The organism is Rhizobium oryzihabitans (assembly GCF_010669145.1).
GTDB classification, from domain to species: domain Bacteria; phylum Pseudomonadota; class Alphaproteobacteria; order Rhizobiales; family Rhizobiaceae; genus Agrobacterium; species Agrobacterium oryzihabitans.
In genome coordinates this window covers 1,718,329-1,775,289 of record NZ_CP048635.1, presented here as the reverse complement: position 1 = coordinate 1,775,289, position 56,961 = coordinate 1,718,329, and the positions used below count along the sequence as shown (strand labels likewise).

General features: G+C 60.0%; 52 protein-coding genes and 4 pseudogenes (2 of these 56 cut by a window edge). 28 read left to right on the top strand and 28 right to left on the bottom strand.

The window, feature by feature from the left end:
- A protein-coding gene (locus tag G3A56_RS24765) for a hypothetical protein (protein WP_082184812.1) crosses the window boundary here: on the bottom strand, positions 1-228 show its start. Its footprint begins 576 nt before the window's first position; only the first 228 of its 804 coding nucleotides appear in the window; its start codon is at positions 226-228; the stop codon falls past the left edge of the window.
- Between the two features lie 139 nt (positions 229-367).
- Between G3A56_RS24765 and G3A56_RS24760 the strand changes: the two genes are divergently transcribed.
- Positions 368-1,435: a linear amide C-N hydrolase gene (locus tag G3A56_RS24760; protein WP_082184813.1), complete on the top strand. Its 1,068-nt coding sequence runs from the start codon at positions 368-370 to the stop codon at positions 1,433-1,435.
- Between the two features lie 88 nt (positions 1,436-1,523).
- Here the strand turns inward: G3A56_RS24760 and G3A56_RS24755 are convergent, their stop codons facing one another.
- Complete coding sequence (locus tag G3A56_RS24755) at positions 1,524-2,051, bottom strand: dihydrofolate reductase family protein (RefSeq protein ID WP_082184814.1); 528 nt, start codon at positions 2,049-2,051, stop codon at positions 1,524-1,526.
- Between the two features lie 46 nt (positions 2,052-2,097).
- Here G3A56_RS24755 and G3A56_RS24750 point away from each other — a divergent pair, with 46 nt between their 5' ends.
- The 4 genes from G3A56_RS24750 (at position 2,098) to G3A56_RS24735 (ending at position 4,444) form a co-directional block, all read left to right on the top strand.
- Positions 2,098-2,667 carry a TetR/AcrR family transcriptional regulator gene (locus G3A56_RS24750; RefSeq protein ID WP_082184815.1) on the top strand — a complete coding sequence of 190 codons (570 nt, stop codon included), beginning with the start codon at positions 2,098-2,100 and terminating at the stop codon, positions 2,665-2,667.
- Positions 2,668-2,829: 162 nt separating this feature from the next.
- Positions 2,830-3,429, top strand: coding sequence for a superoxide dismutase (locus G3A56_RS24745; RefSeq protein ID WP_082184816.1), 600 nt, complete (start codon positions 2,830-2,832; stop codon positions 3,427-3,429).
- A gap of 104 nt (positions 3,430-3,533) precedes the next feature.
- Positions 3,534-3,869 carry a ferredoxin FdxA gene (fdxA, locus tag G3A56_RS24740; protein WP_035226259.1) on the top strand — a complete coding sequence of 112 codons (336 nt, stop codon included), beginning with the start codon at positions 3,534-3,536 and terminating at the stop codon, positions 3,867-3,869.
- A gap of 11 nt (positions 3,870-3,880) precedes the next feature.
- Positions 3,881-4,444: a flavin reductase family protein gene (locus G3A56_RS24735; RefSeq protein WP_164056860.1), complete on the top strand. Its 564-nt coding sequence runs from the start codon at positions 3,881-3,883 to the stop codon at positions 4,442-4,444.
- 19 nt (positions 4,445-4,463) lie between these two features.
- Here the strand turns inward: G3A56_RS24735 and G3A56_RS24730 are convergent.
- The 4 genes and pseudogenes from G3A56_RS24730 to G3A56_RS24715 form a co-directional block, all read right to left on the bottom strand.
- Positions 4,464-5,419: pseudogene (locus G3A56_RS24730) on the bottom strand (hypothetical protein).
- An 81-nt stretch (positions 5,420-5,500) separates the two neighbouring features.
- Positions 5,501-7,186, bottom strand: a complete 1,686-nt coding sequence (locus G3A56_RS24725; protein ID WP_082184818.1) for an ABC transporter permease — start codon at positions 7,184-7,186, stop codon at positions 5,501-5,503.
- Entirely contained in the window at positions 7,183-8,268 is a 1,086-nt protein-coding gene (locus G3A56_RS24720; RefSeq protein ID WP_082185969.1) for an ABC transporter ATP-binding protein, read from the bottom strand. Before G3A56_RS24720 ends, G3A56_RS24725 begins: the two co-directional genes overlap by 4 nt.
- A 112-nt stretch (positions 8,269-8,380) precedes the next feature.
- Positions 8,381-9,373: an ABC transporter substrate-binding protein gene (locus G3A56_RS24715; protein ID WP_082184819.1), complete on the bottom strand. Its 993-nt coding sequence runs from the start codon at positions 9,371-9,373 to the stop codon at positions 8,381-8,383.
- Between the two features lie 282 nt (positions 9,374-9,655).
- On the opposite strand from G3A56_RS24715, the gene G3A56_RS24710 reads away from it, so the two are divergent.
- The gene (locus G3A56_RS24710) at positions 9,656-10,789 is read left to right on the top strand and encodes an ROK family transcriptional regulator (RefSeq protein ID WP_082184820.1); all 1,134 of its coding nucleotides are present in this window, start codon (positions 9,656-9,658) and stop codon (positions 10,787-10,789) included.
- Positions 10,790-10,922: 133 nt separating this feature from the next.
- On the opposite strand, the gene G3A56_RS24705 is transcribed toward G3A56_RS24710, so the two are convergent.
- Positions 10,923-11,852, bottom strand: a complete 930-nt coding sequence (locus G3A56_RS24705; RefSeq protein WP_164056859.1) for an AraC family transcriptional regulator — start codon at positions 11,850-11,852, stop codon at positions 10,923-10,925.
- Positions 11,853-11,948: 96 nt separating this feature from the next.
- Between G3A56_RS24705 and G3A56_RS24700 the strand changes: the two genes are divergently transcribed.
- The gene (locus G3A56_RS24700; RefSeq protein WP_082185971.1) at positions 11,949-12,698 is read left to right on the top strand and encodes an SDR family oxidoreductase; all 750 of its coding nucleotides are present in this window, start codon (positions 11,949-11,951) and stop codon (positions 12,696-12,698) included.
- Between the two features lie 66 nt (positions 12,699-12,764).
- On the opposite strand, the gene G3A56_RS24695 is transcribed toward G3A56_RS24700, so the two are convergent.
- From G3A56_RS24695 to G3A56_RS24670, 6 genes are all read right to left on the bottom strand, one after another.
- Positions 12,765-13,550: an inositol monophosphatase family protein gene (locus tag G3A56_RS24695; protein WP_082184821.1), complete on the bottom strand. Its 786-nt coding sequence runs from the start codon at positions 13,548-13,550 to the stop codon at positions 12,765-12,767.
- Positions 13,547-14,443: a glycerophosphodiester phosphodiesterase family protein gene (locus G3A56_RS24690; RefSeq protein ID WP_082184822.1), complete on the bottom strand. Its 897-nt coding sequence runs from the start codon at positions 14,441-14,443 to the stop codon at positions 13,547-13,549. The genes G3A56_RS24695 and G3A56_RS24690 overlap by 4 nt, the downstream gene beginning before the upstream one ends.
- A 46-nt stretch (positions 14,444-14,489) precedes the next feature.
- On the bottom strand, positions 14,490-15,353 hold the full coding sequence (locus tag G3A56_RS24685; protein WP_080600427.1) for an ABC transporter permease: 864 nt from the start codon (positions 15,351-15,353) through the stop codon (positions 14,490-14,492).
- On the bottom strand, positions 15,353-16,207 hold the full coding sequence (locus G3A56_RS24680) for an ABC transporter permease (RefSeq protein WP_082184823.1): 855 nt from the start codon (positions 16,205-16,207) through the stop codon (positions 15,353-15,355). The genes G3A56_RS24685 and G3A56_RS24680 overlap by 1 nt, the downstream gene beginning before the upstream one ends.
- Positions 16,207-17,247: an ABC transporter ATP-binding protein gene (locus tag G3A56_RS24675; RefSeq protein WP_082184824.1), complete on the bottom strand. Its 1,041-nt coding sequence runs from the start codon at positions 17,245-17,247 to the stop codon at positions 16,207-16,209. The genes G3A56_RS24680 and G3A56_RS24675 overlap by 1 nt, the downstream gene beginning before the upstream one ends.
- 84 nt (positions 17,248-17,331) lie before the next feature.
- Entirely contained in the window at positions 17,332-18,561 is a 1,230-nt protein-coding gene (locus G3A56_RS24670) for an ABC transporter substrate-binding protein (protein ID WP_082184825.1), read from the bottom strand.
- Positions 18,562-18,706: 145 nt separating this feature from the next.
- Between G3A56_RS24670 and G3A56_RS24665 the strand changes: the two genes are divergently transcribed.
- Positions 18,707-19,855, top strand: a complete 1,149-nt coding sequence (locus tag G3A56_RS24665) for an ROK family transcriptional regulator (protein ID WP_082185972.1) — start codon at positions 18,707-18,709, stop codon at positions 19,853-19,855.
- Between the two features lie 84 nt (positions 19,856-19,939).
- Here G3A56_RS24665 and G3A56_RS29500 read toward each other — a convergent pair.
- Positions 19,940-21,920, bottom strand: a pseudogene (locus tag G3A56_RS29500) (phosphatase PAP2 family protein).
- Between the two features lie 255 nt (positions 21,921-22,175).
- A complete protein-coding gene (locus G3A56_RS24655) occupies positions 22,176-23,456 on the bottom strand; it encodes an ABC transporter substrate-binding protein (RefSeq protein ID WP_082184827.1) in 1,281 nt (426 codons plus the stop codon).
- A 196-nt stretch (positions 23,457-23,652) separates the two neighbouring features.
- Between G3A56_RS24655 and G3A56_RS24650 the strand changes: the two genes are divergently transcribed.
- From G3A56_RS24650 to G3A56_RS24625, 6 genes and pseudogenes are all read left to right on the top strand, one after another.
- Positions 23,653-26,175 (top strand): hypothetical protein, encoded by a 2,523-nt coding sequence (locus G3A56_RS24650; RefSeq protein WP_082185973.1) that lies wholly within the window; start codon positions 23,653-23,655, stop codon positions 26,173-26,175.
- Positions 26,176-26,188: 13 nt separating this feature from the next.
- Positions 26,189-27,283 (top strand): beta-galactosidase BglB, encoded by a 1,095-nt coding sequence (bglB, locus tag G3A56_RS24645; RefSeq protein ID WP_082184828.1) that lies wholly within the window; start codon positions 26,189-26,191, stop codon positions 27,281-27,283.
- Positions 27,280-28,632 carry a polygalacturonase PglB gene (pglB, locus tag G3A56_RS24640; RefSeq protein WP_082184829.1) on the top strand — a complete coding sequence of 451 codons (1,353 nt, stop codon included), beginning with the start codon at positions 27,280-27,282 and terminating at the stop codon, positions 28,630-28,632. Before bglB ends, pglB begins: the two co-directional genes overlap by 4 nt.
- The gene (locus G3A56_RS24635) at positions 28,632-29,738 is read left to right on the top strand and encodes an ABC transporter ATP-binding protein (protein ID WP_082184830.1); all 1,107 of its coding nucleotides are present in this window, start codon (positions 28,632-28,634) and stop codon (positions 29,736-29,738) included. The genes pglB and G3A56_RS24635 overlap by 1 nt, the downstream gene beginning before the upstream one ends.
- A gap of 1 nt (position 29,739) precedes the next feature.
- Complete coding sequence (locus G3A56_RS24630) at positions 29,740-30,735, top strand: carbohydrate ABC transporter permease (protein WP_003499272.1); 996 nt, start codon at positions 29,740-29,742, stop codon at positions 30,733-30,735.
- Positions 30,736-30,737: 2 nt separating this feature from the next.
- Positions 30,738-31,795: pseudogene (locus tag G3A56_RS24625) on the top strand (carbohydrate ABC transporter permease).
- Between the two features lie 251 nt (positions 31,796-32,046).
- On the opposite strand, the gene G3A56_RS24620 reads toward G3A56_RS24625, so the two are convergent.
- The 9 genes from G3A56_RS24620 to G3A56_RS24580 all read right to left on the bottom strand — a co-directional run bounded on the left by G3A56_RS24620 (position 32,047) and on the right by G3A56_RS24580 (position 41,460).
- Positions 32,047-33,093, bottom strand: a complete 1,047-nt coding sequence (locus tag G3A56_RS24620; protein WP_175414399.1) for a LacI family DNA-binding transcriptional regulator — start codon at positions 33,091-33,093, stop codon at positions 32,047-32,049.
- A 219-nt stretch (positions 33,094-33,312) separates the two neighbouring features.
- Positions 33,313-34,098: a TIM barrel protein gene (locus G3A56_RS24615; protein ID WP_082184832.1), complete on the bottom strand. Its 786-nt coding sequence runs from the start codon at positions 34,096-34,098 to the stop codon at positions 33,313-33,315.
- A gap of 8 nt (positions 34,099-34,106) precedes the next feature.
- Entirely contained in the window at positions 34,107-35,117 is a 1,011-nt protein-coding gene (locus G3A56_RS24610) for a Gfo/Idh/MocA family protein (RefSeq protein ID WP_082184833.1), read from the bottom strand.
- A 10-nt stretch (positions 35,118-35,127) separates the two neighbouring features.
- The gene (locus tag G3A56_RS24605) at positions 35,128-36,027 is read right to left on the bottom strand and encodes a sugar phosphate isomerase/epimerase family protein (protein WP_082184834.1); all 900 of its coding nucleotides are present in this window, start codon (positions 36,025-36,027) and stop codon (positions 35,128-35,130) included.
- Between the two features lie 158 nt (positions 36,028-36,185).
- Positions 36,186-37,127, bottom strand: coding sequence for a sugar ABC transporter substrate-binding protein (locus G3A56_RS24600; RefSeq protein WP_035226187.1), 942 nt, complete (start codon positions 37,125-37,127; stop codon positions 36,186-36,188).
- Between the two features lie 279 nt (positions 37,128-37,406).
- Positions 37,407-38,435, bottom strand: coding sequence for a LacI family DNA-binding transcriptional regulator (locus G3A56_RS24595; RefSeq protein WP_082184836.1), 1,029 nt, complete (start codon positions 38,433-38,435; stop codon positions 37,407-37,409).
- Positions 38,436-38,844: 409 nt separating this feature from the next.
- The gene (gene pcaF / locus G3A56_RS24590; RefSeq protein ID WP_082184837.1) at positions 38,845-40,050 is read right to left on the bottom strand and encodes a 3-oxoadipyl-CoA thiolase; all 1,206 of its coding nucleotides are present in this window, start codon (positions 40,048-40,050) and stop codon (positions 38,845-38,847) included.
- Positions 40,051-40,060: 10 nt separating this feature from the next.
- On the bottom strand, positions 40,061-40,756 hold the full coding sequence (locus G3A56_RS24585; protein WP_082184838.1) for a CoA transferase subunit B: 696 nt from the start codon (positions 40,754-40,756) through the stop codon (positions 40,061-40,063).
- Positions 40,753-41,460 carry a 3-oxoacid CoA-transferase subunit A gene (locus tag G3A56_RS24580; RefSeq protein WP_003499252.1) on the bottom strand — a complete coding sequence of 236 codons (708 nt, stop codon included), beginning with the start codon at positions 41,458-41,460 and terminating at the stop codon, positions 40,753-40,755. The genes G3A56_RS24585 and G3A56_RS24580 overlap by 4 nt, the downstream gene beginning before the upstream one ends.
- Before the next feature lie 138 nt (positions 41,461-41,598).
- On the opposite strand from G3A56_RS24580, the gene G3A56_RS24575 reads away from it, so the two are divergent.
- Positions 41,599-42,360: an IclR family transcriptional regulator gene (locus G3A56_RS24575; RefSeq protein WP_003499242.1), complete on the top strand. Its 762-nt coding sequence runs from the start codon at positions 41,599-41,601 to the stop codon at positions 42,358-42,360.
- Here G3A56_RS24575 and G3A56_RS24570 read toward each other — a convergent pair.
- Complete coding sequence (locus tag G3A56_RS24570) at positions 42,330-43,253, bottom strand: helix-turn-helix domain-containing protein (protein WP_082184839.1); 924 nt, start codon at positions 43,251-43,253, stop codon at positions 42,330-42,332. The two genes, G3A56_RS24575 and G3A56_RS24570, sit on opposite strands and share 31 nt — an antisense overlap.
- A 117-nt stretch (positions 43,254-43,370) precedes the next feature.
- Between G3A56_RS24570 and pobA the strand changes: the two genes are divergently transcribed.
- Positions 43,371-44,543 carry a 4-hydroxybenzoate 3-monooxygenase gene (gene pobA, locus G3A56_RS24565; RefSeq protein ID WP_082184840.1) on the top strand — a complete coding sequence of 391 codons (1,173 nt, stop codon included), beginning with the start codon at positions 43,371-43,373 and terminating at the stop codon, positions 44,541-44,543.
- 120 nt (positions 44,544-44,663) lie between these two features.
- Here the strand turns inward: pobA and pcaQ are convergent, their stop codons facing one another.
- Complete coding sequence (gene pcaQ / locus G3A56_RS24560; RefSeq protein WP_082184841.1) at positions 44,664-45,599, bottom strand: pca operon transcription factor PcaQ; 936 nt, start codon at positions 45,597-45,599, stop codon at positions 44,664-44,666.
- 94 nt (positions 45,600-45,693) lie between these two features.
- On the opposite strand from pcaQ, the gene pcaD reads away from it, so the two are divergent.
- From pcaD to aroQ, 11 genes and pseudogenes are all read left to right on the top strand, one after another.
- Positions 45,694-46,491, top strand: a complete 798-nt coding sequence (pcaD, locus tag G3A56_RS24555; protein ID WP_082184842.1) for a 3-oxoadipate enol-lactonase — start codon at positions 45,694-45,696, stop codon at positions 46,489-46,491.
- Between the two features lie 3 nt (positions 46,492-46,494).
- On the top strand, positions 46,495-46,929 hold the full coding sequence (gene pcaC, locus G3A56_RS24550) for a 4-carboxymuconolactone decarboxylase (RefSeq protein WP_082184843.1): 435 nt from the start codon (positions 46,495-46,497) through the stop codon (positions 46,927-46,929).
- Complete coding sequence (pcaH, locus tag G3A56_RS24545) at positions 46,926-47,666, top strand: protocatechuate 3,4-dioxygenase subunit beta (protein ID WP_082184844.1); 741 nt, start codon at positions 46,926-46,928, stop codon at positions 47,664-47,666. The genes pcaC and pcaH overlap by 4 nt, the downstream gene beginning before the upstream one ends.
- A gap of 2 nt (positions 47,667-47,668) precedes the next feature.
- Complete coding sequence (gene pcaG / locus G3A56_RS24540; RefSeq protein WP_082184845.1) at positions 47,669-48,289, top strand: protocatechuate 3,4-dioxygenase subunit alpha; 621 nt, start codon at positions 47,669-47,671, stop codon at positions 48,287-48,289.
- A gap of 18 nt (positions 48,290-48,307) precedes the next feature.
- Positions 48,308-49,368, top strand: a pseudogene (locus G3A56_RS24535) (3-carboxy-cis,cis-muconate cycloisomerase).
- Between the two features lie 366 nt (positions 49,369-49,734).
- The gene (locus G3A56_RS24530) at positions 49,735-50,403 is read left to right on the top strand and encodes an amino acid ABC transporter permease (RefSeq protein ID WP_082184847.1); all 669 of its coding nucleotides are present in this window, start codon (positions 49,735-49,737) and stop codon (positions 50,401-50,403) included.
- Positions 50,404-50,413: 10 nt separating this feature from the next.
- Entirely contained in the window at positions 50,414-51,064 is a 651-nt protein-coding gene (locus tag G3A56_RS24525; RefSeq protein WP_082184848.1) for an amino acid ABC transporter permease, read from the top strand.
- A gap of 42 nt (positions 51,065-51,106) precedes the next feature.
- Positions 51,107-51,946 (top strand): transporter substrate-binding domain-containing protein, encoded by an 840-nt coding sequence (locus G3A56_RS24520; protein ID WP_082184849.1) that lies wholly within the window; start codon positions 51,107-51,109, stop codon positions 51,944-51,946.
- Positions 51,947-51,959: 13 nt separating this feature from the next.
- The gene (locus G3A56_RS24515) at positions 51,960-52,721 is read left to right on the top strand and encodes an amino acid ABC transporter ATP-binding protein (RefSeq protein ID WP_082184850.1); all 762 of its coding nucleotides are present in this window, start codon (positions 51,960-51,962) and stop codon (positions 52,719-52,721) included.
- A gap of 160 nt (positions 52,722-52,881) precedes the next feature.
- The gene (locus G3A56_RS24510; RefSeq protein ID WP_082184851.1) at positions 52,882-53,751 is read left to right on the top strand and encodes a shikimate dehydrogenase; all 870 of its coding nucleotides are present in this window, start codon (positions 52,882-52,884) and stop codon (positions 53,749-53,751) included.
- Positions 53,748-54,191, top strand: coding sequence for a type II 3-dehydroquinate dehydratase (gene aroQ, locus G3A56_RS24505; protein WP_003499212.1), 444 nt, complete (start codon positions 53,748-53,750; stop codon positions 54,189-54,191). The genes G3A56_RS24510 and aroQ overlap by 4 nt, the downstream gene beginning before the upstream one ends.
- On the opposite strand, the gene G3A56_RS24500 is transcribed toward aroQ, so the two are convergent.
- Positions 54,166-54,858: a TetR/AcrR family transcriptional regulator gene (locus G3A56_RS24500; RefSeq protein WP_003499210.1), complete on the bottom strand. Its 693-nt coding sequence runs from the start codon at positions 54,856-54,858 to the stop codon at positions 54,166-54,168. The two genes, aroQ and G3A56_RS24500, sit on opposite strands and share 26 nt — an antisense overlap.
- A 121-nt stretch (positions 54,859-54,979) precedes the next feature.
- Here G3A56_RS24500 and G3A56_RS24495 point away from each other — a divergent pair, with 121 nt between their 5' ends.
- Positions 54,980-56,881: a bifunctional sugar phosphate isomerase/epimerase/4-hydroxyphenylpyruvate dioxygenase family protein gene (locus tag G3A56_RS24495; RefSeq protein ID WP_082185974.1), complete on the top strand. Its 1,902-nt coding sequence runs from the start codon at positions 54,980-54,982 to the stop codon at positions 56,879-56,881.
- A gap of 2 nt (positions 56,882-56,883) precedes the next feature.
- Here the strand turns inward: G3A56_RS24495 and G3A56_RS24490 are convergent, their stop codons facing one another.
- Positions 56,884-56,961 carry the final stretch of a putative quinol monooxygenase gene (locus tag G3A56_RS24490; RefSeq protein WP_082184852.1) on the bottom strand. 216 nt of this gene lie beyond the right edge of the window, so 78 of the gene's 294 nt are visible here — the last part of the coding sequence; the start codon falls outside the window, past its right edge — the gene reads right to left on this strand; its stop codon occupies positions 56,884-56,886.

Sequence of the window (56,961 nt, the reverse complement as noted above, 5' to 3'; positions counted from 1 at the left end):
CCCCCAGATGTTGAGAAACCCACCGAAATTGAGATCATCCATGACATCTGAAAAGGATTTCTCCACATGCAGGGTCGGTGCCCGTCGGAACGGCGATATGTTGCCATTCAACCCAGTCGCCCAGAGATAGCCCGTAGCCTGAAACGCCCAGTCGGTCCCGTTATCAACCTTCACGGGTGCGGCAACAACGTCGTCCGCACCTGCGGCCGCGGTTGCGGAAAAAGCCATAACGGCTGCAAAAACTGATAATTTTAGCAATGCCTTCTCCCCAACTAATCGCCCGTAGCTAAACCTATTTGACTCCCGCCAACAAGTCCGATTTTCTATCATACGCTGTATTGGCACCGTGAGCACCGGAGACATTCCCATGCGCCCCAAGACCCTTCCGTTTTTTTCCGCCTGCACTGCCGCGATATTGTCTCTCACCACGCTTGCCACATCGGTTGCCGAAGCCTGCACGCGCTTCGTTTATCTGGGCGAAAATGATCAGGTGATGACGGCCCGGTCGATGGACTGGAAAACGGATGTGGGAACCAATATCTGGGTCTTCGCCCGCGGCATGGAGCGCTCCGGCGAGGCAGGTCCGAATTCGATCAAATGGACCTCGAAATACGGCAGCGTCATTGCGTCGGGTTATGATATTTCGACGACCGACGGCATGAATGAGGCAGGCCTTGCTGCAAACGTTCTCTGGCTGGTGGAGTCGAGCTATCCCGCTTATGACGGAAAATCACCGGGCCTGTCCATCGCCGCCTGGGCGCAATATGCGCTCGACAATTTCGCAACGGTGGACGAGGCCGTCAGCGCACTCGAGAAAAACCCCTTCACCATCGTCACCGACAATGTCCCCGGTGAAGAACGTCTGGCGACCTTACACCTCTCCCTTTCGGATGCGACGGGTGACAGCGCGATCATCGAATATATCGACGGCAAACAGGTTATCCATCACGGCCGTCAATATCAGGTCATGACCAATTCGCCGACCTTCGATCACCAGCTGGCGCTCAACGAATATTGGAAGCAGATTGGTGGTACCGTCATGTTGCCGGGCACCAACCGCGCATCGGACAGGTTTGCCCGGGCCTCATTCTATGCCAATGCCATTCCCAAGAGCGAAAATCCGGTCGAGGCCATAGCCAGCGTCTTCAGCGTCATCCGCAATGTCTCAGTTCCCTATGGTATCACCACGCCGGACCAGCCGAATATTTCCTCTACCCGCTGGCGCACGGTGATAGACCACAAGCGCAAGCTCTATTTCTTCGAGTCCGCGCTCACGCCGAATATCTTCTGGATCGACATGACGAAACTCGATCTTTCGAAAGAGACCGGTGCCGTCAAGAAACTCGACCTCGGCCCCAATCAGATCCACATCTATTCAGGCATGGCGAACGAAAGCTTGAAGGACACCAAGCCTTTCAAGTTTCTCGGGCTTTAGGTCTCAAATCGCGTAACAGGGCGGTGAGTAACAAGCGGGCCGTTTCCGTCGTTCCTTGCCGCCCATCGTGTAAGTGAACCTAAGAGCATCACGAGAAGCGATAGTGCAATCGAACGCAGCCCTTTTCGATTTCCTTTGCGCTGCCAAGAGTGGGGCTTGCGCGGTGACCTGTAAGCGGGAAAAGAGGTTCGCCTGAGCCGAGGATTTCCGGAATTAGGTAAATCTCGATTTCATCCAGTGCGCCGCGCTCCAAAAAGGCCATCTGCAGCTTTCCGCCGCCCAGGATCCAGACATCGCCATCATCGAGAGCGCGCAGTTCCTCCATCAAAGAGCCCACATCGCTGCGCACCTCCAGAGGTCCCTTGGGCTCCTCGATCGGCCTCGAGGTGACGACGATGACGCGTTGATCTCCATAAGCCCAGGGTGACTGTTCGCTGGCAATGAAATCATAGGTCGCACGCCCCATGACAACGGTTCGAATTCCCTTGATAAAACGTCTGTAATCGTGTTCGCCAAGGTCCATATCATCATATTTGTAGAGCCAGTCGAGCGAGCCGTCTCCAGAAACGATCCGCCCGTCCAGGCTCGCCGCGATATACCCGCGAATGACTGCCATATTATCCTCCTTGATTTATAAATGAATATACGTTTATATATAAGCCATGCCAAGACACAAGTCTATTTCAGATGATCAGGTGCTGGACGCACTACTGCCCCTCATGTTGCAGATAGGCCCTGACGGGCTGACTTTTGCCGCATCCGCAAAGGCCTGCGGCCTATCTGCGGCCACCCTGGTACAGCGTTACGGCAAGCGCGAAGATCTTGTCGAAACCGTGCTTCTGCGCGCCTGGGACAAGCTGCAGGCGGAAACGGAAACGGCCGATGAGCAGGAAGCCTTGACGCCGCAGGGCGCCATAGCCCTTCTCATGCGCCTAATGACCTCTGAAGCCGCAGAACAAAACGCCAGTGACGGACTGCTGCTGCTCAGAGAAGACATTCGCAATCCGAAGCTGCGGGCGAGAGGTGCCCTCTGGGGACACACCCTCGCCCACGCGCTTGGCCGCCGCCTTGCCCGCGACGAGGAAAGAGCATTGCGGCTGGGGTGGCAGATGGCCGCCGTTTGGCAAGGCGCACATACATGGTGGGCATTTGTCCGCGGGGAAGATGCGGGCAAGGCAATCCGCAGGGCGCTCGAAGAATGGGTCGCCACCGTCAACGCGGGCAAGCGGTAACCCGCGCCATCGGACGCATATTTTATAAGCCGCAGTCGGGTGAATTTATCCTCGAAGAACCACTTGACCTCAACCGTGATTGAGGTCCTAGAACTATTGTCACCTTGTTTTTGCAAGGCTCTTTCCATGCTCTTGAGCGAACAGTTGACAAAGGAATACCCAATGGCTTTCCAGCTTCCCGACCTCCCCTATGCCCATGATGCGCTCGCCCCTGCAGGCATGTCCGAGGAGACGCTGAAGTTTCATCACGATCTCCACCACAAGGCCTATGTCGATAATCTCAACAAGGCGATTTCAGGCACCGAGTGGGAAAACAGGAGCCTCGAAGAGATCGTCCGGGGCACCTATGAGAAGGGTGTGGTCGCGCAGTCCGGCATCTTCAACAATGCCTCCCAGCACTGGAACCACAATCTCTTCTGGGAAATAATGGGACCGAAAAATCATGCGATCCCGAAGGTGCTGGAAGATGCGCTGACGCAGTCCTTCGGCTCGGTCGCGCTGTTCAAGCAGAATTTCGCCCTCGCTGGCGCCTCGCAATTCGGTTCCGGCTGGGCGTGGCTGGTGGTGGATACCGATGGTTCACTGAAAATCACCCGCACCGAAAACGGAGTCAATCCGCTGTGCTTCGGGCAGAAGGCGCTTCTAGGCTGCGATGTATGGGAGCACAGCTACTACATCGATTTCCGCAACAAGCGCCCGGCTTATCTCGAAAATTTCCTCGACAATCTGGTGAACTGGCAGGCGGTCGCCGCCCGCCTCTGATTTAGGTCCCACCGATCCGGTCGCTGCCGCTGCCCTGGGCGGTTGGCCGGGTCAGGCGCAGCCGGACAGCCGCCGTCCGGCTGCAACTCCATTCGAGCGTCTCAATGCCCTATGTCGTCACCGAAAACTGCATCGCCTGCAAATATATGGACTGCGTGGAAGTCTGTCCGGTGGAATGTTTCTACGAGGGCGAGAACATGCTCGTTATCCATCCCGATCAATGTATCGACTGCGGGATCTGCGAGGGCGAATGTCCCGCCGCGGCCATCCGGCCGGATACCGAAGCGGGGCTGCATGTCTGGTTAGACCTCAACCGCCACTATTCCGGCATCTGGCCAAGGGTGTACCAGAAAGGGAACTCGCCTGATAACGCCGATATCATGAATGGCGCTGCGGCCAAGATGTCCATTTTCTCAAAAAATCCGGGAGCGGGCGGTTAGCCCGGCACTGCATGTCTCATAATTTCAGGCTGATCGATGGCGGTGTGGTCAATCACGCGCATATTCCGCTGAAGGCGTGCTCGGCACCGACGATCTCACCGCGTGAATTCAAGGATTCAATGGCCGGGCTTGCCTTTACGGTGGCCCTGGCCACGGCCTCACACGCCGGGGAGCGGATCGGGCGGACGATCACATCCTTCATGCCCCTCAGCGCCGAGCCGCCGCTTTTGATGATCTCCATCGACGCCAGCAGCCGCATGGTCGACCTCATCGCCGCGAGCCGACGCTTTTCCGTCGCAGCGCTATCCAGAGGACAGGAGGAGATCGCCGACGTGTTTGCCGGAAAGGGAAACCAGCCGGACCGGTTTTGCGTCGGCAACTGGGATGTCTGGCCTTCAGGAAGCCCAAGGCTTTCCGGGGCCCTTCTCTCCATGGATTGCAACCTTGTCGGTTCCACCGATGCCGCCGATCACATCCTCTTCGTCGGCGCGATCATCGAAGCGAGGTTCGATCCGTTGCGCAAAGCCTTGCTCTGGAGTGAACGCAACTATAAAGGCGCGGAGGTAACAAAATAGCTGTCGGCACGGATCTCTCTCACCGCGCCTTCAGGCATATCACCGTCCTGTCGTCGCTGAATTCACTCGATGTTGATCCCTTTACTGATGGATAGTCATTGAGCTTGTGAAAATCTGCCGCTTCGACGCGGGCAAATTCGGCTTCCCAGTCGGCGACGTCGACCCCGGCAGGCAGTGAGAGATAACCGTCGGTAAAGATTTCCAGGCTGTTGATCGTGTCCTTTGCGAGCAACAGGTCGATCGTCCCCTCCTCCATCACCATCCCGCCATTGATCGAGGCGTATCCCAAAACATGGCCTTGTCTGTTTGCGTAGCGTGGCTGAACGCGAATACCGCCCATCAGAAACTCTTCCACGGCTTCGATCTCGGCCTGAAGGCCGCTTGCGGTAGCGGCTGTTGTGATCACTTTTTCCGCGTCCGTCGCGCTCATGATCCCTGCTTTGACCGCAGCACGAAGGCCGGAAAATATGGTGGCGCGGGTTTTGGCCTCCGCTGCATCACCATCCCCAATTGACGCGAAAAGCTGTTTGAAGACGTGGATGCGCGCCGAAGTGCTGACCCGGTCTATGAGCTTGGCATGCTGCAACAGCCTGTCCCCATTGATGCGCACACCGGAATCGCCAGCCAGAAGCAGCCGAAAACTGTCCCCCATATCGGCAACGATAGCGAGCGTGGTGGATGGTGGGTGGCTGGCATTGATGCGCTCGGCTTCCTTGTTCAGGATATCGCTGATGGTCTGGAACAGCGTGGCTGCCTCGCAACTTTGCAAAGCACCCTGGATGCTCATCTCCGTCACCGCATTTGCGGCGGCGAGCGCGGCAATGCGGCCGGAACTCAGCCCGCCATAATTCACACCGGTCGGGTCAGTCGCACCGTCAAAAACGGCCAGGACCCGTCCGGGAAGAAGAATGGCCACATCGTCCCCGGCGTTGCGGCATTCTTGTATTTCGATTGCGAAAAGCTCGCGATATTCATCGTATTGTTTCCTTGCAGAGGGGAGCAGGCGGCGACCCGTCGGTCGCCGCTGCTTTAGTCTTTCATGAGGGTTGCAAGCGGTCAGACGAAGGATGCTTCCTTGTCTTCCGACAAACGGAAGACGACGAAGACGCAAATCCCGGTACTGACCAGAAGCAGGGTGGACAACGCGGCCGCCGTGCCAAATTCTCCGTCGATCACCTGGATATAGATCAGCACCGGCATAGTGATCGTGCGGGCGGTGTAGAGGATCAACGTCGAGGAGAGTTCATTGATGGCAGTGATAAAGCTCATCAGCGAACCGATGATGAGACCAGGCAGCATCAGCGGCACCGTCACCGACATGAAGGTCTTTGCCGGCGAAGCCCCGAGATTGACCGCAGCCTCTTCGATGGACGGCTTGATCTGCCTCAGGATCGATGTCGTGGAGCGGACGCCGTAGGGCAGCCGGCGGATAAACACCAGGAGAATGATGATGAGCGCTGTTCCCGTGATGTCGAAGGGCGGATAGCGGAATGTCGTGACGTAGCCAATCGCCATGACGACGCCGGGGATGAGGTAAGGCACCATCAGCAGGAGATCGAGCGAGCCGGAGACCGCATTGTCCCGTCGCACCACGATGAAGGACAGCAGGCCGGAGACGATCGCAATCAGTACCACGGCAGCCAGTGCAAACATGAAACTATTGGCAATCGCCTGGGGTGAATCGCGGAGGATGCGGGCGTAACTGTCCAACCCGAAACCACCCGTGAAGACGGGACCGCTGGTTGCGAGGAACGAGGTGTAGATGACCGTGAGCGACGGCAGCATGGCGATGAAGACGACCAGATAGCAGAAGCCGTGCACGATGAAAGACTTCAACGGGCGCATGGACTGCTTTACCGGCCGGTTGGTCAGCGAACTGGCATAGCGACGCTTGGCAAGAATGTGCCGCTGCAACAGAAGTGCCGCCATGGAAATCGCAATCATCACCATGGAAATCGTCACCGCCATGGTCGGCGTACCGGCCATTTCGGAGGTGTATTGCGCATAGGCGATGGTCGACAGCGTTCTGATGCCCTTGCCGAGGATTGCCGGCGTTCCGAAGTCGGCGATGGACAGCACGAAGCAGATGATCGCGCCGGTGCTGACTGCCGGAAAGACCAGCGGCAAGGTGATCTTGCGGAAACGTTCGAACGCCGTGCAGCCAAGGTTTTCCGCCGCATCCTCATAGGACTTGTTGATGGTGTTTAGCGCGTTTTCCGTCATCAGAAAGATGTAGGGAAAGAACTTCAGGCTGAAGACCATCACGATACCCGGGATTCCGTAGATCGTCGGCAGGGAAATACCCGCGAAGGACAGGAGATTGGTGACAGCACCATTGGCACCGAACAGCATGATCCAGGCATAGGCACCGATGAATGGCGGCGCACAGAGCACCAGCACTGCAAATGTGGCGATGAAAGTGCGCCCCTTGATGCGATAGCGGGAGGTACAAAAGGCAAGCGGAATACCGAGAAGGCAGGCACCCAGCATGCCCAGCACCCCGATGAGAAGCGTATTCCAGAGTGCGACCGTATAAAAACGCCGTGTGAACACTTCCGCATAGTTGCTGAAACCGAATGCGCCTGTTTTGGCATCGAAGAAACTGATAAAGAACACGCTGAAAATCGGCAAGATCAGAAAGATCGCCAGCAGGATGACGGCAAACACCGTCACGCTTGTCCAGAAACCCGGCATTCGCAGGCGGAAGCCCCTGGTCGTTGCAGTCGCAGCCATATCCGTCATGACAGGCGCTCCCCGGTTACACCTTCACCGAACAATTGCGTATCGCCCGCAAGCCAGGAGAATGTCGTTTTCTGGTTTGGCTGAAGCGCGATGATCTCCGGCGATGGCTTGGTGATCGCCTCGATTTCCTCACCCGACGAGAGCACGGCAGCGACGTTCATCTCACGACCGGTGAAGCTGACCTGCCTTATGATCACCGGCAGTTGGATGCGCCCATCACCGGCAACCGCGGCAGGACCCACAGAAATCGCCTCCGGGCGGATCGCAGCGACGATCTTCCGGTCCTTGGAAATAGCATCCGCCTGCGGCAGCTTCACCTTGATGCCGGATATGGATGTCTGCCCGCCCGTGCGGTCGAGCGTCAGGAAATTGTTGGCCCCCACGAAGGAAGCGACAAAGCGGTTGGCGGGATTGTTATAGACTTCCCACGGCGCTGCAGCCTGCTGAATGACACCGCCATACATGACGCAAACCAGATCGGACATGGCAAGCGCCTCTTCCTGATCATGCGTGACATAAACGGTGGTGATGTTCATCGCCTGCTGGATCTCGCGGAGTTCTCGCCGCAAATCCACGCGAAGTTTGGCGTCAAGGTTGGATAGGGGTTCGTCCATCAACAGCACTTTCGGGTTGATGACGAGCGCACGCGCCAGACCGACGCGCTGCTGCTGACCGCCGGACAATTCATGCGGCATACGCTTGGCATAGGGGGCGAGCTGCACGACGTCGAGAATCTTGCCTACCCGCTCGCGGATCTCGGCTGAAGATGCCTTGCGCTGCTTCAGGCCGAAGGCGATGTTGTCGAACACCGAAATATGCGGAAAGACCGCGTAATCCTGAAAGACCATGCCGACATCACGCTTATGGGCCGGAACATGTTCAATCGCCTGTCTTTCGATGCTGATGCTGCCGCTATCCTGCTGATGAAAACCGGCAATCGTGCGCAGAAGCGTGGTCTTGCCACAACCGCTCGGTCCGAGAAGCGTAAAAAACGATCCTGATGGAATGGAGATATTGATGTCGGAGAGAGCAACGACATCCCGGTAACTTTTTTTGATGCTGGTAATTTCTACGGCGGCCATGTGCTGCTCCATGACATATCCTGCGCGGCACACGACCACGGTGGACGAGACAAAAATGCGAGTATGAATGCGATACCGTGAGGACGGCGGCCTTCGCCGCCGCCTTAACGTCTTATTGGACGTCGAGCAGAATCTCGTTCCATTTTTCCATCAGGCGGGAGCGATTGTCCGCAGCCCACTTGAAGTCATATTTCGCATCCGGAACATCAGACAGCGGCACAAGCGCCGCATTGGCCGGAACATCGGTTCTGACGGAACGCCGACCGGCCTTTACCACCACTTCCTGCGCTTCCTTGGAGACGATGAAATCGATGAAGGCCTTGCCGTTTTCGGCATTGGGTCCGCCCTTGACGAGCGCCATGCCGTCAGGTGCGATCGCCGTGCCTTCTTTCGGATAAACGATCTCTACCGGGGCACTGCCCAGCTTGTAGCGCAAGGCGGCGTCTTCGAGCGTAATGCCAACCGCCTGCTCGCCATCATTGACGAAACGCGGAACCGCGCCTGACGATGTGGACAGAACGGAGTTGCCGAGAATGCCGGTATAGACCTCCCAGCCCTTCTCCTCGCTGTCGAAATCCTGCAAAACCGTTGCCATCTGGATATAGGCGGAACCGGACTGATCGGCGCGAGCCGAGGAAATCAGGCCCTTATATTCAGGCTTCGCAAGATCGGCCCAGGAAGTCGGAACCGGTGCGCCTTTCAGCGCTTCTTTATTGACGATGAAGGCCGTAACGACTGCGGTAAAGGGAACCCAGTTGGTGCTCGGCGAAAAGGCACGGTTGATCGATGCTGCCTCGACAGGCTTGTAAGGTTCGAAGAGGTCGGCGGAAAAGTCGATGACAGTGCCATCAACGCTCCAGATCACATCACCCGCTGCCTTGCCGGTTTCCGCCTTGATGCGGTTCATCAACTCGCCGGAACCGGCTTTGACAAGCTCGACCTTGGTGCCGGTCTTCTTTTCAAACAGCGGCAACAACTCATCCATAAGCTGCTGCGGCGCTGCCGAATAGACCACGACGGTACCTTCGGCATGGGCGAAAGCCGCGCTGGCAAGGAAGGTTGCGCCGGCAACAAGGCGCGCGAAAATAGTGCATGATTGACGCATGAAGGGTGCTCCGTTTTTTTTGTTCCCTGACCACGATGTCCCGCGACCTAATTTTTTGTTGTTTTTGTTGTCGCAGCTCGTTGTCTGATATTTATTTTCTTTATGTAAATTAATAAGTCAAGCGCGAATTCGTTACAAAAATTAAAACGAACTATCACACTGATAAACAAAGGTATTCCAATAAAGTTACAGCATCGCCGCTAAACCCGGACCGGGAAATTCGCTGTACAATCGCGCCGTTTGCGCTATTCAATCCGACGTTACGTCTCGCGGGAGAATGGCTTGATCGACCTCGGCTACAATGAACGGCGTCTGCTCGAGATTTTGCGCGGCAAGGGCGGCATGTCCCGTATAGAGCTGGCGCGCGAGATGGATGTGTCGGCACCGACGCTGACGCGTCTGACATCCAGCCTTCTTGAATCCGGCCTCATCATCGAGGCTGAGGAAGCACGCAACGACGGCAAGCGCGGGAAACCGTCTACCGCGATCGAGATCAATCCGAACGGGCTTTTCACACTCGGGGTCTACTTCAATCCAGATGACCTGCGGGTCTGTATCGCAGATCTCAATGGCACGATAAGGCACGAAGTCAGATCTGACCTGGAAGACTACAGCTTCGAGCACATCATGGAAACGGCGGAGGCCGCCGCACGCCAAGTGCTAGAAAAAGCAAAGGTCAAAAAAATGGATGTGCTTGGCTGCGGCATCAGCTTTCCGGGCCACTTCAAACGAGACCGTGGCCATGTGTTCCGCATCAGGCAATTCGAGAGCTGGCATGACATCGATGTCGACAAAGACTTCCAGCCCTATTTTGATTTTCCGGTCTTTCACGAAAACGACGGCAATACCGTTATTCTTTCTGAGCTATATTACGGCGCAGGCCGAAGCATCCGCAATTTTGCGATGATCTGGCTGACTTACGGCATCGGCGGCGCGGTGGTGGTGCAGCGCCATCTCTATCGCGGGACGAACGGCAATGCGGGTGAGTTTGGCGGCCTGTTTCCAAAATCCCATCCGCGTCCTTCGGGACAGGACCTTTGCGACACGCTGGCCGCTCACGGCATGGATATCAGGCGTCTGAAGGATATCGATGAAAGCTATTCGGATCACCCTGCCGTGGTCGACTGGCTTGAAAGGGCAACAGAACAACTTCGCTTGCTCGCACTGACCGTTGCCCGAACGATCGATCCCGGTGCCATCATTTTTGGCGGATCTCTACCCGACTGGATTCTCGAACATATCGTGCAGCGCATCGGCTCGTTGGAAATGCTCGGCGAGGATTTCTTCGTCGAGCCCCCCGAAATACGCAAATCGATGATGAGCGACCTGCCGCATCTTGGTGCCGCCAGCATACCGATCTACCGTGCCACGACACCCAGCTATTATTCAGGCAGGGCGTTGAAGGGATGGGCTTAGCCGCTGTTAGTCGGCAGCCTTCTTACCCAGTAATGGATTAAGTTGCCAGCTGTCTGCACCTGTGAAGCGAACGCGCCTATTCCGCCCTCCCTTAAGATAATCCGGGTGCCCTCATCGTCACGACAGGCAACTGCTAGAGAAAACCTACCTGCTGCTGGCGTCTTTCATCATTGGCGCGGGCAAAGCTGCCTGGGGCAACCCCCATTCTCCTGCGGAAAGCGGTGCTGAATGCGCTGGCGGATTCGTAGCCGATCTCATCCGCGATATGATCGAGCGACTTTGCGCCGCGCATCAGTGCATCCCTGGCAAGCGCCATCCGCCAGCGCGCCAGATATTCGATCGGCGCGCAGCCGAGCATTTCAGCAAAACGCGCGGCAAAGGCCGAGCGCGACATGCCGGCGATCCCGGCCAGTTCGGCCACCGTCCAGTTGGCGCGGATGTTGGCATGCATGGCGGACAGGGCGCGAGCAAGTCCGGGCAAGCGCATTCCCTTCACCAGCCCCGCCGGAATAGCCTCGCTGCCAGCGCCGGGACGACGCAACACTTCGATCAAAAGAACCTCCAGCATGCGCCGGATGATGAGTTCCTTGCCCGCATCCTCGCTGGCGCATTCCTCCGACAGCAATTCTATGAGGCGCGCCAGCCGGGATGCTCCGCCCTTGCCCGCCGGCACATGGATCAGCCCGGGCATCAGCGAAAGCAGAAGCGCAGCATTGACCCGCTCGAACAGGAAGCTTCCCCCAAGCGCAACGAAATCCGGCTCTCCCTCCTGTTCACCATGCCGGACCGGCCGGTCTTGCGGCTCCACCGGAATACATTCGACATCGGTATCGCTGCAGAGCGAGAAAGCCGGCGTCGATGGCAGGAGCAGGAAATCACCGCGCGCCAGCCGCAGGGGTTCGCGGCCCTCGAGCAGAACCCAGGCCGCGCCGGAAAGGACGATTGCAAAACCCGGAGCGTCATAAGCGCGATAACGCACGCCCCACCGGCCCCGTCCGGAAATCGGCTTGGAAACGGCGGCGCTCGGGCGCAGGAGATCGATAATATCGCTGAGTGGATCCATTCTCTGGACGATCAATAATAAATTTTGGCTTATTAAGCATATATCATCCAGATAACGTCGTCTATCTCCAATGGCATCGAACAATGGAGACTTATGATGACCAAGACCATCCTCATCACCGGCACCTCGTCTGGTTATGGCAAGGCGACCGCCGCGTTCTTTCTGTCCCGCGGCTGGAACGTCGTCGCGACCATGCGAAATCCGGATGCCAGCCGCTTCGGTGACGATACCGGACGATTGCGCGTCCTTCCTCTGGATGTGACGGACGAAAAGAGCATCGCGGCCCTGATCGATGCGGCAGGCCCGGTCGACGTGCTGGTAAACAATGCCGGCATCGGCATGGTCGGCGCTTTCGAAGCCACGCCCATGTCGGCAATCCGTACGATCTTCGACACCAACAGCTTCGGTGTGATGGCAATGACACAGGCGATCATCCCGCTGATGCGGAAACGCCGGTCCGGCACGATCGTCAACGTCACCTCCAGCGCCACGCTCGCCTCCTTCCCGCTCGCCGCCGCCTACACCGCCAGCAAGCAGGCAATCCAGGGTTTTTCCGGTTCACTCGCGCATGAGCTGGGTCATTTCGGCATCCGCGTGAAGCTGGTCGAACCCGGCTATGCGCCGACGACCCGTTTCACTGCAAACGCCATCCTGCCGCTGGAGCAATTGCTGCCGGACGACTACATGGCCTTTGCAGCGCCAATCCTTGAAGGTTTCGCCACACCAGCCATGACGACCACGCAAGATGATGTCGCTGAGACGGTCTGGAATGCCGTCCATGACGTATCTGGCCAGCTTCGTTTTCCGGCGGGCCCGGATGCCGTCGCGCTGGCTCGGGGAAACTGACCGAACGTGGATAAACCGCAGATGCCGGGTGCTTCAGCAACACCCGGTATCGATGTTCGCGGCATCTCACGCAGGTTCCGTCGATGCTTTCTCCGCAATCTCCGGCCACAGCCCCTCCGTCGCCGTCATCAGCGCTGGCGTGGCGGCGGCAACCCAGGGGATGCCGCTGCCGGGGCGCGTCCCGATGCGGACATCGAGACCCGCTTCCCTTGCGAGAACGACGCCGCCGGCGATGTCCCACATGGTCGTCAGCTTCTGCAGATGGCCGTCGAAGATGCCGCGCGCGGAAAAGGCAAGGCCGATCGATGTCGAGCGGATGGATTCCACCACCCAGCCCGCATGCCGAAGCCCGACATTGAGAGCCGCCACTTCCTCCGCATCGGTGGCGGCGCTGTCGCCGAGCGACATGACCTGCACAGCCTCGAAAGGCACCTGACGGGCAAGCGGCTTGCCGTTCAGCATCAACCCGGTCCCATCAGCCGCCGCGTAGATATCCGCAAACATCGGCATGGCGACGACGCCGAGTTCCGGTCGGCCGCTCCGCACGAAACCGAGCGAGATGCCCCAGAGCGGCGAACCGCGCAGGAAATTGGCGGTGCCGTCGATGGGATCGATGATCCAATAGGCGTCATCGGCAACGCCGCCCATTTCTTCACCCAGCACCGTTTCTCCGGGAAAAGCGGCCGCCAAACGGTCGCGGATCAACTTTTCGACCGTGGTGTCGGCTTCCGAGACGAAATCCTGAAAGCCCTTCGTCCGGGTGGCGATGGTGTCGCGGGCCTCGAAAAAGCGAAGGGTAAGGCCCATCGCTTCCTCGATGATGGCGACGGCGCGTTCGAGACGCTCGCTCATCGTCTCCACGCCCTGCCCGTCTCACCGGCGCCCGTCTTCAACCAGTTGGTGAAGGCTTCGACTTCATCGGTCTGGATCGCGCCGACGCCAGCCTCGGCAAGAGCACCCCAGACGGCTTCGGGATTTGAAAGCGCACGCGTATCGTTGAAATCAAGGCAATGGGAAACGTCGAGCGAGTTGATCCACAGACGGATATTCTGGCGCTCCATCTCGGCACGGCCCTCGGCCAGATCGGCAATATCAGTAAATTTCACTTCGATCATCGGCGCCTTTAACGCCTCGATACGGCGCAGATCCTCGGCGAACTTGCCCTTCCGGACCGGGAACATCGGCATATGCGGGATCTTGCCGAACCAGTCAGTGTTCAGCACCTCGAAACGGCCCGCTTCGGGATCGATATCGGTCTTCACCAGCACCTGATCCTCGACGCCGAGCCGCAGTACGGTTTCCATGACCTGCGGCAGATCGCGGGTGAATTTGGTGTCGATATTGACGGTGATCCTGCCGCGCGCCTCTTCCAGCAACTCCTCCAGCGTCGGCACGCATTCATCGGTCATCTCAGCGGCCTCGCCGCCTGCGCCGGCCTTCAGCTTCGCTGCGCGGACCACCTCGAAAGGCAGCGCGCTCACCGTTCCCTTGCCCGTCGTGGTGCGGTCGAGCGTTTCGTCATGAATGACAACGAGCCGGCCATCGGCCGTCGCCTGCGTGTCGATCTCGATCATCTCGACGCCGGCCACGATCGCAGCGCGGACGGAGGCGAGCGAGTTTTCCGCAGTGGCGGTCCAGAAGCCGCGATGGGCGATGGTCAGGATGGCCGGATTGTCTCGCGAGCAGAGTGCAAGCACATTGCAGGGATTGGAGGTATTGCGGAAGGCAGCAAGGGTCTGGTGCATGATTTTCACTTTCGGACGTTGCAATTACCGGGTTTGACTGCCCGGATCAGATTTTCCCCATACCCGCCGCCATCAGGTCGTCGCGCAGGATGCGGCCGGCAATGATGAAGACGATGAGTGCGGGAAGAAGCAGGATGAAGGAGACGATGGCGGCGAGCGGCAGCTGCATCGAATAGGGATCGAGATACATATAGAGCTTGATCGGCAGGGTCTCGACGACCGGCGCGCCGACGATGAAGGACTTGTCGAATTCCTCGAAGCTGCCGATGAAGGACATCAGCCCGCCGGCCAGAAGGCCGGGCACGGCCAGCGGCAATATGATGTGAAAAACGATGCCGACAGTGCCCGCGCCGAGCGAGCGCGCGGCATGGATAAGATCGTCGGGAATGGTCTCCAGCGCCGCCGTCATCAGCCGGATCATCAGCGGCAGGGTGCCGACGATCTGCACGAGGATGACGCCCGTCACCGAATAGGCGAGGCCGAAAAGCAGGAATACCTGACCGATGCCGACGGCGACGACGAGCCCGGGTATGATGATCGGCGCCAGAATGAAGATTTCCACCAGCCGTTTCAGCCGGAAGGGAAAACGCGCCATGGCCCAGGCAGTGGGCAAGGCGATGGCCGCGGTCAGGAAGGTGACGACGATGGCGATGAGGATGCTGTTGACCGCAGCGCGGATGAGGCTGCCATCGCTCAGGATGCTCGCCCAGCGCGCCGCGGTGTAATCCTTCGGCACGATGAGCGGCGGCGACCAGCCGTCGGCAATGCTCCAGAGGAACATCAGCGCCAGCGGCACGGCGATAGCGAGTGTCAGCGCGCCATAAAGCCCAATGGAAACGAAAATCCGGTCCTCCGGCGTAAAGGCGCGGCGACGGGCACTGCTGGGGGGATCGAGAGTTATAGCGCTCATCATGCGTCTCCGCGGGTTTGGCCGGGGCCGATGCGGGATGTCAGGGAGTAATAGAGCAGCAGCACGGAGACCGCGAAGAGGCTCAGCACCATGCCCATGGCATAGACCTGGTTGAAACGTCCCTGGTTGAATTCCTTGACCATCAGCACCGAAAGCGGCCGGGCCGTCGGCGGACCGACGATGTCTGGAATGGCGTAAGAGCCCATGGAACCGATGAAGGTCAGAAGAATGGCGGCGGTGATGCCCGGCATGGCGAGCGGCACCTCCACGAAGAAGAATGTCTTCAACCGCGAAGCGCCAAGCGTGCGCGAGGCGTAACGTATATCTTCGGGAATGGCTGCAAAGGCGCTTGTGATGATCAGCGTCATGAAGGGTATCTGCTTCCAGACGCTGGCGAGGATGACGCCGACGCCCCAGTCGTCGCGTACGAGCTTGGGCAGTTCCAGCCCGAGCGGCGCGACCAACCGGTCGAGAAACCCGCCCCTTTCGAAAACGACGATCACTATCAGGCCGACGATGATACCCGGCACCGCCATCGGCAGCTTGTAAAGGCCGCTGAACAGTTTTCGACCGAGAAAGCTCTTGCGGATCAAAAGCGCCAGCGGCACAGAGGCCGCAAGCGAGACGATAACAGGCATGACGCCGTAATAGATGGAGGTCGTGAGCCCCCGGATCATCGACGCGCGGGTGAAAATCCGCTGGTAGAACATCAGCGTGAAGCCGCCATCCTCCTGCCTGAAACTGCCGATCAGCGCCGACAGCAGCGGCCCGCCGAAGAAGACAAGAAGATACCCAACACCCGGCAAAAGCAGGAATAGAAGCTGGGCGCGCCTGTTTCGCAGAAGCCCGGCCATCATGCCGCCTCCCCCGCCATCCTGTCATCGAGAAGATGGACCGAGCCGGGAAACTGCAGGGCGACCCTTTGCCCGGCATCGATCAGAGTTTCGGCACCGGACTGGCTGATCCGGATCTGGCGACCGCCGATCTCGACCGTGTAGAGTGCATTGGCGCCCATGAAAGAAACGGCGGAAACCGTGCCCTCACCGGCCTGATCGGCGCGGATGTGGATGTTTTCCGGACGAACGGAAATCTGGACATTGCCGGCGGCAACCCGGTCAAGCGTCACGGACTGCCCCCAGGGCAATTGCGCCTGCTGGCCTTCAGCGGATACGGGCAGCAGATTGGTCTGGCCTAGAAAGCCGGCGGTAAACGCGTGTTTCGGCGCACGATAAAGCTCGAGCGGCGTGCCGATCTCGACCACCCGGCCCGCATTCATGACGACGATCCGGTCCGACATCGCCATGGCTTCGGCCTGATCGTGTGTCACATAAAGGCTTGTCGCACCGATGCGGCGGTGAAGCTCGGTCAGCTCATGGCGCAGCGTATCGCGGAGTTTGGCGTCGAGGTTGGAAAGCGGCTCGTCAAACAGAAGCAGGCTTGGCTGCATGACAATGGCCCGCGCCAGCGCCACACGCTGCTGCTGGCCGCCGGATAATTGCCGGGGCATGCGATCCACCAGACCGGTGAGATTGCAGATATCAAGCGCATGGGCGATGCGCCGCGCCCGCTCGTCCTTCGCCACCTTCTTCATCTTCAGCCCGAAGCCGAGATTTTTGGCGACCGACATATGCGGGAAAAGCGCATAGGACTGGAAGACCATGGCGATATCGCGCGCTTCCGGCGGCGCCTGATCGATGCGCTTGCCACCCAGCCGGATTTCACCGCCCGAAGGCTGGCTGATGCCGGTGAGGATACGCAAAAGCGTGGACTTGCCGCAACCCGAGGGCCCAAGAATGGTGACGAATTCGCCCCGCTCCACGGTGATCGACACGGGATGAAGCGCCCGGCTCGCCCCGTAATCCTTGCTGATATTGCTGATCTCGAGTTCACTCATGGCGAGCCTCCCTCATATTTTTTACCAAGGCTATCCGGATCGCGCTGCCATTTGCGGCCACACGATCCGGCAATCCCGACGGCGTTACTGGTTGAGGACTTTTTCATCGAGCGCTTCGGCAAGCGCCGTCGACATGTCCCAGAAAGCCGGCAGCGACAGGCGCGGATAGACGCTCTGCGGCAGCACATGCTCCTGCACGGCCTTCGGCATCAGATCATTGGTGACGTCGGCGCGCGGAGAGCGGGAGGCCTTGTTTTCCAGCTTCCAGAGCTGGAATTCCTTGCTCATCGCCATGTCGATCAGCAGCAGCGCCGCGGCGACATTCTTCGCATTGGCCGGCACGAACATGGCGTCGCCAGAGCCGACCTGGCCCTTTTCCAGAAGCGTGACGCGGAAACTGTCAGGCAATTGCTTGGTGCCGAGGAAGCTCATGACCTGATCTTCCCAGACGGTACCCATGTGAAGCTGCTGGTTGTTGATGAGGTTGAGCGTATCGGCATTGCCATTGGTCAATTCAGCCACCGCCAGAAGACGGCGGTAATAGTCCCAGACAGGCGTAAGGCACTCGGACTCCATGGCCCAGTCTTCGGCCTGCTGCAGCGTCTGATTATAGTCGGTGAGCTTTGCACGGCAGTCGCCGGTGAGATAATTGAGCGCCACCGAATAAATGAAACCGCCGCCCGAACCACCCTTGGCCGGCAGGGTGACGCCAAGCCGCTTGGGGTTCTTTTCGGCCCAGACCAGCAGGTCCTCGAAGCTTTTCGGCACATCCTCGGCCTTCACGAAGGCAGAGTCATAACCGATAGCCGTCTGGTTGAGATGCACCAGCGGAAAGCTGCCGCCATGCGGCTTGCCGAAGACGGTTTCGGCCATTTTCGGATCGTAATTGGCCATGTTCGGCAGGATTTTCGTCAGTGCAATATTGCCGACAACCCCCTTGGAGGATAGAAGCGGATAGCTGCCGCCGCCGGCGAAATAGGCATCAACCGGTGAATCCTGCCCTGCCGCCTGTACCGCGATCAGCTGCTGGTTCGCCTGATCGCCCTTCACGTCGCTATAGGCGACCTTGATGCCATATTTGGCTTCGAAACGGCTGATCAGCTCCTTCCACGTATCGGCAAAACTGCCGGCGAAGTTATACATCGTCACCGCGCCCTCGGCTTTGGCGGCCGGAACAACGATGTCGTAGAAATTGTCGCGCGTGACCTTCGACAGATCGAAGTCGAGGTTTTTCATATTGCTGTCAGCCGAAAGGCACGGTGCTGCCGTCGTCGCCAGCGCAAGCGCGGCGATCGCAAGAAATTTCATGCGCATTGAATGGTTCCTCCTGAGGACCCGTTGTTGACCGGCCCCTTATTAATACACTCTAAGTGTAATATTTGTGACAGTCCAGTGAAAAATGCTGTCGCAAACGAATGCCCCGTGTTGCCGCCGCTTCGCACAGCCGTTATCCAAGGCCATGACAACAGATCAGACGCCGCAGCACACCTTCGACCGCCAGCCGCTTGCCAGCGAGAATGAGCGTCTCATTCTGGATATCGTGCGCCGCCACGGCCCCATTGCCCGCGCATCGATCACCGGCCACACGAACCTGACGCAGCAATCCGTGCACCGGCTGATCGAAGGCCTGCTGGAGCGCGGACTTCTGCAGACCGGCGCGCCGCTCAAGGGCACGCGCGGCCAGCCGAGCCCCACCATCGAGCTGGTGCCGGAGGCAGCCTATTCGCTCGGCATTTCCATCAACACCGACTCCGTGGTGATCTGCATCGCCGATTTCCGCTGCGACGTGATTGTTGAGGAAAAACTGAAGATGCTTCCGGAAGACCGGGAGATGACGCTTTCTGCATTGTCGCTGGCGCTCGAACGGCTGCTGGCAGAACAAGGCATCCCGCGCGAGCGCCTGCTTGGCCTCGGTTTTTCCATGTCCGGCTTCTTCGTGTCTGAGGACCGCGCCTTCAATGCGCCGGAGCCCCTGCGCGACTGGTCGCTGATGGACCTGAAGCCAATCCTTGAGAAACGGTTCCACCTACCGGTCTGGCTGGAGAACAACGCCACCACGGGCGCGATCGGCGAAAGCCTCCGCGGTGTCGGCTCGTGGTGTCAAACCTTCGCCTATCTGTCGTTCAACTACGGTTTCGGTGGCGGATTGATCCTCGGCGGCCAGCCGTTTCACGGCTTTCATGGCAATGCCGGCGAATTCAGCGGCATATACAGCCCGGATGAATCGCCCAAACGGCCCGCCCTGCAATACCTGATCACGACGTTGCAGAAAAACGGCGTCAACATCCACTCGATCGAACCGCTCTATCAACAGTTCGACCCCGCATGGCCGGGCGTCGAGGAATGGTTGAGCGAAACCATGCCGCAGGTGGACCGGCTGGTGGCAAGCCTGATCGCGGTACTTGATCCGCAGGCCATCGTCTTTGGCGGACAATTGCCACGCGCACTCGGCCAGATGATGATCGAACGCACGCATATGCCGTCCCAGCGCGTACACCGTTATGGTGTCGGCCCGAAGGAGGCGAAGCTGGTTCTCAGCGAAACCGTCGGCGATCCGTCCGCCATCGGCGCCGCGCTATTGCCACTGAGGGTCCGGTACTTCCTGTAGGGTGGTCTTCCTGCGGTTTCCCGCAAATCTTTTGGGGCCGCCGTAACCGCAGGGTTGCGGCAGCCTCAATCATTGCATCATCGCCTATTCGACCACCACGGACAGTGCCGAGCCGGTATAGACCGGCCGTACTTTCACATTGCCCGCATCGATCGTGGCAAATGTCCCGGTCAGACCATTGGCGGCGATCACATCGAGGCGCGTGCCGGTAGCCGGTGCGCCACCATCGAAAGCGAGCTTCAGCGTCGCGCCGTCCAGCACCACATTACCTTTAACGCGCAGAGCAGCCTTTTGCGGATCCAGCGCCAGTATGCCACCCGACTGCGAATAATCACCGCCGATGACGACATCCTTGCCCGCTTCGAGCGAAAGCGTGCCGCCGCTGACCAGCACACCGCCGGTTCCTAGCGCATCGGCAGACGAGACTATCAGCGCACCATCCCTTAGAATTGTGCCGCCACCATAGCTGTTGTTGCCGCTGAGCGTCAGCGCTCCGCTACCGGATTTGACGAGACGCCCTGCCCCGGCAATGTCGTTCGTCCAGCGGTCTGCCGCGTTGAAGCCTCCGGCGGCGGCATCCATCGTGACTTCGACATCGCCATCAAACGCACCATAACCACCGGCGGCGGCCACCAGATTGATGCGACCCCAGCCATTGCTGTCATCGAGCAGCGGATAACCCGCCTCGATGCCGGTGGAAAACAGAACGGCACGCCGCTCTGCGGCATCAAGATAAGGCAGGCGCGTTTCCAGCAGAACCTCGGCCCCTTCGGCACCATCATCGGCGCGTCACCCACGGCTTTGTCGCGACTGAAGGAAAAGGTCATGCGCCTGCGATAATCCGATCCGTTCTTCGCCGTATCGGCAAACCGGTCAACATCCGGCTTTGCGCCATGGGCGAAATCGATGAGCGACTGGCCCTGTGGCAAGCGTTTGGCGAAATAGGCCTGCAAGGCCGCATGCGCGGCCTTTTTCACCTCGGCATTTTTCGGGTCCTGCAACATGGCGGCAGCCATGGCGGTTGCGGTGATGCGGCCGCCGATCACGTCGAGCGGCGAATGCATGCCGGCGACGATGCGGCTCTCGCCGAGTTCGGAGGCAGCCGTCAGCAATTCGGAAAAGCGCTCCGGCACCGCATAGGCATAGGCAATGGCGGCCAGATAGGCGGCATTGGTGTGCCCGCTCGGGAAACCGCCATCCTTGCTGCGCCCGCGATTTTCCCGCGCATATTTCAGCGCCGGCACGATGACGCCCGGATCGCTGTCATGGCTTTCGAAGCTGCGGTCGCCAATCGTTTCCTTGCCGGTCTCGATCACCTCGCCTTTGTCGTTCATGCGCCAGGGCCGTGGTGTGGAATAGAAATATTTCGCCGGCGACGTCGTGCCCTCCGGGCCGCGGATCACCTTCATGAAGGCGACGAAATCTTTCAGTTCGCTATCGGCTGCTCCCGCCTCGGTGCCCTTGTCGTCTTCCTTGCGGGTGATGACCTCATTCGGGTCGAAATCAGCGAGCGTATGATTGATCGTCGTCGTCGCGCCCGCCCCTTCGCGATACCAGTCGGCGAGCGGGCCCATGCCGTCGATGACGCTGTAACCCTGCGAACGGCGATCATTCATATAGGCTTCGAAAGCGGCCGCGCGGGTGCGGTTCTCGCCGGTGACGGACAGCACGTAGCGCATGTTCTCCTGCCAGACGGCGGGGTCGACGATCTTCACATGGCTGAAATCCGCCGGACCATCGCCATTGGCACCGCCATCCGCCCATTTTTCATCGCCAAGCGTCCAGATGCGGTTGAAACCGGAGAGGATTTCGATGATGGGGTTGTCCCGATCATCATAGGCGCGAACCGCCTCCCCTTCTCATTCTTGCCGGTCTGGTTGCGATAATTGTCGGCAAGCGGCAGCGGATATGTTGCCGTCGGCTCCGGCACCGTAATCGCATAACCCTGTCCTGCCGGCCCGGTGCGATCGAACGCCTGCGCGCCCGGAACCAGAACCAGCAATGCGACGGAGGCGAGCAGGCTCGAGCGTGCGGAAGAGAAAGACGACATCTTCAGTCTGGCCATGACGAATCCTATGATTTTCAGCGAGTGACGCGTGACGAAAACAGGCGGCGCGGCGTTCCGCGCGCCTCATCGTGAGGTTTAAACGGAGCGTATTTCAGTTTTTCGATATGGGTTGCCGGGAACGGCTCCTTGCGGCAATTCCTCCAGCGAAAATGCGCCGCCTTCGGAAAGAAACGGCACGATATGCCCGGAGCGCCGCTCCGGGCATATCGTTCGAGAGCTTCATCATTCCGCCGGAGGCGGAAGGTCAGGCCCTTATTTCTTGACCGCAACGGCCTCGTTGATCTTGGCGACGTCATCCTCCAGAACCTTGTAGGTCTGGTCGAGCGTCAATTCACCGACGATGAGCTGGCTCATGCGTTGGACGATCTGCTGGTACATGGCGCTGCCGCCCTTGGCGCGTTCGAAGTCCCGGGCGGCCTGGGGCACGTTCTTCTTGTTGTCGAGGAAGACCTTCATCGCCGCCTTGGCGTCTTCGCTCTTCAGCTTGTATTGCGGATCGACGATCTCGGCACCCGTCAGGACGACATAGTTCTCGGCGATTTCCCGCTGCACCTTTTCGGAGCCGAGGAATTCGACGAAGTGAGCCACATCCTCCGGATATTTGGTGCGCTTGAAGCCGACGATCGCGGTGCCGCCGGGCATGGCGTAGCATCCGGCCTCACCGCAGGGCGCATTGATCGCCGTCCACTCGAAGGCGTCGCCGATCTTGTTCTGGAACGGATTGACCATCCAGTTGCCAGCCAGATAGGTCACGACATTGCCGTTGACGAACTCGTCACCCATGTTCTTGTATTGCGAACCGCCCGCAGCACCCCACATTTCCTTGGGGAAGCTGCCATTCTGCGTCCATGAATAGATATCGGCGATGTATTTCTTGGCCGCATCGTCCGGAAAGCTGAACTTGCCGTCCTTCACATAGGTCGCGCCATAGGCGAAGGCGCCGCCGGAGAAGCGGTGGCCGGAACGATCCATGGTAAAGGGGATCTGCACACCGGTCGCCTTGGCGACGCGGGCGGATGCCTCGACGATTTCACTGAACTTCGCGGTCGGCGCTGGCAAGGGCTCACCCGCCTGCTCGAACAGCGTTTTGTTGACGAAGGGCAGGTTGAGCGTCTGCGACGCCATGTAGCCATTGATCGACTTCGGGTCATTGACACCGGGCAGGCGCAGCTGCTCGAGGCTGGAGCCGTGCAACTTTGCGAAGCCATCCGCATCCTTCATGTAGGGGCGCATGTCGAGATAATAGGGCGCAAGCTGCCAGTCGGTGATCTTGGCGATATCAGGGCCCTCGCCCACCGCCAGCTGCACCGGCAGCTGCTTGGACACGGCATCATAACCAGAAGACACGAAGTTGATCTTCACGCCGGGATTGGCCGCCTCGAACTCCTTGCTGAGTTCCGACATGCGCTGCACATAACCCTGGTCGTCATCCGTAAAAAGGAACGTGATCGTTCTGGTCTCTGCCTGCGCGGCCGAAAGACCCGCGATAGACGCCATCACGAGGGCGCTGACGCCCGAAAACAATTTCACCATACTCATCCTCCCAATGAAAACTTTTTCACTAAATCGAATGGAAGCTCCTCTTCTTAATTCGATTTATCCTGTTTTGCGGCTTGACAGAATAAACGTCAAGCTGTTTGTTTTGGCTAAATCGCACAAATCAACCCAGAAACGCAAAAAACTGATTTGTGAAAATAATTTCATAAAGATCGAAGGGAGGCGATCCATTATGACTGATGGACCATTTGCGGCGGCCGCGTCTCAGCCGACATATACCGTCGCTGACGGCGAAACGGTGACCGCCTGGATCGTCTCCAATCTGTTGGAGACATCGTTTCCGGGCGTGCCTGCGCCGGCAGAAGACCGGGTCAATTACCGTTTCATCAACGGCTTCGTGGATGTGGGCGACCTGCCCTGCCGCAAGGCCTTCCAGCAGACGATGATCGGACGCGACATCACGCCTGACACTGCCTTTACGGTGTCCCATCTCAACCTGCCCGGCTCTAACCGCCGCGTCGAATTCACCGGTTTCTGGCATGTCCCCACCCATGTTCAGCGCTGGCTGAAGGGCACGTTCCGCAGCGACGCCGCAAGACAGGCGCATTTCAGGCTGCGCACCTGCGGCGGCGTGCGCATCTGGGTCGGCGGTGTCGAGCAGGTTCGTTTTGAGCCCTTCATCCGCAATGTCGAAGCGAGCCGCGATATCACGCTCGACCTCAAGGCCGGTGACAACGAGGTGCTGCTGCTGTGCGAAGACCTGGCGGAACGGGACATCATCTGGTTCTTCGAGCTCGAGCTTATTGACGCCACGCCGCTGACTGTCGTGCTGCCCGTGCAGCTCGACCGGGAGGAAACGAAGCGTCTTGCCGCACTGGTACGCGATGTTCGCCCGGCGCACGACGTCTTTGCCGGCGCGGCCCTTGAGCTGGTCTTCGGGGCAGCACCGACGAGTGACCTGGCCGTCCACATCGCAGTCAAAAGCCACGGCCATGAGCGCGCCTCCCTTGCCGAGGTGGATACCGTACTGAAAGCCGGGCAATCCACCCTCGTGGTCCCCGAAACCACGGGCATTTCGGACGGATATCATGGTGTCAGGATCACCATGGGTTCGGGCGCCGGAACGGTGACACGCCTCATCGACGCAGCCTTCATGCACGATTTGGCGCCACAACCGGCCGAGGCCGATATTGCCGGGCGAAAGAAGGCGGCGCTGTCCTTCAGCGCCCGCTTCGGCGCATGGCGCATCGGCCGCGCGCTGGCGATGGTCGCAACCGGCAGTGATGACATGGAGACGATTTCCGGCATCGTCGACGCAACGCTGCGGTCCATCGACCGGCGGGAGGACTGCTCCGATTTCGTGCTGGTGCCGCTTCTCTGGCTGGTGCGCGCCTATGGTGACCGGCTTCCCCCTCAGATGCTTGAAAGGATCAACACCTCGATCCTCTCCTATCGCTACTGGGTGGATGAACCCGGCAACGATGTCATGTGGTTCTGGAGCGAAAACCACGTTCTGTGCTTCCACACCAGCCAGCTGCTCGCGGGGGACTATCTGCCGGACGCCACCTTCACCGCCTCCGGGCGCACCGGCCGGGAGCAGGCGGCGCTGGCCGCGACCCGGCTGCAGCGCTGGTTCGACAGCGTCGAGGCGCATGGTCTCGCCGAATGGAACTCGGCCGCCTATTACCCGGTGGATTTCATCGGCCTTCTCGCCATCGAACATTGGACCGGACCGGAGCTCGCGGCCCGCGCGCGCCACCAGATCGATCTCATTTTCGAAATGATCGCATTGCACACGCTTGGTGGCGTTCCCTCCGGCTCCCAGGGCAGAGCCTATGACAAGGAACTGCGCGCCGGGCCGCTGACGGAACTGGCGCCCTTTACGCAGGTCGCCTTCGGTCAGGGCTGGCTGAACAACGGCGTCGCCTCGCTGCCGATGTTCTGCTGCGGCGATTACCTGCCGCCGACCCATCTTGCCGCCCTTTCGCAGCTGGCGAGCGGCCGCATGGTCGAGGCGCGGTATGCGCAGGGTCTGGAGCCCGGCAAACTCGTGCTGTTCAAGAACGAGGCCGCGCAGCTTTCCACCGTGGTCGACCACAAGACCGGCCGCAAAGGCCACCAGCAACACGTCATGGACATCAAGTTTTCCGGCCATCCGATGGCGCGGCTCTGGGTCAACCATCCGGGCGAAGACGATCCATGGGGAACGCAGCGCCCTTCCTACTGGGCGGGCAGCGGCATCCTGCCGCGCGTGGCGCAGCACCGCGATCTGGCAATGATGATCTTCGACACGGACGGTCACCGCAACGACTGGACCCACGCCTATCTCGGGCGCGACGGGCTGGACGAGGTGCTGACGGAAGGTAACTGGCTCATCACCCGCTCGGGCCGCGGCTTTGCAGCACTTCATGCGACAAACGGTTTTGAGACGATCACCACCGGCGCGACAGCCGGGCGCGAAATCCGGTCCGCCGGTCGCCGCGCAGGCTGGATCGGCGTCATCGGATGCGGCGACGCAGAGGCCTTCGCCCGCTTCCAAGCAAAAATTCTCGCCACGCAGGTCAGGTTCGATGCCGACAAACGTCTGTTGTCTGCCACGCCGCCGGGCGGCCCCGACATTGCCCTCACCTGGGACGGCGCATTCACCATTGGCGGGCAGGCTCTGGCTTTCGACCACGAGCAGCCCCAGCCGGAAATTACCTTCGACAGTGCCGATCCCGCATCGGGCGGCACAGCACAGCCCTTCTACTCCTAAGCGGAATTGACAGATGAACCAGCCAAGCATGGAAAAAGACACTCTCAGGACGACGATCGACAATGTCGCCGCCGCCTTCAGCCGCCTCAAGGGCATTCAGGAAGGTCTGGTCAGCGGCAGTTCCGATGGCAAGATCCAGTTCGACGAATGGGACTGGGAAGTGGGCGTCGGCCTTTACGGTTTCCTGCGCCGGGCGCTTGCCGCCAACGACCGGAAGGCGCTTGATGATCTCGTGACATGGTATGGCTGGCAGATCGAGCGTGGCCTGCCGCCGCGCCAGATCAACAGCTCCGCCCCCATGCTGCCGCTTGTCATCCTGACGGAACATGTCGACCGACCGGATTTCCGGACGCTGGTGGAAGACTGGGCCGACTGGCTGGTGCACAAATTGCCGAAAACCGAAGATGGCGGCTTCCAGCATGTCGTCAAGGAGCGGCTGAACGAGGGCGAACTCTGGGACGACACGCTGTTCATGGCGTGTCTGTTCCTCGCCCGTGCCGGTGTCGTGTGCAAACGCCACGACTGGATCGATGAGGCGGTCTACCAGTTTATGGTGCATACGCGCTACCTCTCCGATCCCGTCACCGGCCTGTGGTATCATGGTTGGACCTTCAATGGACGCCACAACTTCGCCGACGCTTTCTGGGCGCGCGGCAATTCCTGGATCACCGTCGCCATCCCCGAACTCTTCGAACTCGTGCCGACACTCTCTGAAAAGGACAGGCGTTTCCTCGCCAACGTGCTGGCAAGCCAGGTGCGGTCGCTGCGGAAATACCAGCGCGACGACGGCATGTTCCACACACTTCTCGATGACCCGACATCGCCGGTGGAAACGTCAGCCACGGCGGGCATCGCCTATGGCATGCTGCGCGGCATCGAGGCCGGCATTCTCGGCGAAGAAAACCGGCCGTATGCGGAGCGCGCGCTGAAGGCGGTACTGGGCAATATCGACGATGAAGGCGTCGTCCACGGCGTCTCCGACGGCACGCCGATGGGCCACGATCTCGACTTCTACCGCCGCATTCCCAATCTGCCCACGCCCTACGGGCAGGCGCTGACCATGCTGCTTTTGATCGACGTCTTTCTGAAAAGGCCGCAGGTATCATGAGCGCGCAATCAGATATCACCGTCTCGGCCGATAGCCGTGATGCCACGGCCAACATCCAGCGGGCGATCGATACGGTCTCGGCAGCCGGCGGCGGTCGCGTGTCGCTCCTGGCCGGTCGGCATGTCAGCGGTGGCCTGCAGCTCAAGAGCGGCGTGGAACTGCATCTTTCGGAAGATGCGGTGCTTGCGCCTGCCCCCGACTATGAGGCCTATGCCCATACAACGGTTTCGGTGATCGCCGAGGAGTCCAACCGTGGCATGATCATCGCCAAGGGGGCGAGTGATATCGCCGTCACCGGCCCCGGCCGCATCGAGGCCGGCGGCGAGAACTTCATCACAGGCGATGACGAGGCCATGGGAACCTATATCCCGGCCGCAAGGCGACCGCGCGTAATGGTGCTGGAGTCCTGCCGCAACGTGCGCCTCGAAAACCTCTCCGTCAGTGGTTCGCCGATGTGGACGCTGCACATAGTCGATTGCGAAGACCTTCATTTCCGCAATCTGCGCATCGAAAACGACCGCCGCCTGCCCAACACCGACGGCATCGTGCTTGATGCCTGCCGGCGTGCGCTGATCGAGGATTGCTTCATCTCCACCGCCGATGACGGCATCTGCCTGAAGACCAGCGCCGGGCCGGACGGCAAAGCGGTCGGTGTCTGCGATGACATCACAGTTCGCCGCTGCACCGTTTCCAGCGTCAGCTGCGCCCTGAAGCTCGGCACGGAATCCTTCGGCGATTTTACCAATGTGGTGTTCGAGGATTGCAAGATCGTCGAGTCCAATCGCGGCATCGGCCTGTTTTCCCGCGATGGCGGTGCCATGCGCAATATCCGCTTTTCACGGATCGAGACCGAGTGCCACGAAACGCCGGGCGGTTTCTGGGGCTCCGGCGAGGCTGTGACCGTCACAGTCGTCGACCGCCGCCCCGAGCGTCAGGCCGGCAGCGTCGACAATCTGGTCGTTGAAGACTTGAGCGGTTCGATGGAAGGGGCGATCAACCTCGTCGCCACATCGAAGGCCGGCATCCACAATGTCAGGCTGGAGCGCATCACGCTGTCGCAGCAGCCCGGCAAGCTCGGAACCGGTCTGCAATATGATCTGCGCCCCACCAATGCCGATATTGCTCCAAGCCCCGATGCCGCCGGCCGCGCCAATGCCTGGACGCGGGATGCCGAAGGCAGGATCGTCGGAATGGAGGATTATCCCGGTGGAATGCCGGCGGTCTATCTTGCCGGCGTGGAAGGATTTGCGGCACGCGATGTCGCCATTAAAAGAACGACGCCCTTGCCCGAGGGCTGGAATAAACAAGAGATCGTCGCGATGACGAACTTGTCCGAAGGGAGCAGGTGATGGGAAGTCTGAAACTAGAAAACCTCAACAAGGCATTCGGTGCCGTTCATGTGCTGCATGATATCGATCTTCAGATCGAGAACGGGGAATTCGTCGTGTTCGTTGGCCCTTCGGGCTGCGGAAAATCCACCCTGCTGCGCATCATCGCCGGCCTTGAGGACGTGACATCAGGCACCATCGGCATTGGCGGGCGCGATGTCAGCGCGCTGTCGCCGGCCGAGCGCAGGATCGCCATGGTCTTCCAGTCCTACGCACTTTATCCGCATATGAGCGTGCGCAAGAACCTTGCCTTCGGTCTGGAAAACCTGCGTTTCAAGCGGGCGGAAATCGAAAGCCGCATCAACGAGGCCGCGCGTATGCTCGCCATCGAGCCCTATCTCGACCGCAAGCCGAAACAGCTTTCCGGCGGCCAGCGCCAGCGCGTCGCCATCGGCCGCGCCATCGTGCGCGAGCCGGATATTTTCCTGTTCGACGAGCCGCTCTCGAACCTCGATGCGGCGCTACGCGTCCAGACACGCGCCGAAATCACCCGCCTGCATCGCGATATCAAGACGACGATGATCTATGTTACCCACGATCAGGTGGAAGCGATGACCATGGCCGACAAGATCGTGGTGCTGCGCGCCGGGCGCATCGAGCAGGTGGGCAGCCCGCTCGAGCTTTTCGACAATCCGCGCAACCTCTTCGTCGCCGGCTTCCTCGGCTCGCCGCGCATGAACATTCTCAAAGGCACAATCATCAAGGGCAGCGACAGCAACATCGCCATCGACGCCGGATACGGCGTATCCCTGCCCTGCCTCGTCGATCCGGCAGCCGTTACCCCCGGACAGACCGTGTTGGCGGGCATACGCCCTTCGCATTTTACCATCACGGACAATGCCGGCTTGCCCTTCGAGGTGCAATATCACGAAAGCCTCGGCACCGAGACCTATCTCTACGGCAATCTCCAGGGTGAGAAGGAGCAGATCATCGTGCATCAGGCGGGCCATTTCGCCCCCGCTTCCGGCTCGGTTCTGGCGATCATGCCGGCGCGCGAACGGGTGCATCTCTTCGACCCCGCCACTGAACTGGCGCTACCGCGTCTCACCAGCCAGGGGAGAGGCTAGCATGGCCAGCCCGAAAATCGCGAGACTGTCCGACCGCGCGCTCGATGCCGTGATGGCCATCGTCGAGGTGCCGCTCAACCTCATCGAGCGGCTGATCGGCAAAAAGCGCATGCCCTATCTGTTCCTGATGCCGAACCTCGTCCTGTTCGGCATCTTCACCTTCCTGCCGATTGCGATCGCCGTCGGTTACGCCTTTACCGGTGGCACCGAACTCCTGATCAGCGACCGCCCCTTTGTCGGTCTTGAGAATTTCGGCAAGCTGCTCGATTGCCAGAGCTATATGGACCCCGGCAGCTGCCGGGAATCTCTGTTCTGGACCGCGATCTGGAACACGCTGTGGTTTGTCGGCTTCAACGTCGTTGCCACGCTGTTCGTCGCACTGGTCACGGCCCTCATTCTCAACCGGGCGATTGCCGCGCGCGGCTTCTTCCGCGCCATGTTCTTTTATCCCGTCCTGCTGTCGCCTGTTGTCATCGGCCTCATCTGGAAATGGTTCCTCGACCGCAACGGCCTGCTGAACGCCTTTCTGCAGATGCTCGGCGTGCCGCCGGAAATCTTCCTGCTGGATGTCGGCTGGTCGCGCTTCTTCGTCGTCGTCGTGTCGGTCTGGTTCCACATGGGTTTTTACACGCTCATCCTGCTGGCCGGCCTTCAGGCCATCCCCAAGGACCTCTATGAAGCCGCCGCAATCGATGCCGCCTCACCCCGGCGCACGCTCTTCCGCATCACCCTGCCGCTGCTTGGCCCCAACCTGCTGGTCGTTTTGATCCTTCTGATGATCCGTTCCGTGCAAATCTTTGATGAAGCATGGGTTTTGACCAATGGCGGCGGACCGGGCACGGCCAATACATTCGTGGTGCAATATATCTACCAGATGGCATTCGGCAGCGATCTAAGGCTCTTCGGCCTCGCCTCGGCCGCATCGGTTCTCATGGGCCTTGTGCTTCTCGCGCTGACGCTCGTGCAATTGCGCCTCGGCAAAAAAATGGAGTCCTGATCATGTCCGGCAATCTCAACGCAGCCGCGTTCCTGACGCGCACCCGCCGCCCCGGCAGGATCGGTCTTACCGATGTCCTGTCCTGGGTCTGGCTCATCGGCGGTACGCTGGCGGTGCTCATCCCCGTGGTGTGGGCCGCCATGTCCTCGCTGAAGCCCGAAGCCGAGATCACACGATTTCCGCCGAGCCTGCTGCCGCGCGCCGCCGTGCAGGTGGAGGTACAGGGTTACGACAGGCCGCTCAGCCTGTGGAAAGCCACCATCGATGATGTGGAGCGGGAAATGGCCATGGTTCGCCGCGTCGGCCTGAAAGCGCAGATGGTGGATCCGGCCAATCCCGGCCCGCCGGTGAGCGTCGACACGCGGGAAATATCACCCGTTCAGAAACTGACGATCGCAACCGAGAACTTCACCGATCCGCTCACCCGCTTCAGCTTCCTGACCTTCCTCAAGAACTCGGTCTTCGTCACCTTCGTCGCGACAGTTCTGACGCTGATCGTCAACGCCATGGCGGCCTTCGCGCTCTCGAAATACCGCTTTCGCGGCGAAAAGGCGATTTTTGTGCTGATCATCTCCACCCTGATGATCCCGCTCACCGTCGTCATGGTGCCGGCCTATCTGGTCATCGTCGGCGTCGGCCTCGTGGATAATCTCTGGGCGTCATCATCCCGACGGTCGCGACGCCGACCGGCGTGTTTCTGCTCCGGCAATATATGCTGACCATTCCCGACGAGCTGATCGAGGCCGCGCGCGTCGATGCGGCCAGCGAATTCCGCATCTTCTGGCGCATCATCCTGCCGCTGACGGCGCCTGCCCTTGCGGTTCTCGCGATCTTCTCGGTGCTGTGGCGCTGGAACGACTTCCTCTGGCCGCTGATCGTTCTCAGCAGCCGTGAAAACTTCACGCTGCAGGTGGGGCTAAATGCCTTCCAGGGTGAGTTCTCGGTGCAATGGCACTATATTCTCGCCATGACCTTCCTCAGTCTCGCGCCAGTCACCGTCGTGTTCCTGTTCCTGCAGCGTTACATCACAACGGGAATTGCAGGCACGGGGATGAAGTGACGTGGGGTTTGAGGATGTTCGCTTTGAAGCATAGCCGCATCGACTATTGGATGATGTGGTACCGAGACCTCTCCACCCCGTCATACCGGCCTTGAGCCGGTATCCAGCCAGCCCAAGTCCTTGGGCTGAAAGGGTCTCTCCGCCGCGCAGACGCGCGTCGGCTGGATGCCGGATCAAGTCCGGCATGACGGCGAGAAAATTAGTCGCCCAACAGGCATTCTGCCACCAGCCCGCAGAGACGGCCTATGATCCTACTTCGGCGGTGGCGCGATGCTGCCCCTTAACACCAGGCGACAACCGAGCTCCAGCCGGTGCGCCGGACGCGTCGGATCGGCCGCGACAAGCCGCTGCTCCAGCAGCGCAAGCGCCGCGCCGCCCAGCCTGTCGGCGGGCAACTGGATGGTGCTGAGCGGCGGCGCACTGAAAGCCGCCGGCATGATATCGTCAAACCCCAAGACCGAAACATCGTCCGGCACCCGGATTCCGGCTTCCGTCAGGGCTTTCAGGCAGCCAAGCGCCAGATTGTCGGCAGCGCAGAAAATCGCCGTGGCGTTTCTGAGCGGACGCTCCTCGGTCAGCAAACGACGAATGGCGGCTTCGCCCCATTCCGGCTCATAGCTTTCCACCTCGACCACCATGTCGGCGGGCACCGGAAATCCAGCCGCCAGAAACGCGTCACTATAGCCATCGTAACGGCGGCGGATCGTCGTGCGGCCCTTCCAGGTGATGTGCAGAATATTGCGATGACCGAGGGAAAGCAGGTGCTCGATGCCGAGACGGGCGCCAAAACGGTTTTCCGCCGTCACCGTATCGACGATCATGGCCGGGTCCTCGCCATTGATCAGCACCACCGGTCTGCCAAGCGCCGAAAGCGCCTGCACCAGTTGCGGCCTGTCATCGTTCAGGACCACGATACCATCAACATTGTCGGCATCCGCCGCCCCAGCCACCGCGACAGGATCAAGCCTGCTCGTCGTGCTGACATAGGGAACGATGCGAATGCCACGCCGCTCGCATTCACGCCGGAAGCCGTTCAGCATCGTCCAGCTGACCATGTTGAGATCGCTTTGCGGCGCAGCGTCATTGGTCATGGCGAGAAGCACGACGCGCAAGGTGGCGATGGTCGCCTTCTGCCGGCGGCTTTCAAGATAACCAAGCGCACGCGCCGCCTCCAGCACCCGCTCGCGAACCTGCGTGGTCAAGGTTGCCGTGCCGTTGATGGCGTGCGAAGCCGTGCTCAGCGAAACATTCGCCTCCCGCGCCACATCCTTAAGCGTCGTTTTCCTGTCTATTTTCATATAAGGGAAATTCAACCACTCTTCTAACGATGGGGCGGGCAAGAAACCGGCGCAAAGCAGTTGATTTCAAGAATACCCGAGCCTGATTGATGCTCTGTTTTATCGCTGGAAGACTACAGCATCATCCGTAAAAGCGGAATTGATTTCTCTGTGTTTTTTGCCGACCGTTTGTCTTTAAGTGGCAGCGCCGCCCGCGGTTCACCGCGAACGGCAAGGCGGTCATAACGCCTGGGAGATATGGCCGATGCTATCCTTGACGGCAGCCACCGGGTCTTCCAGCTCGTGAACTTCCGCGGCGAAAGGCTCAAAGCTATAAGGGCCATCATATCCCGCCGCTTCAAGCGCCCTTATCTGCGCGATATTCTCCAACCGGTCGCCACCATCGACCAGAACACGATGGGCGTCCAGCATGTCGGCGACGGAGACGGTCGGATCAACCACGCCTGAAATGTGAACGAGGCCCGTGCGTTCCGGGAAGAACTCCGTTTCTCCCGCAAGATGATGGTGGAAGGTGTCGTGCACCAGCTTGTAGACATCGCCACCATCAGCTGCGTCGATGGCCTTGATGGCCTCCGCCTTGGTGCGCAGCGACGAGACCGGGAAGCCGAGCGGTTCGACAAGGCCGGTCAGCCCGCGTTCCTCAAGGATCGGCTTCATGGCCTTCAGCGCGGCCACGAGATCATCGAATGAGACTGCCGTGCCGTCGTTAAGCGGGCACATGACCAGCGCTTTCGCACCGCTTGCCGCCGCATAATCGGCCATGGTAGCGGCCCGCGCAGGCAGGTCGCCCGACCAGACGTTGAAGGGATAAAGCGCATTGATCGAGATGATCGTGACGCCCGCCTTTTCGGCCGCCGCCTTTACGGCCGCCGGCTCAACCGTACCGACGATATCAGGCAGGTCGTTGCGGATTTCGACTTCGGTCAGGCCGAGCTCACTGGCTGTCGCGAAGAACTCCTCGAGGGAGAGTTTCGGCGCGGTAATGTGGTTGATGGCAAAACGCATGAAAGACCTCACTGATAAAGGGCGGGACGGGTGGGAAGCTTGATTTCGACGGCTGCCCCGTCGGTCTCCTGCGCAGCCACGCAGGCGTCGGAGGTGATGGCGGCCACGTAGCCGTCCCAGGCGTTGGGGCCCGATGCCGTGCCCTTCGCCGCCGCGTGGATGAAGTCCTGCAATTCGACGTCGTAGCTGGCGATGAAGCGGTCTTTCCAGTCGGTGAGGATGTCGTTCTGCAGCTTCGCGCCGAGGCGTGTCTGCACCGACATCGGCTCCGGCAGGCTGGCAATGCCGTCCTCGCCAACCACCTGGCACTGGATATCATAGCCATAATGGCAATTGACGAAGATTTCGACGTCGATGATCGTGCCCTTCGCCGTCTCCAGAATGACGATCTGCGGGTCCTTCAGCCGCGCATGGCTTCTGGCAGCCGAACGGGGAAAGAGAACACGCGCCGAAACATAGTCATCGTCAAGCAGCCAGCGCAACACGTCGATCTCATGGATCATCGTGTCATGGATCGCCATCGGGGTGACATATTGCTCCGGAACGGTTGGATTACGATGAGCGGCGTGCACCATGATCGGCGCGCCGATCCTGCTATCGACGGCCTGTTTCAACGCCACGTAACCGGCATCGTAGCGGCGCATGAAGCCCACCTGAACCAGCCGCCTGCCATGCGCCACCTCGGTGTCGACAATGCGTTTTGCCCCCTCCGCCGTTGTTGCCAGCGGCTTTTCGCAAAAGCACGGTTTGCCGGCGGCGATTGCCGCCAGCACATATTGCTCATGCGTCGCACCCCAGGAGGTGACGAGCACCGCATCCACATCGGGTGACGCGATCAGCTCCTCGCCGGTGGCGAAGATTTCCGCATCCGGGGCGATGTCATTGCGCACCGCTTCTGCCGAGGCGCGGTTGACGTCGCTCAGCGCAACGACCTTCGCGCCGCCCAGAACCTTGTTGATACGGCGGGCATGATCACGCCCGATTGCGCCGGTGCCGACGACACCAATTCTGACAGTCATTTTCAAAACCTCACTTGCGGTATTTTTCGATGTAATTGTTGATTTCAGCGCACATGAACCTGCCCGATTCATCAGCCCTGTCCTCCCAGGCGAAAACGCAGGAGGTCACGATGCCTTCGAAACCGATTTCGGCGAGCGTGCCGAAGAAGTCGTCCCATGGCACTTCGCCCTGGCCGATATTGAGATGCTGGTGCACCCGCGCCTGCGTGCCGGGCGGATTGAGGATATAGCGCAGCCCGGAACTGGCCTTGTGGTTAAAGGTGTCGCCCACATGCACATGCGCGAGCACATCCTTGGCTTCCCTCAGCATCGCCCGGGTGTCGTCGCCGAAATAGAAGGTATGCGGCGCGCAATAGAGGAATTTGACGTTCTTAGAATTGACGGTGCGGATGATGTCCAGCGCCGGCTGCAGCGTCTCGCACCAGTCTTCCGGGTGCGGCTCGACATGCAGGTTGATGTTTTCGCGCTCGAAGATCGGCACCAGTTCTTCCATCGAGCGCCACCAGGCATCTTCGCAGGCCTCGATCATCGAGCCCGTATGGCAGCAATAACATGACCCCTTGTCGGGATGCGGTCCGCGGCCGAATTCGGAGTTCATCGTATCGACCTCCAGTTCGACGGCGATCTCGATGGCACGTTTCCAGTGTTTCACCGCCGCCTGCCGCTCGGTCTCGTCATTGGAGGCCCAGCGATACATCGGCAGCAGCGAGGCGATACCGACATCAGCATCTTTCAGCGCCTTCTTGAAAGACCTGATCCGCTCGGGAAAGACGCGCGGCGCCTTGAACCATTCGAGGAAATCCGCGCGTGGGCTGAGTTCGATCCAGTCGTAGCCGAGTTCCTTCACTTTGGCCGGAAGGGCTTCGAGGCTGAGATGGCGGTGCATGAAAGGGTCGAGGGCGATGCGCATATACGCTTCCTTGTCGTCGATCTCTGTTGGGATGTCGTTGCAGGCAGTTCGTGCAAGGCCGCGGTCCGGGAGAAGAGACCGCGGCCTTTGGCCGGTTTTTCATGGTCGGCCTTGATTCAAGCCGGGCATGCGGAAGGCATGCCGGTCATAAGTCGGGCTCAGTTCTTCGCCTGATAGTTTTTGAGATTGGCTGGCGTAACCAGCTCAAAGGGCACGAAAACCTTCTTGTCGATCGTCTCGCCTTTGGCGAGTTTAAGGGCCGCATCCACCGCGCCCTTGCCCTGCCCGGCGGCATTCTGGAACACGCTGACATCCAGCTCACCCGCTGCCATGGCGGCAAGCGCATCCTGCGTCGCGTCGATACCCGCAATGATGACGCCATCCATCGGCCTGCCGGCCGCCTTCAGCGACTGGATCGCGCCGATCGCCATCTCGTCATTGTTGGAAATCACAGCATCGAACTCGACGCCGGCCGAAAGCCAGTTGGTCATCAGGTCAGAGCCCTGCGTGCGCGACCAGTTGGCGGATTGCTCCTCGACAAGCTTGATGAAGCTGCAATCCGGCGTGGCGACGACATCCTTGATATCCTGCGTGCGCATGCGGGCCGCCTGGTTGGAAAGTTCGCCCATCATCACCACGGCCTTGGCTTCCGTCTTGCCCGCTTCCTTCAAAAGCCGGCAGACTTCCTGCGTCTGCAATGTTCCGGACTGTTTTTCATCGGATGCGACAAAGGCCTGCTTGTCCGGCAGACTGTCGAGATTGACCGGCTGGCGATTGACGTAGACCAGCGGAATGCCGGCCTTGGCGGCCGCCTGCGAAAGCGCCACGGTCGCATCCGTATCCACGGGATTGACGATGATGGCGTCGACGCCGGCGGCGACGAAGTTCTGCACCTGGCTCAATTGCTTGCCGACATCGTTCTGCGCGTCCTCGATCTGCAGCGAGACGCCGTTCATACCCTTTGAATAGTCGATCATGCCGTTGCGCAGCACGGTCAGGAAATTGTCGTCGAACAGGGCCATCGAAACGCCGATGGTCTGGGCCGACGCCGTGGTTGCCAGCATGGTGGCCAGTGCTGCAATCGCAAAATGTCTTTTCATATCGTCCTCCTCCGAAACACTTGAGAACACCGGCCGCACGGTCAGCGCGCATCGCGCCGCAGCCGATCGCCGGCAAAAGAAAGCCCGTCGCCGAAGATGGATATCTGCGGCGGGCAGCAAACCTGAAACATCGTTATTGCCGTGGATCAGCCTCCTGCCCGCTCCACATACGGGCAACATGGTCCTAGTCCGTGGCTGGCGTCAACGCGTCTTCCACGGTCTAAAACATCATGGCTGATAGAAAGAGACGCGGAATTTATGATGGAATCTATCAAACCATCAAAGACTCTCAGGAACCCACAGATGAGCGGGTACAAATCTTTGCCCCGGCGTTTCCGCCATTCCGTGCTCAATGGTGTGCACCATGGTGGCGACGAGATCAGCGCATAATTCGCGAAGCGGTGTCTGGAACACGCCGGTAATGCGCCGTTCCAGCAAGGCCTGCCGGGATTCCGGCGTCAACTCGTTGACAAGGCAGACGATGGTTTCCTGGCGGTTTTCCTGCTGCAGGGCCTCGATCACGCCTTCCATGCCGCCGCCGACACAATAGATGCCGATGAGATCGCTGTGTTTGGCGATGGTGTCCATGACCAGCTCATAGGTAAGCCGCCGTGTTTCCAGCGTGATCAGTGCGTCCATGACCTCGAACTCCGGCGCATATTCCCGCATATAGCTGCGAAAACCGGTTTCCCGCAGCGAATGGCCGTGAAAACGGTGGCCGCCAAGCAGCAGAAGCACCTTGCCTTTGCTGCGCGCCAGCCGCGAGATCATCCAGGCCGCCGTGCGCCCGACTTTCATGTTGTTCGCACCGAGATAGGCTTCCCGAACACCCTGCGCGAAGTCGGAAAGCAGCGAAAAGGTGGGAATACCCTTCGCCTTCAAAGCCTCAACGGCGGCCGTGACATCATGATGATCAGGCCCGGTGGCGGCAACCGCATGGACGCGGCCTTTCATGCCGGTGAGAAGCGCGGCAAGCTCGCTCGGCTCGCCAGACTGCGCGAATTCAATGCGCAGGTTGAGGTGTCGATCCCTGACGTTGCGCGCCGCAAGCTCAAGCTCATCGGCAAATGTCTGGTAAAAGGAGTGCCGCTCTTTCCGCAGAATGATGCCGAGATTGTAGGACGGCAGATCGGCCAGCATGCGCTGGCGGATGATGTTGGTGGCATGAAAGCCGATCTTTTCCGCCGCCTCAAACACCCGCCGCGAGGTTTCCTCCCGCACCGGCAGGCGACCGTTCAGCACACGGTCAACGGTTGCGACGCTGACGCCGGCGGTTGTCGCAACATCTGTGATGGTCGGACGTTTCATGGGTGCCCCGTAGACGGAGAGATTCCTGTCATATCTCGCAAAACATGTCACGAATGATGATGGAATCCAACGCATGTCGGAGGATTTCGTCAGAGAAGACTCTGGACGTGAATGTCAGGCGGGCGCAGCATTTACGAGATCGGCCTTTTTTAGAATGCCGTTGCTTCCCTCATCTCTGTGCCTGTCACAGAGATCCAGCCAGCCCAAGTCCTTGGGCTGAAAAGGCCCCTCTCGCCGCGCAGACGCGCGTCGGCTGGATTCCTGTGACAAGCACAGGAATGAGGGAGTTGGGATGGACCCAATGCGAGAAAGTCCTGCGTGGAGTTCTTGAGCACCTGCCGACATAGGTGAAGACGTGGCGGCAGCGGCATTCGAACCGTTGTCACGATGGCCGAATGCCGCCGACCTATCAGACCCGCTCCAGCGCCACGGCGATGCCCTGCCCGACGCCGATGCACATGGTGGAAAGCGCATAACGCTTGCCGGTCAGCGAAAGCTCCAGCGCTGCGGTGCCGGCAATGCGGGCACCGGACATGCCGAGCGGATGGCCGAGTGCAATCGCGCCGCCGTTCGCATTCACCCGCGCATCGTCATCGGCAATGCCTAGTTGGCGAAGCGTTGCGAGACCCTGGCTGGCGAAAGCTTCGTTCAGCTCGATCACGTCAAGCTGTTCCTGTTTCAGACCAAGCCGCGCCAGGAGCTTGGCCGAGGCTGGAGCCGGGCCGATGCCCATCACGCGCGGCGGAACGCCGGCAGTTGCCCCGCCGAGAATGCGGGCAATCGGCGTCAGGCCGTATTTCTTCGCGGCTTCAGCCGAAGCGATGATGAGAGCAGCCGCCCCGTCGTTGACGCCGGATGCATTGCCCGCCGTCACGGTCGCGCCATCGCGCTTGTTCACCGGCTTGAGCTTAGCGAGCGATTCGAGGCTGGTGGCGCGCGGATGTTCGTCTGTCGACACCACCAGCGGATCGCCCTTGCGCTGCGGGATCGTCACGGGGACGATTTCCCTGTCGAGGCGACCATTGGCCTGCGCTTCAGCGGCCTTATTCTGGCTGCGAACGGCAAAGGCGTCCTGATCCTCTCGGGAGACCTGATAGTCAACGGCGACGTTATCGCCGGTCTCCGGCATCGAATCGACGCCATATTGCGCCTTCATCAGCGGGTTGACGAAACGCCAGCCGATAGTGGTGTCGTAGATTTCGGCATTGCGCGAAAAGGCGCTTTCCGCCTTCGGCAGGACGAAGGGTGCGCGGCTCATGCTTTCGACGCCGCCGGCAATCATCAGCTCCGCCTCGCCCGATTTGATGGCGCGGGCAGCGGCAATGACGGCATCCATGCCCGAGCCACATAGCCGGTTGATGGTGGTTCCGGTGACAGAAACCGGCAGGCCGGCCAGCAGCAGAGACATGCGCGCGACATTGCGGTTGTCCTCGCCCGCCTGATTGGCGCAGCCGAAGATCACATCCTCGACCGCTTCCCAATCGACGGAGGGGTTGCGCTCGACAAGCGCCTTCAGCGGCATCGCGCCGAGGTCATCGGCCCGCACGGAGGAAAGCGCGCCGCCAAAACGGCCAATCGGCGTGCGGATATAGTCGCAGATGAATGCATCGGTCATCGGTTTTTCCTCACAGTTCCGGGGCGACAAGATCGGCGACTTCGCCATCGATATGGAGAGGCGCGCCGGTCATGGCCTGCAATTCATCGAAGCTCATCGCCGCCAGTTTTTCGCGCAGCACAAAGCGGCCATCCACCACATCGATCACCGCATGGCTGGTATAGATGCGGGTGATGCAGCCGACGCCGGTCAGCGGAAAGGCGCATTTTTCAACGAGCTTCGGCTCGCCGTTCTTCGTCACATGTTCGGTGATGACGAAAACCTGCTTTGCGCCATGCACCAGATCCATGGCGCCGCCGACGGCCGGCACGCCCTTGGAGCCGACGCGCCAATTGGCGAGATCGCCGTTCTGCGCCACCTGATAAGCCCCAAGGATCGCCACATCCAGATGCCCGCCGCGCACCATGGCGAAGCTGTCGGCATGATGGAAGAAGGAGGCACCCGGCTTCAGCGTCACGGCCTTCTTGCCGGCATTGATGAGGTTCCAGTCTTCCTCGCCTTCCGGCGGCGCCTCACCGAAATTCAGGATGCCGTTTTCGGTGTGGAAAATGGCCTGACGGCCGGGCGGCTGGTACCGCGCCACCATTTCGGGAAAGCCGATGCCAAGATTGACATAAGCGCCGTCCTCAATGTCCTGCGCCGCGCGCCAGGCGATCTGGGCGTTGGAAAGCTTGATGTCTTCGCGGGTGTCGATGGTCTGGGTCATGCGTAGGCTACTCCCGCGCGAATGAGAACTTCTTCCTGCTGCGGATCGGGGATTTCCACGACGCCGTTGACGAAGATGCCAGGGGTGACGACATGCTCGGGGTCGATCTCACCGGCAGCGACGATCTTCGAAACCTGGGCGATGGTGGTTTTCGCGGCCATGCACATCAGCGGGTTAAAATTGCGGCCCGCCTTGTTGTAGGTGAGGTTACCATAGGTATCGCCAAGCTCGGCCTTCACAATGGCAAAATCCGCCTTCAGCCAGCGTTCCTGCACGTAAGAGCGGCCGTCGAATTCGGCGATGGGCTTTCCATTGGCAAGCTCGGTGCCGAAGGCGGTTGGGGTATAGAACGCCGGAATGCCAGCCCCGCCCGCACGGATGCGCTCGGCGAGCGTGCCCTGCGGCACAAGTTCCAGCTCAATCTCGCCAGCCAGATATCTGTCGGTGAAAGCGCGCGGATCGGAGGAACGCGGGAACGAGCAGACCATCTTTTTGACCATGCCCGCGTCGATCATCGCGGCGATGCCGATGCGGCCATTACCCGCATTGTTGTTGATCACCGTCAGGTTCTTCGGGCCCTTGTCGATCAGCGCGTGGATCAGCTCGATGGGTGCGCCGGAGCCGCCAAAACCGCCGATCATCACCGTCGCGCCATCGCCGATGCCTGAAATGGCATCAGTCGCGCTGTTGATTGTCTTGTCCATATCAATCCTCCATCCAGCCGAACGGATGGGACCGCCAAGGCTGCGTGGCCCCAGAGGTAAATCCGAAACCGGCTCGACGGCAAGGATTTTGTGCGCTATATGATTTTTGTTCGTATATCGCACAAACGGAGCCGAGACATGGCCGTCAATGAAAGAGACATGATGGGCGGTCTCGCCAAGGGATTGAAGGTGATCGAGGCGTTCAGCGCCGAGCGTCCGCGCCTCTCCATTTCCGATGCGGCTGATATCGCAGGGCTTGACCGCGCCACCACGAGGCGCTGCCTGCTGACACTTTCGGAACTGGGTTACGCCGCCTATGACGGCAAGTTCTTCACCGTGACACCCAAGGTTCTGCGGCTCGGCACCGGCTGCCTCGCCACCATGCCGCTGCCGCGCATCGTCCAGCCGCTGCTGGATCGTCTGTCGGAAGAGATCGGCCAGAGCACCTCCGTCTCCATTCTGGATGAAACTGAAATCGTCTATGTGGCGCGCGCCGCCCAGCAGCGGGTCATGTCCATCGCGCTGATGCCCGGTTCGCGCCTGCCCGCCTATTGCACGTCGATGGGCCGCGTTCTCCTCTCGGTTCAAACACCGGAGCGGCAGCGGGAAATTCTTGAAAGCTCAAAGCTGGTGGCGCGCACGGAAAAGACGATCATTGGCATGGATGCGTTGCTTGCCGAAATCGAGGCGACCGGCAATCGCGGTTATGCCCTGATCGATCAGGAGGTGGAGGTTGGCCTCCGTTCCATCGCCGTGCCGGTAAAAACCGTGCGCGGGCAGACGGTCGCAGCGCTCAATGTCGGGCTTGCCGCCTCCGTCACCTCGATGGACGATCTGGTGGAACGTTATCTGCCAGCACTTCTCGCCGTTCAGCGGGAGCTGGGAAGAATGCTTGTCTGAGGCAGCATCTGCCGCATGCCGGAATCCCCCATTTTCCGCTGCTCCGCAAGCCGCCAGGCGCGTGGCGTCATGCCGGTTTCCCGCTTGAAAAAGCGATTGAAATAAGCGGGATCGGCGAAACCGAGACCTTCCGCGATCATCTGCACGGTGGAGACCGTAAAGATCAGCTCCTGCTGGGCGATCTCGATCTGGCGCCTGGCGACGAGCCGTTGCAGGCTGAGGCCACAAACGGAACGGACGAGGCGGTTGAGATGCGTCTCGGAAAGGCCGAGCTTCTGCGCATAAAATTCCGCCTTGCGCGGCTCGCGAATATGCCTAGCGATCAACGACAGCAATAATTCGAAGCGACGTTCCGCAAGCCCTTCACCAGAACTTGCCATCAGGGGCCGCATCACCCGCGCCAGAAGCGTGACGACGGAGGCCAGCTGACCTTCGATCATGGCGTCGCGGCCGATTTCGCGAGCCTCATATTCCCCGGAAATATGTTCGAAGCCGCTGCGCAGCCGATCGCCATCCGTGAAGCCCTGCAATGGCAACAGGACCGGCTGCTGGAAATTCCTGAGCAGCAGCGCCTGCACGGATGCGGGAAGGGCACCGGGCAGCACCGTGACGATCACCCCGCCAATATCACGCGAAAACCGAAAGCCGTGTTCGAAATCCGGCGGCACGACAATCGCCACCGGCGGGCGGATGGCCTCGATGCGGCCGTCCAGCAGCGCATCGCCCTCGCCGCCCCAAATGTACAAGATTTGCAGAAACGCCGAATGGCGATGAAGACCGATTTCGAAGCGATGTAGGCTGCTTCTCGAAAAAAGCGTCTCGCAATGAAAGCGAAAATCAGTGCCTTGTAACGCTTCTTCGCCATATAGCCCTTCACTGGCCACAACCCGCATATGAACTCGCCTCCCAGCATCGTGGTCGAATTGTGCAATTTACGGATCAGAAAGTCCATTGAGCTTGTGAGCCGCCTTGGTCAATTTCCTGACAGGAGACAATTCCGGGAGGAAACAATGCGCACAAAAGTCGTCATCATCGGCTCCGGCCCCTCAGGCCTGCTTCTCGGCCAGCTGCTTGCCAAAGAAGGCATCGACACCGTCATTCTCGACCGCGCCGGCAAGGATTATATCCTCGGCCGCGTCCGCGCCGGTGTGCTGGAAGAAGGAACAGTGCACCTTCTGGAAAAGGCTGGCGCTGACAAACGCCTGCGCAAAGAGGGCCTGCCGCATGATGGTTTTTCGCTGACCTTCGACGGGCGCGATCACCGTGTCGACCTCTTCGACCTGACCGGCGGCAAACGCGTGATGGTCTATGGCCAGACCGAGGTGACGCATGACCTGATGGATGTGCGCGAAAAGGCGGGGCTCTCGACGATCTATGAGGCAGCGAATGTCGAGCCGCATGATTTCGATGGCGCCAGCCCCTATGTCACCTATGAGAAAGACGGCGTAACCCACCGGATCGATTGTGATTTTATTGCCGGCTGCGATGGTTTCCACGGCGTCAGCCGCAAATCGGTGCCTGAGGGCGCGATCAAGGAATTCGAGAAGGTCTATCCTTTCGGCTGGCTCGGCATTCTGGCGGAAGTGCCGCCCGTCAGCCACGAACTCATCTATGCCAACCATCCGCGCGGTTTTGCACTCTGTTCCATGCGCTCGCACACCCGCAGCCGTTATTACCTGCAATGTTCGCTGGAAGACCGGCCGGAGGACTGGAGCGACGACCGGTTCTGGGATGAAATCCGCCGCCGCCTGCCGGAAAACCATGCCGATGCCCTGGTAACGGGACCCTCGTTTGAAAAATCCATCGCGCCGCTGCGGTCCTTTGTCTGCGAACCAATGCGTTTCGGGCGGCTGTTTCTGGCAGGCGATGCCGCCCACATCGTGCCGCCGACAGGCGCAAAGGGCCTCAACCTCGCCGCCAGCGACGTGCATTATCTGAGCGAAGCGCTGATCGAATTTTACGGCGAAGGGTCAGAGGCGGGCATCGATTCCTATTCGCAGAAGGCGCTCTCCCGTGTGTGGAAGGCCGTCCGTTTTTCCTGGTGGATGACGACGATGATGCATCGTTTCCCAGATACCGGCGACTTCGGCCAGCGCATTCAGGAAGCGGAACTGGATTATCTCGTCCACTCCCGTGCCGCTTCCACAGCACTTGCGGAAAACTATGTCGGACTTCCTTATTAGGAGCCACGCCATTTGCGTCGACGTCATCCTCGGGCCTGACCCGAGGATCTGCAACGTTTTGATTTTACTCAACGTGATTAGATCCTCGGCACAAGGCCGAGGATGACGTCGAGAGTGTATTCACCCTTCAGCCCTCCCATCCAGCAACTCACTCGCGGTCTCGCGGATGGCCTGCATCAGCAGCGACAGCGGCAATGACGGCTGGGTATCGGCCCTGACCGTCAGACCGACCGGGCCGCTGGTATCACCGGTATCAACCGGCAGGATCGCCAGAATGCCATCAGCCACATCGGCCGCGATCACACCTTCCGAAATGATCCAGACGGCATCGCTGGTGCGCAGATACGCCCGGCCGAAAGCATCCGATACCGTCTCGATGCGGATCGGCAGGGCCGGCACGCCATTGGCGATCAGGAACTGCTCAACGATGGGGCCGATGACGGATTGCCGTGTCGGCATCAGCACGGGAAACTCGTGAAGCCGGTCGAAAATCGAAACGCCTTGAGCGAGCAGTCGATGGCCCGCGCGCACCACGAAACGCACTTTTTCGGAATAAAGGTGCTCGAAGGAAAAGCCCGTCATTTTCTGCGGCGCGGCCAGACGTCCGACAACGAGGTCCAGATCGCCGACACGTAACTGCTCCAGAAGCACGGCGTTTTCACCGGTGACGATCTTGACCGGGCTGCCGGTCTTTTCCGCGAGAAAACCCGCCATCGCCTTCGGCATGATCCGCACAGAAACCGTGGGCAGGGCGCCGACCCTGACGGGAGGACCGGCGCGCGCCGCCTCCTGCGAAACCGAATCGACCGCCTGCCGCAGCGCCGTCATCGTCGCGCCCGCATGGCGCAGGAACACCTCGCCATAACGGCTGATGCGGATGCCGCGTCCTTCGCGGTCGAACAGCGAGACACCGAGAATATCTTCCAGCTCACGGATCGTCTTCGTCACCGCCGGCTGGCTGACATGCAGGATTTCCGAGGCGCGGATGACGCTTTTCTGGCGCGCCACCTCCACGAAGGTTTGCAGGTGCCGGAACTTTATACGTTGATCGACCATCGCTCATATAATCCATGGGTTATGATTTTCATCGATAATGTCATTTTACTTAACCGGAACGCGCTTGCAATATCCTTGGCAGGAGGAGCACATCATGCATTTTCTGCGCTGTGGCGAAAACGCGATCCATTACCGTGCGCACGGATTGGAAAGCGGCAAGCCGGTCATCGCCTTCATCAATTCGCTTGGCACCGACTTCCGCATCTGGGATGCGGTGATCGAAACGCTTGGCGATGATTATGCCTTCATCCTGCACGACAAGCGCGGCCACGGGCTTTCCGATGTCGGGCACGCGCCCTATTCGATAGACGATCATGCCGGCGACCTGATCGCGCTTCTCGATCATCTCGGCGTCAAAAGCGCGATCATCTGGGGATTGTCGGTCGGCGGCCTGATCGCCCAGGGGCTTTATGCCCGCCGTCCCGATCTCGTCCGCGCCCTGGTACTCAGCAATACCGCCCACAAAATCGGCACCGCCGAGATGTGGAATGCCCGCATCGACAAGATCGCCGCTGGCGGCCTTGGCTCGCTGGTCGATCCTGTCATGGAGCGCTGGTTCACGCCCGCCTTCCGCCGGCCGGACAATGCCGACTATAGTGGCGCTCGCAATATGCTGTCGCAACAGCCGGAAGCCGGTTACAGCGGCACCTGCGCCGCTATTCGTGATGCGGATTTCACGACAGAGGCAGGCCGCATCGCTGTTCCGACACTGTGTGTGGCGGGTGATGAGGACGGCTCGACCCCGCCCGCGCTGGTGCAGTCGCTGGCCGACCTCATTCCCGCCAGCCGCTTCGTCACCATCGGCAGCTGCGGCCATATCCCCTGCCTTGAACAGCCGCTCGCCTACACACAGGCGGCCTCAATTTTTCTGAAGACCTTGCCGGAGCACTGACAGATGGCGGAAAATATCGACAAGAACGACAGATTCGAGCAGGGCATGAAAACCCGCCGCGCCGTGCTCGGCGATGCCCATGTGGATCGCGCGCAGACGGTAACGACCGGGTTCGACCAGCCTTTCCAGCAGCTCATCACCGAAGCGGCGTGGGGATCGGTCTGGTCCGGCAACCACTGGACGAAGCGCGAGCGTTCGATGGTCACCATCGCCCTGCTTGCCGCGCTGGGCCAGGATGAAGAGCTTGCCATGCATGTGCGCGCCACCGTCAATACCGGGGCTACAGAGGCGGATATTCGCGAAGCGCTGCTGCATGTGGCGATCTATGCCGGCGTGCCCGCCGCCAACCACGCTTTCAAGATCGCCAAGCTTGCCCTGACCAGCATGAAAGCCGATAGTTCCCCTGATAATTCTCACGATGGGGAGGAGACGAAATGAGCAATCAAGCGCCCGAGACAGGGCCGTTCTTCGCACGCGACCGCGATATTCATCCGCTACCCTATTCGCCGGGTTACAAGACATCGATCCTGCGCTCGCCGCAGCGTGCGCTGATTTCGCTTGAAGGCACAAAAAGCGAGATCACCGGCCCCGTCTTCGGGCATGGCATGCTGAACGAGCTGGATAATGATCTCATCCTCAATTACGCCCGCCCCGGCGAAATGCCTGTTGGCCCGCGCCTCCTCGTGCATGGCCGGGTGCTGGACGAGCGCGGCCGCGGTGTGGATGGCGCGTTGGTGGAATTCTGGCAGGCCAATGCCGGCGGGCGCTACCGCCACAAGAAGGAAAGCTACCTCGCCGCAATCGATCCAAATTTCGGCGGCGTCGGCCGCACGATCACGGATGAGAATGGTTATTACTGGTTCAAGACCATCCAGCCGGGTGCTTACCCCTGGCCGAACGGCGTCAATGACTGGCGCCCGGCCCATATTCATTTCTCGGTCTTCGGCCATGGCTTTGCCCAGCGTCTCATCACCCAGATGTATTTCGAAGGCGATCCGCTGATCTGGAAATGTCCGATCGTCAAAACCATTCCGGACGAGGATGCGATCAGGAGACTCATTGCGCCGCTGGACATGAATGCGACGCTGCCCATGGACATGCTGGCCTATAAATTCGATATCGTTTTGCGCGGTCGCCGCTCGACCCTTTTTGAAAACCGCAAGGAAGGCAACTGATCATGGTCCAGTCCCTCGGTTATCTCAAGGAAACCGCCTCGCAGACGGCGGGCCCCTATGTGCATATCGGCTGCACGCCGAATTTCGTCGGCATCGAAGGCGTATTCGAAAAGGATCTCGGCTCCGGTGCGCTCTATAACAACAAGGCCCGCGGCGAGCGCATCAGCGTGCGCGGCACGGTTTATGACGGCGCTGGCATGCCGCTGAAGGATGCGCTCATCGAGATCTGGCAGGCGGATACGGACGGTTATTACAACAGCCCGAGCGAAACGCGCGGCAAGGCCGATCCGAATTTCATCGGCTGGGGCCGCTCGCCGGGCGACATGGACACCGGCGAATTCATTTTCGAAACGATCAAGCCGGGCACGGTGCCGTTCCGGGATGGCCGGCCGATGGCGCCGCACATCACCTTCTGGATCGTGGCGCGCGGCATCAATATCGGCCTGCAGACCCGCATGTATTTTCCCGAGGAAGAGACGGCCAATGCGGCCGACCCGGTTCTTGCCCGCGTCGAGCAGAAAAGCCGCATCGCCACGCTTGTTGCCAGGAAGGAAGAGGGAAACATCTATCGTTTCGATATTCGTCTTCAGGGCGAAGGCGAGACGGTGTTTTTCGATATCTGAGCGAAAGCGAAACCCGAAATGAGCCTTTCCCCCTTCGAACATCCGTTTCTCTCCGGCCTTTTCGGCGACAGCGAGATCGTTGAGCTGTTTTCGGCGAGAGCGGATATCGACGCCATGGTCCGTTTCGAAACGGCCTTGGCGCAGGCGGAAGCGCAGGCTGGCATCTTTGCGGATGACGTGGCGGAAGCCATTGTTTCGGGGCTTTCAGAATTTGCCGCCGATATGACCGCACTTCGCCATGGCGTCGCAAAGGACGGCGTCGTGGTTCCGGAACTCATACGGCAGATGCGGGCGGCGGTCGCCGGTCAGGCGGCGGACAAGGTGCATTTGGGCGCGACCAGCCAGGATGTCATCGATACCAGCCTGATGCTGCGGCTGAAGACGGCAGCGGAAATCATCGCTACCCGCCTTGGCCACCTCATCGATACGCTCGGGGACCTTGCTTCCCGCGACGGCCATAACCGGCTGACGGGCTATACCCGCATGCAGGCCGCCATCGACATTACCGTTGCCGATCGGGCAGCGAACTGGACCAATCCGCTCGAGCGACATCTGCTGCGGCTCGAAACCTTTGCGCAGAATGGCTTTGCCCTCCAGTTCGGCGGCGCTGCCGGCACGCTGGAAAAACTCGGCGACAACGCCGGCGCGGTCCGCGCCGATCTCGCAAAGCGGCTTGGCCTTGCCGACAGACCGCAATGGCACAGCCAGCGGGACGGTATCGCCGAATTTGCCAATCCGCTGTCGCTCGTCACGGGAACGCTCGGCAAGTTTGGGCAGGACATTGCGCTCATGGCCGAACTCGGCACGCAGATCCGCCTCTCCGGCGGCGGCGGTTCATCGGCCATGCCTCACAAGCAGAACCCGGTCAATGCGGAAACGCTGGTGACGCTTTCGCGCTTCAACGCCGTGCAGATTTCGGCACTGCACCAGTCCCTCATCCACGAACAGGAACGGTCCGGCGCGGGTGGATGCTGGAATGGCTGTCGCTTCCGCAAATGGTGACGGCAACGGGAGCCTCGCTGCTGATCGCCGAACGGCTCACCGGACAGATTGACAGGCTGGGAGCTGACGAAAACTAGCCGGAAGGCCGGATGGTTTTTACTAGAAGACAGTCTCTCGGACGCTTTCGTGGCGGAGCCGAGGCAGCGTTGCCGCGCGTCGAAATTGCTTGCGCTGTTTCGCTTTAGCTATTGATATAAAACAACTTTCTTAAAAGAAGAAAACGAAGAAAAAACCGCTTTGAAGCCGTTTTTAACCGAACGCGGCGCTTGACACAAAAATGAACTAACTGGTACAAACATTCACGTTAAAGCCTGCCAGGAAAGAAGAATAAGAGCTTCCGTGGCGGGACGAGACAAATGGAGGGCTTTGGGGCCAAAGGGTTTCCAAGGCGATGCGAACAAGGCGAAACGCCTGTTCGGACCCGAATGGGTTTGGGAGGAAGAATGTCTTACAGTCTCGATTTTTCGGCGGTTATAGACCGCCTGCCCGAGCTGCTTTTGGCCTGTCTTGCGACGATCGGCCTTGCTATTGCCGGCATGTCGCTCGCAACCGTCATCGGGGTTCTCGGTGTCGTTGCCCGCCGCTCGCGGTACAAGCTGCTGCGCGGCCTGGTCATCGGCTTTGTCGAGGCCATCCGCAACACGCCGTTTCTGGTGCAGATATTCTTCATTTTCTTCGCGCTGCCGCAGATCGGCATCAAGCTCAACCCCACCGTCACCGCCATCATTGCGCTGGCTCTGAACGGCGGCGCCTATGCCATTGAAATCATTCGTGGCGGCGTGGATTCCATTCCCAAGGGCCAGGTGGAAGCGGGCCTCGCGCTCGGCCTGCACCGGTCGCAGATATTCCGCCATATCATTCTGAAGCCGGCGCTGCGCGCGGTTTATCCGTCGCTGACCAGCCAGTTCATCATGCTGACGCTGACCACCTCGGTCTGCACCTCGATTGCCGCCTATGAGCTGACCTCAGTGGCCCAGAAGATCGAGGCGGACACTTTCCGGTCGTTCGAGGTCTATTTCTCGATCACGCTGCTTTATCTGGTCATTTCCTCGCTGATGATGGGCATCTTCTCGCTCGTCTCCCGCGCGTCGTTCAGCTATCCGGTCAAGTGAGGAAAAGACAATGGAAACCATCGGTCCCAACCAACTCTTCTTCCTGCTGCAAGGCCTGAAATGGACGCTTGCGCTGACCGTGATCGGCTTCATCGGCGGTGGTGTCTTCGGTCTTTGCGTGGCGCTTGCCCGCGTTGCCGATAATGCCATGATCCAGCGCGCCAGCACCGGCTATATCGCCGTCTTCCAGGGCACACCGCTCCTGATGCAGCTTTTCGTCGTTTATTACGGCGTGGCGCTGGCTGGCCTCAATGTCGATGCCTGGATCGCCGTTGCCATAGCATTCACGCTGCATGCCAGCGCCTTTCTCGGTGAAATCTGGCGGGGCGGCATCCAGGCCGTGCCGAAGGGCCAGACGGAAGCCGCCAATGCGCTCGGCCTGCATTATGTCTCGCGCATGAAGGATGTGATCCTGCCGCAGGCCTTCAAGATTTCGCTGCCCGCCACCATCGGTTTTTTGGTGCAGCTCATCAAGGGCACCTCGCTTGCGGCCATCGTCGGCTTCGTTGAGCTGTCCCGCGCCGGCCAGATCGTCTCCAACCAGACATTCCGCCCGCTCACCGTCTTCGCCATCGTCGGCATCATGTATTTCCTGATTTGCTGGCCGCTTTCCCTGTGGGGCGCCGGCGTCGAGAAGCGGCTGCAGGCCGCATCCCGCTAAACGTCACTACCATCTCATCAGCTTTGTAAGGAGGAGCAAAAGATGAAAACCAGGACTATGAAATTCTCACGTCGCACCCTGCTCGCGCTTGCCGCGGCAACGGTCGCCCTGCCCTTTGTCGCGCCGGTCGATGCTTTCGCCGGCACGGTGGAAGAGGCCAAGGCCAAGGGCAAGGTCGTCATCGGCATTCAGGGCGACAATTCGCCTTGGGGCTTCGTCAATTCGAGCGGCGTGCAGGACGGTCTCGATGCCGATATCGGCAAGGCCTTTGCCGATTATCTCGGCGTCAAGGCGGAGTTCGTGCCGCTTGCCGTGGCAAACCGCATTCCGGCCCTGCTGACCGGCAAGGTGGACCTGCTTTTCGCAACCATGGGCATGACCGCCGAGCGCGCCAAGACCATCCAGTACTCCAAGCCCTATGCCGGCAACGTTCTCTCCGTCTACGGACCAAAAGACAAGAAGATCGCCGGCTATGACGATCTGACCGGCGTTGCCGTCGGCGTGCCGAAGTCGAGCGCCATGGATACGTCGATCACGGCAGGTGCGGGCTCGAAGGCCAATATCCTGCGCTTTGATGATGACGCCGCCAATATTCAGGCGCTCATCTCCGGCCAGGTCGAAGTTGTCGGCGGCAACCAGTTTTATGGCGACCGTCTGAACAAGGCGGCCGAGGGCAAATACGAGCCGAAGTTCGATCTGACGACGCTTTATAACGGCGCCGGCACCCGTCCGGGTGAAAAGGACTGGAACGAGACCGTCAACGCCTTCCTCGACAAGATCAAGTCCGACGGTCAGCTGACCAAAATCTACGACAAGTGGATGAAGCGCGAAGTTCCGGCCTTCCCGGACAGCCTGCCTGACATCCCGTTCACCGTGAAGTAAGCAGGAGGTTTCCATGCCGCAATCCGCCACTGCCGAGGTTCCGCTTATCGCCCTTCAAGGGGTTGGAAAGTGGTATGGAGCCTTTCATGCGCTAAAGAATATCGACATGATGGTCCGCAAGGGTGAGAAAATCGTCCTTTGCGGCCCGTCCGGTTCGGGAAAATCCACCCTGATCCGCTGCATCAACCATCTGGAGGAAATCCAGGAGGGCAAGATCACGGTTGAAGGGACCACGCTTTCGGATTCCAGCCGCGCCATCGATGCGGTTCGCCGCGAGGTGGGCATGGTGTTCCAGAGCTTCAATCTCTTCCCGCACAAGACCATCATGGAAAACTGCACGCTGGCGCCCATGCGCGTGAAGGGCCTGTCGAAAGCGGATGCGGAGGCGACGGCGCGCAAATATCTCGAGCGCGTGCGCATTCTCAATCAGGCCGATAAATATCCAGCCCAGCTTTCCGGCGGACAGCAGCAGCGCGCGGCGATTGCCCGGGCGCTCTGCATGGAGCCGAAAGCCATGCTATTCGATGAGCCGACTTCGGCGCTCGATCCGGAAATGGTGAAGGAAGTGCTCGACACCATGATCGGCCTTGCCCGCGATGGCATGACGATGATCTGCGTCACCCATGAAATGGGTTTTGCCCGGCAGGTGGCCGACCGCGTGGTCTTCATGTCGGAAGGCGAGATCATCGAGGAAGGCCCGCCGGCAGAATTCTTCAGCGACCCCAAGCACCAGCGTACCCGCACCTTCCTCGGCGAGATTCTCGCCCACCACTGAGGTTCCATATCTGCCCTCAGACCTGTGGCGACCTCTCTGCATACACCACGTCATCCTCGGGTTTAACCCGAGGACGAGGTGACGAAGGAGAGGTTCAATACCTCGCCAGCAACCTGAAGGCAGGCGGAGCCCGCCCCGAACCGACGAACGACACCGGATCATGACAGAAGCAAACTCCTTCAAGGTCGGCCTGATTGGCGCCGACATACAGCTTTCCAAGTCGCCGGCGCTGCACATGCGCGAGGGTGCGGCCCACGGGCTCGACTATTCCTACGAGCTTGTCGACGTGACCGCCCGAAAACTGCCGACAAGCGCTCTTCCCGATCTGCTCGATGAACTGGAAGCGCGCGGCTTTGCCGGCACCAACATCACCCATCCCTTCAAGCAGGCGGTCATTGCCCATCTAGATGAATTGTCTGACGATGCCCGCATGCTCGGCGCGGTCAACACCGTCGTCTTCCGGGACGGCCGTCGCATCGGTCACAATACCGACTGGTACGGTTTTTACGAGAGCTTCGTACGCGGCTTGCCGGATGCGAAGCGGGATCGCGCGCTGCTCGTCGGCGCGGGTGGGGCGGGCGTTGCGGTGGCCCATGCCGCGCTGAAGCTCGACATCGCCCGCCTCGACATCTTCGACCGCGAGTTTGAAAGGGCCGAACGACTGGCTCTGGAGCTCAATGCCCGTTTCGGCGAAGGCCGCGCCTTTGCCGTTCAAGACCCGGCTGCCTCCCTGCCCTTCGCCGATGGCATCATCCATGCGACGCCGATGGGCATGCCCGCCCATCCCGGCATGCCTGTTGCAGCCGATCTCATCGAGCAGCGGCACTGGGTAGCCGATATCGTCTATATGCCGCTCGTCACAGAACTTCTGGCGACAGCGGCGAAAAAGGGCTGTCGCACCCTGCCCGGCGGCGGCATGACCGTGTTCCAGGCCGTCGGCGCATTCCGCCTCTTCTGCGGCCGCGAGCCGGATGCGGAACGCATGACGGCGCATTTCACTGAACTGTGCATGGCGGAGGGTGTGGCATGAGCCTTTTTACTGTTTTGAACGGACCCAATCTCAACCTGCTCGGCCAGCGCCAGCCGGAAATCTACGGCCATGAAACCATGGCCGATGTGGAAGCCAACTGCCGTGGGATAACGGATGCCGCCGGCCATGAGCTGTTCTTTGCCCAGAGCAACCGAGAATATGAGCTGATCGACTGGATTCACGCAGCGCGGGGCAAATCATCGGGCATCGTCATCAATCCCGGTGCCTTTACCCATACGTCGGTGGCGATCCTCGATGCGCTGAATGCCTTCGAAGCGCCGGTGATAGAGGTTCATATTTCCAACATCCACAAACGCGAGGTCTTCCGCCATCATTCCTACGTCTCGACGCGCGCCGAAGGCGTGATTGCCGGTCTCGGCATCGAAGGTTACGAGGTGGCGCTGCGCCATCTCATCAACCGTCTTTCCCGATCTTCGTGATATGGTCGGGCGTCAGCACATAACGCAGCACCATGTCGCTGACATGCCGCGACAATGTTTCCTGCCCCTTATCGGTAAACAGGCCGTCGCCGAAGATGAACGAGAAGGTCGCGACGTTCGAGACATTGAAGAAGGACAGCGCACTGATCTGCCAGTGCAGTTCCAGCGCGTCGATGCCGTTACGGAAGATGCCGCGCTTCTGGCCGCGCAGCAGCACGCCTTCCAGCGCATCGATGGCCGGCCGGTTGAGCTGGCGGATCGTTTCGGACGTTTGCATGTGACGCCCGTGATGGATGTTCTCGATCATCACCATTCTTATGAAAGCCGGATTGCGGCGGTGATGGTCGAAGGTGAACCGACAGAGCTTGTCGAGTGCCGCAATCGGCTCAAGGTCATCCAGTTCCAGGTCGCTCTCGCCGCCACGCACCTTGGCGTAAGCTTCCTCAAGAACGCGCTGGTAAAGCCCTTCCTTGTCGGCAAAATAATAATAGATCATCCGCTTGGAGGTGCGCGTGCGAGCCGCGATCTCATCGATGCGCGCGCCAGACAGTCCGTTTTGCGAAAACTCCTCCATCGCGACCGAAAGAATGTCGCGACGCACCCCTTCCGGATCGCGCTTCGCCTGTCGGATTTCGCCAGTGCCGTTCGAAGTTGCGCTTTTTGCCATGATCCATCCATTCGCAGGGCGGGCGGCTTGCGGCCGCACCCTTACTATTAACCAATCAGTACATAACGCTGAAAAGGAACGCAATATGGCCAGCGACAACAGAGGCAAACAGAGCATGCCAATGCGGACATCCATCGCGACCGTGTCCATCAGCGGCGAATTTCCCGAAAAACTGGCGGCCATCGCCAAGGCCGGTTTCAGCGGCGTGGAGATTTTCGAAAATGATTTCCTGACCTATGACGCTTCCCCGCGCGAGGTAAAGGCGCTCGCAGCCGATCACGGGCTGGATATCACCCTTTTCCAGCCTTTCCGCGATTTTGAAGGCATGCCGGAGCCGCACCGCGCCCGCGCTTTCGAGCGTGCCGAACGGAAATTCGACATCATGGGCGAACTCGGCACCGATCTGATGCTGATCTGCTCCAACGTGTCGCCCGTATCGCTCGGCGGCATCGACCGCGCCGCCGCCGATTTCCATCAACTTGGGGAACTTGCGGAAAAACACGGCGTACGTGTCGGTTACGAGGCTTTAGCCTGGGGCCGCCACATCAGCGATCACCGTGACGCATGGGAAGTGGTTCGCCGCGCCGATCACGCCAATGTCGGCATCATTCTCGACAGTTTCCACACGCTGTCGCGCAAGATAGATCCCAACTCGATCCGCTCCATTCCCGGCGACAAGATTTTCATCGTGCAGCTGGCCGATGCGCCGCTAATCGACATGGACCTGCTCTACTGGAGCCGTCACTTCCGCAACATGCCGGGTGAAGGCGACCTGCCGGTGGTGGATTTCATGCGCGCTGTCGCCGCGACCGGTTATAGCGGCCCGCTGTCGCTCGAAATCTTCAACGACCAGTTTCGCGGCGGCTCAGCCCGCCTGCTTGCCGAAGACGGCCACCGCTCGCTCATCAATCTCATGGATCAGGTGCGCCGGCTTGAACCCGACATCCGCATCGATGTGCCCGCCATGCCGGAACGGGTCGAGACGCAAGGGGTGGAATTCGTCGAGTTCACCACAGCACCGGAGGAAAAGGCCAATCTTGAGACCTTGCTCGCCACCCTCGGCTTTGAAAAAACCGCAAGGCACCGCAATCGCGACGTCGATCTTTATACGCAGGGCGACATTCGCATCGTCATCAATACCGGCGGCACCGGCGACAGCTTCGCCGGCGCATCCTATTCCATCCACGGCACCAACGCCTATGCTTTCGGCCTGAAGGTGAATGATGCGCAGGCAGCCCTTGCGCGGGCGGAAGCGCTCGGCGCACCGACCTTTGCAGAGCCGCGAAAATCGGGCGAGGTCGCCGTTCCCGCCATCCAGGGCGTGGGCAACGGCGTCATCTATTTCCTCGACAGTTCGCCGGCACTCGCATCCATATGGGACAAGGAATTCACGCCGACGGAAGGTCAGGCCGGGAAAGGTGATGCCCAGCTGACGCGCATCGATCACCTTGCGCAAACAACGCATTACGATGAAATGCTGACCTGGCTTCTGTTCTATACATCGCTGTTTTCGACACGCCGCACGCCGATGGTCGATGTGGTCGATCCGGGCGGCCTGATACGCAGCCAGGCGATCGAAAGCGTGCCGTCGCCGCATTTCCGCCTGACCATGAACGGCGCCGACAATCGCAAGACCTTCGCCGGCAAATTTCTGGCCGAAGGTTTTGGCACCAGCATCCAGCACATCGCCTTTGCCACCGACGATATCTTCGCCACCGCGAAAGCGATGCAGGCGCGCGGTTTTCACGCCCTGCCGATCTCGCGCAATTATTACGACGATCTGGAGGCCCGCTTCGGGCTGGCACCGGAATTCTCCGATGCGCTGCGGGAAGCGAGCATCCTCTATGACCGTGACGACAATGGCGAGTATTTCCAGATATACAGCCGCACCTTCGGCGAGGGTTTCTTTTTCGAAATCATCGAAAGGCGCGGCGCCTATGCCGGTTATGGCGCCATGAACGCCCCCTTCCGCATCGCCGCGCAACGGCGTCTGGCGCCTCCGGTCGGCATGCCGAAGGAATAAGCCTACTCAAGCGTCGTTATATTATAGTCACGCGGAATGGCGGATGTCGCAGCAAACCATTCGGACGCGCGCGTTCGCTG

Bases quoted from the DNA above. Each gene is read 5' to 3' on its own strand.
- G3A56_RS24760 (WP_082184813.1), top strand. From the start codon at position 368: ATGCGCCCCAAGACCCTTCCGTTTTTTTCCGCCTGCACTGCCGCGATA.
- G3A56_RS24755 (WP_082184814.1), bottom strand. From the start codon at position 2,051: ATGGCAGTCATTCGCGGGTATATCGCGGCGAGCCTGGACGGGCGGATC.
- G3A56_RS24750 (WP_082184815.1), top strand. From the start codon at position 2,098: ATGCCAAGACACAAGTCTATTTCAGATGATCAGGTGCTGGACGCACTA.
- G3A56_RS24745 (WP_082184816.1), top strand. From the start codon at position 2,830: ATGGCTTTCCAGCTTCCCGACCTCCCCTATGCCCATGATGCGCTCGCC.
- fdxA (WP_035226259.1), top strand. From the start codon at position 3,534: ATGCCCTATGTCGTCACCGAAAACTGCATCGCCTGCAAATATATGGAC.
- G3A56_RS24735 (WP_164056860.1), top strand. From the start codon at position 3,881: ATGTCTCATAATTTCAGGCTGATCGATGGCGGTGTGGTCAATCACGCG.
- G3A56_RS24725 (WP_082184818.1), bottom strand. From the start codon at position 7,186: ATGACGGATATGGCTGCGACTGCAACGACCAGGGGCTTCCGCCTGCGA.
- G3A56_RS24720 (WP_082185969.1), bottom strand. From the start codon at position 8,268: ATGGCCGCCGTAGAAATTACCAGCATCAAAAAAAGTTACCGGGATGTC.
- G3A56_RS24715 (WP_082184819.1), bottom strand. From the start codon at position 9,373: ATGCGTCAATCATGCACTATTTTCGCGCGCCTTGTTGCCGGCGCAACC.
- G3A56_RS24705 (WP_164056859.1), bottom strand. From the start codon at position 11,852: ATGGATCCACTCAGCGATATTATCGATCTCCTGCGCCCGAGCGCCGCC.
- G3A56_RS24700 (WP_082185971.1), top strand. From the start codon at position 11,949: ATGACCAAGACCATCCTCATCACCGGCACCTCGTCTGGTTATGGCAAG.
- G3A56_RS24695 (WP_082184821.1), bottom strand. From the start codon at position 13,550: ATGAGCGAGCGTCTCGAACGCGCCGTCGCCATCATCGAGGAAGCGATG.
- G3A56_RS24690 (WP_082184822.1), bottom strand. From the start codon at position 14,443: ATGCACCAGACCCTTGCTGCCTTCCGCAATACCTCCAATCCCTGCAAT.
- G3A56_RS24685 (WP_080600427.1), bottom strand. From the start codon at position 15,353: ATGAGCGCTATAACTCTCGATCCCCCCAGCAGTGCCCGTCGCCGCGCC.
- G3A56_RS24680 (WP_082184823.1), bottom strand. From the start codon at position 16,207: ATGGCCGGGCTTCTGCGAAACAGGCGCGCCCAGCTTCTATTCCTGCTT.
- G3A56_RS24675 (WP_082184824.1), bottom strand. From the start codon at position 17,247: ATGAGTGAACTCGAGATCAGCAATATCAGCAAGGATTACGGGGCGAGC.
- G3A56_RS24670 (WP_082184825.1), bottom strand. From the start codon at position 18,561: ATGCGCATGAAATTTCTTGCGATCGCCGCGCTTGCGCTGGCGACGACG.
- G3A56_RS24665 (WP_082185972.1), top strand. From the start codon at position 18,707: ATGACAACAGATCAGACGCCGCAGCACACCTTCGACCGCCAGCCGCTT.
- G3A56_RS24655 (WP_082184827.1), bottom strand. From the start codon at position 23,456: ATGGTGAAATTGTTTTCGGGCGTCAGCGCCCTCGTGATGGCGTCTATC.
- G3A56_RS24650 (WP_082185973.1), top strand. From the start codon at position 23,653: ATGACTGATGGACCATTTGCGGCGGCCGCGTCTCAGCCGACATATACC.
- bglB (WP_082184828.1), top strand. From the start codon at position 26,189: ATGAACCAGCCAAGCATGGAAAAAGACACTCTCAGGACGACGATCGAC.
- pglB (WP_082184829.1), top strand. From the start codon at position 27,280: ATGAGCGCGCAATCAGATATCACCGTCTCGGCCGATAGCCGTGATGCC.
- G3A56_RS24635 (WP_082184830.1), top strand. From the start codon at position 28,632: ATGGGAAGTCTGAAACTAGAAAACCTCAACAAGGCATTCGGTGCCGTT.
- G3A56_RS24630 (WP_003499272.1), top strand. From the start codon at position 29,740: ATGGCCAGCCCGAAAATCGCGAGACTGTCCGACCGCGCGCTCGATGCC.
- G3A56_RS24620 (WP_175414399.1), bottom strand. From the start codon at position 33,093: ATGAAAATAGACAGGAAAACGACGCTTAAGGATGTGGCGCGGGAGGCG.
- G3A56_RS24615 (WP_082184832.1), bottom strand. From the start codon at position 34,098: ATGCGTTTTGCCATCAACCACATTACCGCGCCGAAACTCTCCCTCGAG.
- G3A56_RS24610 (WP_082184833.1), bottom strand. From the start codon at position 35,117: ATGACTGTCAGAATTGGTGTCGTCGGCACCGGCGCAATCGGGCGTGAT.
- G3A56_RS24605 (WP_082184834.1), bottom strand. From the start codon at position 36,027: ATGCGCATCGCCCTCGACCCTTTCATGCACCGCCATCTCAGCCTCGAA.
- G3A56_RS24600 (WP_035226187.1), bottom strand. From the start codon at position 37,127: ATGAAAAGACATTTTGCGATTGCAGCACTGGCCACCATGCTGGCAACC.
- G3A56_RS24595 (WP_082184836.1), bottom strand. From the start codon at position 38,435: ATGAAACGTCCGACCATCACAGATGTTGCGACAACCGCCGGCGTCAGC.
- pcaF (WP_082184837.1), bottom strand. From the start codon at position 40,050: ATGACCGATGCATTCATCTGCGACTATATCCGCACGCCGATTGGCCGT.
- G3A56_RS24585 (WP_082184838.1), bottom strand. From the start codon at position 40,756: ATGACCCAGACCATCGACACCCGCGAAGACATCAAGCTTTCCAACGCC.
- G3A56_RS24580 (WP_003499252.1), bottom strand. From the start codon at position 41,460: ATGGACAAGACAATCAACAGCGCGACTGATGCCATTTCAGGCATCGGC.
- G3A56_RS24575 (WP_003499242.1), top strand. From the start codon at position 41,599: ATGGCCGTCAATGAAAGAGACATGATGGGCGGTCTCGCCAAGGGATTG.
- G3A56_RS24570 (WP_082184839.1), bottom strand. From the start codon at position 43,253: ATGCGGGTTGTGGCCAGTGAAGGGCTATATGGCGAAGAAGCGTTACAA.
- pobA (WP_082184840.1), top strand. From the start codon at position 43,371: ATGCGCACAAAAGTCGTCATCATCGGCTCCGGCCCCTCAGGCCTGCTT.
- pcaQ (WP_082184841.1), bottom strand. From the start codon at position 45,599: ATGGTCGATCAACGTATAAAGTTCCGGCACCTGCAAACCTTCGTGGAG.
- pcaD (WP_082184842.1), top strand. From the start codon at position 45,694: ATGCATTTTCTGCGCTGTGGCGAAAACGCGATCCATTACCGTGCGCAC.
- pcaC (WP_082184843.1), top strand. From the start codon at position 46,495: ATGGCGGAAAATATCGACAAGAACGACAGATTCGAGCAGGGCATGAAA.
- pcaH (WP_082184844.1), top strand. From the start codon at position 46,926: ATGAGCAATCAAGCGCCCGAGACAGGGCCGTTCTTCGCACGCGACCGC.
- pcaG (WP_082184845.1), top strand. From the start codon at position 47,669: ATGGTCCAGTCCCTCGGTTATCTCAAGGAAACCGCCTCGCAGACGGCG.
- G3A56_RS24530 (WP_082184847.1), top strand. From the start codon at position 49,735: ATGTCTTACAGTCTCGATTTTTCGGCGGTTATAGACCGCCTGCCCGAG.
- G3A56_RS24525 (WP_082184848.1), top strand. From the start codon at position 50,414: ATGGAAACCATCGGTCCCAACCAACTCTTCTTCCTGCTGCAAGGCCTG.
- G3A56_RS24520 (WP_082184849.1), top strand. From the start codon at position 51,107: ATGAAAACCAGGACTATGAAATTCTCACGTCGCACCCTGCTCGCGCTT.
- G3A56_RS24515 (WP_082184850.1), top strand. From the start codon at position 51,960: ATGCCGCAATCCGCCACTGCCGAGGTTCCGCTTATCGCCCTTCAAGGG.
- G3A56_RS24510 (WP_082184851.1), top strand. From the start codon at position 52,882: ATGACAGAAGCAAACTCCTTCAAGGTCGGCCTGATTGGCGCCGACATA.
- aroQ (WP_003499212.1), top strand. From the start codon at position 53,748: ATGAGCCTTTTTACTGTTTTGAACGGACCCAATCTCAACCTGCTCGGC.
- G3A56_RS24500 (WP_003499210.1), bottom strand. From the start codon at position 54,858: ATGGCAAAAAGCGCAACTTCGAACGGCACTGGCGAAATCCGACAGGCG.
- G3A56_RS24495 (WP_082185974.1), top strand. From the start codon at position 54,980: ATGCGGACATCCATCGCGACCGTGTCCATCAGCGGCGAATTTCCCGAA.